The 55,945-nt window shown below is 68.5% G+C and carries 51 protein-coding genes, 4 tRNA genes and 5 pseudogenes (1 of these 60 running past the window's edge); 28 read left to right on the forward strand and 32 right to left on the reverse strand.

The window, feature by feature from the left end:
- Window positions 1-294 carry the 3' end of a hypothetical protein gene (locus ACH4S9_RS37185; RefSeq protein WP_398376066.1) on the forward strand. It extends 324 nt beyond the left edge of the window, so the window shows 294 of its 618 coding nt (coding positions 325-618); its start codon lies off the left edge, out of view; its stop codon occupies window positions 292-294.
- A 45-nt stretch (window positions 295-339) separates the two neighbouring features.
- Here the strand turns inward: ACH4S9_RS37185 and ACH4S9_RS37190 are convergent.
- Window positions 340-413, reverse strand: a tRNA-Met gene (locus ACH4S9_RS37190).
- 257 nt (window positions 414-670) lie between these two features.
- On the opposite strand from ACH4S9_RS37190, the gene ACH4S9_RS37195 reads away from it, so the two are divergent.
- A complete protein-coding gene (locus ACH4S9_RS37195) occupies window positions 671-1,291 on the forward strand; it encodes a hypothetical protein (protein WP_398376068.1) in 621 nt (206 codons plus the stop codon).
- Between the two features lie 102 nt (window positions 1,292-1,393).
- Here ACH4S9_RS37195 and ACH4S9_RS37200 read toward each other — a convergent pair whose 3' ends face one another.
- On the reverse strand, window positions 1,394-2,362 hold the full coding sequence (locus ACH4S9_RS37200; protein ID WP_398376070.1) for a zinc-binding alcohol dehydrogenase family protein: 969 nt from the start codon (window positions 2,360-2,362) through the stop codon (window positions 1,394-1,396).
- 139 nt (window positions 2,363-2,501) lie between these two features.
- Between ACH4S9_RS37200 and ACH4S9_RS37205 the strand changes: the two genes are divergently transcribed.
- Together ACH4S9_RS37205 and ACH4S9_RS37210 are read left to right on the forward strand one after the other, a co-directional pair.
- Window positions 2,502-3,122: a TetR/AcrR family transcriptional regulator gene (locus ACH4S9_RS37205; RefSeq protein WP_398376229.1), complete on the forward strand. Its 621-nt coding sequence runs from the start codon at window positions 2,502-2,504 to the stop codon at window positions 3,120-3,122.
- 40 nt (window positions 3,123-3,162) lie between these two features.
- Entirely contained in the window at window positions 3,163-3,744 is a 582-nt protein-coding gene (locus ACH4S9_RS37210; RefSeq protein WP_398376071.1) for a cysteine hydrolase family protein, read from the forward strand.
- Here the strand turns inward: ACH4S9_RS37210 and ACH4S9_RS37215 are convergent.
- Together ACH4S9_RS37215 and ACH4S9_RS37220 are read right to left on the reverse strand one after the other, a co-directional pair.
- Window positions 3,738-4,094: a hypothetical protein gene (locus tag ACH4S9_RS37215; RefSeq protein WP_385342380.1), complete on the reverse strand. Its 357-nt coding sequence runs from the start codon at window positions 4,092-4,094 to the stop codon at window positions 3,738-3,740. The genes ACH4S9_RS37210 and ACH4S9_RS37215 overlap by 7 nt on opposite strands.
- 9 nt (window positions 4,095-4,103) lie before the next feature.
- The gene (locus ACH4S9_RS37220) at window positions 4,104-4,712 is read right to left on the reverse strand and encodes a class I SAM-dependent methyltransferase (protein ID WP_311726128.1); all 609 of its coding nucleotides are present in this window, start codon (window positions 4,710-4,712) and stop codon (window positions 4,104-4,106) included.
- 76 nt (window positions 4,713-4,788) lie between these two features.
- On the opposite strand from ACH4S9_RS37220, the gene ACH4S9_RS37225 reads away from it, so the two are divergent.
- On the forward strand, window positions 4,789-5,553 hold the full coding sequence (locus ACH4S9_RS37225) for an N-acetyltransferase (RefSeq protein ID WP_398376072.1): 765 nt from the start codon (window positions 4,789-4,791) through the stop codon (window positions 5,551-5,553).
- A 321-nt stretch (window positions 5,554-5,874) separates the two neighbouring features.
- Here ACH4S9_RS37225 and ACH4S9_RS37230 read toward each other — a convergent pair.
- A pseudogene (locus tag ACH4S9_RS37230) lies at window positions 5,875-6,279 on the reverse strand (DUF6461 domain-containing protein); the annotation flags it as partial.
- A 157-nt stretch (window positions 6,280-6,436) separates the two neighbouring features.
- Here ACH4S9_RS37230 and ACH4S9_RS37235 point away from each other — a divergent pair.
- The 3 genes from ACH4S9_RS37235 (at window position 6,437) to ACH4S9_RS37245 (ending at window position 8,053) form a co-directional block, all read left to right on the forward strand.
- A complete protein-coding gene (locus ACH4S9_RS37235) occupies window positions 6,437-6,709 on the forward strand; it encodes a hypothetical protein (protein ID WP_385342377.1) in 273 nt (90 codons plus the stop codon).
- A 118-nt stretch (window positions 6,710-6,827) separates the two neighbouring features.
- Window positions 6,828-7,391, forward strand: a complete 564-nt coding sequence (locus ACH4S9_RS37240) for a hypothetical protein (protein WP_398376073.1) — start codon at window positions 6,828-6,830, stop codon at window positions 7,389-7,391.
- A gap of 191 nt (window positions 7,392-7,582) precedes the next feature.
- Complete coding sequence (locus ACH4S9_RS37245) at window positions 7,583-8,053, forward strand: hypothetical protein (protein WP_358846662.1); 471 nt, start codon at window positions 7,583-7,585, stop codon at window positions 8,051-8,053.
- A gap of 299 nt (window positions 8,054-8,352) precedes the next feature.
- Here the strand turns inward: ACH4S9_RS37245 and ACH4S9_RS37250 are convergent.
- From ACH4S9_RS37250 to ACH4S9_RS37265, 4 genes and pseudogenes are all read right to left on the reverse strand, one after another.
- Window positions 8,353-8,661, reverse strand: a pseudogene (locus tag ACH4S9_RS37250) (hypothetical protein); the annotation flags it as partial.
- A 230-nt stretch (window positions 8,662-8,891) separates the two neighbouring features.
- Window positions 8,892-9,566 carry a hypothetical protein gene (locus ACH4S9_RS37255; RefSeq protein ID WP_398376074.1) on the reverse strand — a complete coding sequence of 225 codons (675 nt, stop codon included), beginning with the start codon at window positions 9,564-9,566 and terminating at the stop codon, window positions 8,892-8,894.
- Between the two features lie 124 nt (window positions 9,567-9,690).
- The gene (locus ACH4S9_RS37260; protein WP_398376076.1) at window positions 9,691-9,936 is read right to left on the reverse strand and encodes a hypothetical protein; all 246 of its coding nucleotides are present in this window, start codon (window positions 9,934-9,936) and stop codon (window positions 9,691-9,693) included.
- Entirely contained in the window at window positions 9,933-10,358 is a 426-nt protein-coding gene (locus ACH4S9_RS37265; RefSeq protein WP_398376077.1) for a DUF1622 domain-containing protein, read from the reverse strand. Before ACH4S9_RS37265 ends, ACH4S9_RS37260 begins: the two co-directional genes overlap by 4 nt.
- A gap of 1,042 nt (window positions 10,359-11,400) precedes the next feature.
- Here ACH4S9_RS37265 and ACH4S9_RS37270 point away from each other — a divergent pair.
- The 3 genes from ACH4S9_RS37270 (at window position 11,401) to ACH4S9_RS37280 (ending at window position 14,986) form a co-directional block, all read left to right on the forward strand.
- On the forward strand, window positions 11,401-12,837 hold the full coding sequence (locus ACH4S9_RS37270) for a hypothetical protein (protein WP_398376078.1): 1,437 nt from the start codon (window positions 11,401-11,403) through the stop codon (window positions 12,835-12,837).
- A gap of 87 nt (window positions 12,838-12,924) precedes the next feature.
- Window positions 12,925-13,062 (forward strand): hypothetical protein, encoded by a 138-nt coding sequence (locus tag ACH4S9_RS37275; RefSeq protein ID WP_398376080.1) that lies wholly within the window; start codon window positions 12,925-12,927, stop codon window positions 13,060-13,062.
- Window positions 13,063-13,855: 793 nt separating this feature from the next.
- Window positions 13,856-14,986 (forward strand): hypothetical protein, encoded by a 1,131-nt coding sequence (locus tag ACH4S9_RS37280; protein WP_398376082.1) that lies wholly within the window; start codon window positions 13,856-13,858, stop codon window positions 14,984-14,986.
- Between the two features lie 192 nt (window positions 14,987-15,178).
- On the opposite strand, the gene ribD is transcribed toward ACH4S9_RS37280, so the two are convergent.
- Together ribD and ACH4S9_RS37290 are read right to left on the reverse strand one after the other, a co-directional pair.
- Entirely contained in the window at window positions 15,179-16,063 is an 885-nt protein-coding gene (ribD, locus tag ACH4S9_RS37285; protein ID WP_398376084.1) for a bifunctional diaminohydroxyphosphoribosylaminopyrimidine deaminase/5-amino-6-(5-phosphoribosylamino)uracil reductase RibD, read from the reverse strand.
- Entirely contained in the window at window positions 16,063-17,610 is a 1,548-nt protein-coding gene (locus ACH4S9_RS37290) for a hypothetical protein (protein ID WP_398376086.1), read from the reverse strand. The genes ribD and ACH4S9_RS37290 overlap by 1 nt, the downstream gene beginning before the upstream one ends.
- Before the next feature lie 137 nt (window positions 17,611-17,747).
- Here ACH4S9_RS37290 and ACH4S9_RS37295 point away from each other — a divergent pair, with 137 nt between their 5' ends.
- Window positions 17,748-18,233, forward strand: a complete 486-nt coding sequence (locus tag ACH4S9_RS37295) for an ATP-binding protein (RefSeq protein WP_398376088.1) — start codon at window positions 17,748-17,750, stop codon at window positions 18,231-18,233.
- A gap of 520 nt (window positions 18,234-18,753) precedes the next feature.
- Here ACH4S9_RS37295 and ACH4S9_RS37300 read toward each other — a convergent pair.
- The 4 genes from ACH4S9_RS37300 to ACH4S9_RS37315 form a co-directional block, all read right to left on the reverse strand.
- The gene (locus tag ACH4S9_RS37300) at window positions 18,754-19,062 is read right to left on the reverse strand and encodes a hypothetical protein (protein WP_398376090.1); all 309 of its coding nucleotides are present in this window, start codon (window positions 19,060-19,062) and stop codon (window positions 18,754-18,756) included.
- 151 nt (window positions 19,063-19,213) lie between these two features.
- A tRNA-Arg gene (locus ACH4S9_RS37305) sits at window positions 19,214-19,286 on the reverse strand.
- A gap of 270 nt (window positions 19,287-19,556) precedes the next feature.
- Window positions 19,557-19,646: transfer RNA gene (locus tag ACH4S9_RS37310), tRNA-Ser, on the reverse strand.
- Between the two features lie 187 nt (window positions 19,647-19,833).
- Complete coding sequence (locus tag ACH4S9_RS37315) at window positions 19,834-19,974, reverse strand: hypothetical protein (RefSeq protein ID WP_358846678.1); 141 nt, start codon at window positions 19,972-19,974, stop codon at window positions 19,834-19,836.
- On the opposite strand from ACH4S9_RS37315, the gene ACH4S9_RS37320 reads away from it, so the two are divergent.
- Together ACH4S9_RS37320 and ACH4S9_RS37325 are read left to right on the forward strand one after the other, a co-directional pair.
- Window positions 19,913-20,302, forward strand: coding sequence for an SSI family serine proteinase inhibitor (locus tag ACH4S9_RS37320; protein ID WP_358846676.1), 390 nt, complete (start codon window positions 19,913-19,915; stop codon window positions 20,300-20,302). The genes ACH4S9_RS37315 and ACH4S9_RS37320 overlap by 62 nt on opposite strands.
- 225 nt (window positions 20,303-20,527) lie before the next feature.
- Window positions 20,528-25,057, forward strand: a complete 4,530-nt coding sequence (locus tag ACH4S9_RS37325) for a PAS domain-containing protein (protein ID WP_398376091.1) — start codon at window positions 20,528-20,530, stop codon at window positions 25,055-25,057.
- A 34-nt stretch (window positions 25,058-25,091) separates the two neighbouring features.
- On the opposite strand, the gene ACH4S9_RS37330 is transcribed toward ACH4S9_RS37325, so the two are convergent.
- A complete protein-coding gene (locus ACH4S9_RS37330; protein ID WP_358846656.1) occupies window positions 25,092-25,751 on the reverse strand; it encodes a TetR family transcriptional regulator in 660 nt (219 codons plus the stop codon).
- Between the two features lie 285 nt (window positions 25,752-26,036).
- Here ACH4S9_RS37330 and ACH4S9_RS37335 point away from each other — a divergent pair, with 285 nt between their 5' ends.
- Together ACH4S9_RS37335 and ACH4S9_RS37340 are read left to right on the forward strand one after the other, a co-directional pair.
- Window positions 26,037-27,665 carry an IS200/IS605 family accessory protein TnpB-related protein gene (locus tag ACH4S9_RS37335; protein ID WP_398376093.1) on the forward strand — a complete coding sequence of 543 codons (1,629 nt, stop codon included), beginning with the start codon at window positions 26,037-26,039 and terminating at the stop codon, window positions 27,663-27,665.
- A 12-nt stretch (window positions 27,666-27,677) separates the two neighbouring features.
- Window positions 27,678-28,975, forward strand: a pseudogene (locus ACH4S9_RS37340) (MFS transporter).
- On the opposite strand, the gene ACH4S9_RS37345 reads toward ACH4S9_RS37340, so the two are convergent.
- The 8 genes from ACH4S9_RS37345 to ACH4S9_RS37380 all read right to left on the reverse strand — a co-directional run bounded on the left by ACH4S9_RS37345 (window position 28,947) and on the right by ACH4S9_RS37380 (window position 37,282).
- Window positions 28,947-30,611, reverse strand: a complete 1,665-nt coding sequence (locus ACH4S9_RS37345) for a long-chain fatty acid--CoA ligase (RefSeq protein ID WP_398376094.1) — start codon at window positions 30,609-30,611, stop codon at window positions 28,947-28,949. The pseudogene ACH4S9_RS37340 and the gene ACH4S9_RS37345 sit on opposite strands and share 29 nt — an antisense overlap.
- 176 nt (window positions 30,612-30,787) lie before the next feature.
- Entirely contained in the window at window positions 30,788-31,318 is a 531-nt protein-coding gene (locus ACH4S9_RS37350; RefSeq protein ID WP_311726116.1) for a SigE family RNA polymerase sigma factor, read from the reverse strand.
- Window positions 31,319-31,494: 176 nt separating this feature from the next.
- Window positions 31,495-32,376 (reverse strand): DUF1906 domain-containing protein, encoded by an 882-nt coding sequence (locus ACH4S9_RS37355; protein WP_311726115.1) that lies wholly within the window; start codon window positions 32,374-32,376, stop codon window positions 31,495-31,497.
- Window positions 32,377-32,429: 53 nt separating this feature from the next.
- The gene (locus ACH4S9_RS37360; protein ID WP_311726114.1) at window positions 32,430-33,596 is read right to left on the reverse strand and encodes a lipid-transfer protein; all 1,167 of its coding nucleotides are present in this window, start codon (window positions 33,594-33,596) and stop codon (window positions 32,430-32,432) included.
- Entirely contained in the window at window positions 33,593-34,048 is a 456-nt protein-coding gene (locus ACH4S9_RS37365; protein ID WP_385342359.1) for a MaoC family dehydratase, read from the reverse strand. The genes ACH4S9_RS37360 and ACH4S9_RS37365 overlap by 4 nt, the downstream gene beginning before the upstream one ends.
- On the reverse strand, window positions 34,045-35,163 hold the full coding sequence (locus ACH4S9_RS37370) for an acyl-CoA dehydrogenase family protein (protein ID WP_398376098.1): 1,119 nt from the start codon (window positions 35,161-35,163) through the stop codon (window positions 34,045-34,047). The genes ACH4S9_RS37365 and ACH4S9_RS37370 overlap by 4 nt, the downstream gene beginning before the upstream one ends.
- The gene (locus ACH4S9_RS37375; RefSeq protein ID WP_385342355.1) at window positions 35,163-36,116 is read right to left on the reverse strand and encodes a bifunctional MaoC family dehydratase N-terminal/OB-fold nucleic acid binding domain-containing protein; all 954 of its coding nucleotides are present in this window, start codon (window positions 36,114-36,116) and stop codon (window positions 35,163-35,165) included. Before ACH4S9_RS37375 ends, ACH4S9_RS37370 begins: the two co-directional genes overlap by 1 nt.
- Window positions 36,113-37,282, reverse strand: a complete 1,170-nt coding sequence (locus ACH4S9_RS37380; RefSeq protein WP_311726110.1) for an acyl-CoA dehydrogenase family protein — start codon at window positions 37,280-37,282, stop codon at window positions 36,113-36,115. Before ACH4S9_RS37380 ends, ACH4S9_RS37375 begins: the two co-directional genes overlap by 4 nt.
- 668 nt (window positions 37,283-37,950) lie before the next feature.
- Here ACH4S9_RS37380 and ACH4S9_RS37385 point away from each other — a divergent pair.
- A complete protein-coding gene (locus ACH4S9_RS37385; RefSeq protein ID WP_398376100.1) occupies window positions 37,951-38,700 on the forward strand; it encodes a hypothetical protein in 750 nt (249 codons plus the stop codon).
- Between the two features lie 21 nt (window positions 38,701-38,721).
- On the opposite strand, the gene ACH4S9_RS37390 is transcribed toward ACH4S9_RS37385, so the two are convergent.
- On the reverse strand, window positions 38,722-39,048 hold the full coding sequence (locus tag ACH4S9_RS37390; RefSeq protein ID WP_311726108.1) for a helix-turn-helix transcriptional regulator: 327 nt from the start codon (window positions 39,046-39,048) through the stop codon (window positions 38,722-38,724).
- Between the two features lie 324 nt (window positions 39,049-39,372).
- Here ACH4S9_RS37390 and ACH4S9_RS37395 point away from each other — a divergent pair, with 324 nt between their 5' ends.
- From ACH4S9_RS37395 to ACH4S9_RS37405, 3 genes are all read left to right on the forward strand, one after another.
- The gene (locus tag ACH4S9_RS37395; protein WP_398376102.1) at window positions 39,373-39,591 is read left to right on the forward strand and encodes a hypothetical protein; all 219 of its coding nucleotides are present in this window, start codon (window positions 39,373-39,375) and stop codon (window positions 39,589-39,591) included.
- 225 nt (window positions 39,592-39,816) lie between these two features.
- Complete coding sequence (locus ACH4S9_RS37400; protein WP_311726106.1) at window positions 39,817-40,428, forward strand: RNA polymerase sigma factor; 612 nt, start codon at window positions 39,817-39,819, stop codon at window positions 40,426-40,428.
- Complete coding sequence (locus tag ACH4S9_RS37405; protein WP_398376105.1) at window positions 40,425-41,027, forward strand: hypothetical protein; 603 nt, start codon at window positions 40,425-40,427, stop codon at window positions 41,025-41,027. Before ACH4S9_RS37400 ends, ACH4S9_RS37405 begins: the two co-directional genes overlap by 4 nt.
- Window positions 41,028-41,071: 44 nt before the next feature.
- On the opposite strand, the gene ACH4S9_RS37410 is transcribed toward ACH4S9_RS37405, so the two are convergent.
- Window positions 41,072-41,656 (reverse strand): TetR/AcrR family transcriptional regulator, encoded by a 585-nt coding sequence (locus ACH4S9_RS37410; RefSeq protein WP_311726104.1) that lies wholly within the window; start codon window positions 41,654-41,656, stop codon window positions 41,072-41,074.
- 67 nt (window positions 41,657-41,723) lie between these two features.
- Between ACH4S9_RS37410 and ACH4S9_RS37415 the strand changes: the two genes are divergently transcribed.
- Both ACH4S9_RS37415 and ACH4S9_RS37420 read left to right on the forward strand, forming a co-directional pair.
- On the forward strand, window positions 41,724-42,215 hold the full coding sequence (locus ACH4S9_RS37415) for a GNAT family N-acetyltransferase (protein WP_385342439.1): 492 nt from the start codon (window positions 41,724-41,726) through the stop codon (window positions 42,213-42,215).
- Between the two features lie 433 nt (window positions 42,216-42,648).
- Entirely contained in the window at window positions 42,649-43,131 is a 483-nt protein-coding gene (locus tag ACH4S9_RS37420; protein WP_385342345.1) for an SLATT domain-containing protein, read from the forward strand.
- A 24-nt stretch (window positions 43,132-43,155) separates the two neighbouring features.
- Here ACH4S9_RS37420 and ACH4S9_RS37425 read toward each other — a convergent pair.
- Window positions 43,156-43,248: pseudogene (locus ACH4S9_RS37425) on the reverse strand (IS5/IS1182 family transposase); the annotation flags it as partial.
- A 35-nt stretch (window positions 43,249-43,283) separates the two neighbouring features.
- On the opposite strand from ACH4S9_RS37425, the gene ACH4S9_RS37430 reads away from it, so the two are divergent.
- Both ACH4S9_RS37430 and ACH4S9_RS37435 read left to right on the forward strand, forming a co-directional pair.
- Window positions 43,284-43,577 (forward strand): hypothetical protein, encoded by a 294-nt coding sequence (locus ACH4S9_RS37430; protein WP_385342343.1) that lies wholly within the window; start codon window positions 43,284-43,286, stop codon window positions 43,575-43,577.
- A gap of 215 nt (window positions 43,578-43,792) precedes the next feature.
- Entirely contained in the window at window positions 43,793-44,251 is a 459-nt protein-coding gene (locus tag ACH4S9_RS37435; RefSeq protein WP_385342341.1) for a hypothetical protein, read from the forward strand.
- Window positions 44,252-45,278: 1,027 nt separating this feature from the next.
- On the opposite strand, the pseudogene ACH4S9_RS37440 reads toward ACH4S9_RS37435, so the two are convergent.
- Window positions 45,279-45,587 (reverse strand): annotated as a pseudogene (locus ACH4S9_RS37440) (tyrosine-type recombinase/integrase); the annotation flags it as partial.
- 179 nt (window positions 45,588-45,766) lie between these two features.
- Between ACH4S9_RS37440 and ACH4S9_RS37445 the strand changes: the two are divergent.
- Complete coding sequence (locus tag ACH4S9_RS37445; RefSeq protein ID WP_398376110.1) at window positions 45,767-46,501, forward strand: GntR family transcriptional regulator; 735 nt, start codon at window positions 45,767-45,769, stop codon at window positions 46,499-46,501.
- 384 nt (window positions 46,502-46,885) lie between these two features.
- Here ACH4S9_RS37445 and ACH4S9_RS37450 read toward each other — a convergent pair whose 3' ends face one another.
- Window positions 46,886-48,256 carry a hypothetical protein gene (locus ACH4S9_RS37450; RefSeq protein WP_398376112.1) on the reverse strand — a complete coding sequence of 457 codons (1,371 nt, stop codon included), beginning with the start codon at window positions 48,254-48,256 and terminating at the stop codon, window positions 46,886-46,888.
- Entirely contained in the window at window positions 48,256-50,088 is a 1,833-nt protein-coding gene (locus tag ACH4S9_RS37455; protein WP_385342335.1) for a hypothetical protein, read from the reverse strand. Before ACH4S9_RS37455 ends, ACH4S9_RS37450 begins: the two co-directional genes overlap by 1 nt.
- Window positions 50,089-51,192: 1,104 nt before the next feature.
- Here ACH4S9_RS37455 and ACH4S9_RS37460 point away from each other — a divergent pair.
- Window positions 51,193-52,068, forward strand: coding sequence for an ETEC_3214 domain-containing protein (locus ACH4S9_RS37460; protein WP_398376114.1), 876 nt, complete (start codon window positions 51,193-51,195; stop codon window positions 52,066-52,068).
- 446 nt (window positions 52,069-52,514) lie between these two features.
- Here the strand turns inward: ACH4S9_RS37460 and ACH4S9_RS37465 are convergent.
- Window positions 52,515-52,601 (reverse strand) — tRNA-Ser (locus tag ACH4S9_RS37465).
- Between the two features lie 44 nt (window positions 52,602-52,645).
- Entirely contained in the window at window positions 52,646-54,157 is a 1,512-nt protein-coding gene (locus tag ACH4S9_RS37470; RefSeq protein WP_398376116.1) for a S1C family serine protease, read from the reverse strand.
- Window positions 54,158-54,373: 216 nt separating this feature from the next.
- Between ACH4S9_RS37470 and ACH4S9_RS37475 the strand changes: the two genes are divergently transcribed.
- Complete coding sequence (locus tag ACH4S9_RS37475; protein WP_311726074.1) at window positions 54,374-55,207, forward strand: glycerophosphodiester phosphodiesterase; 834 nt, start codon at window positions 54,374-54,376, stop codon at window positions 55,205-55,207.
- A 140-nt stretch (window positions 55,208-55,347) separates the two neighbouring features.
- Complete coding sequence (locus ACH4S9_RS37480; RefSeq protein ID WP_398376118.1) at window positions 55,348-55,911, forward strand: ATP-binding protein; 564 nt, start codon at window positions 55,348-55,350, stop codon at window positions 55,909-55,911.
- The last annotated feature ends 34 nt before the right edge of the window (window positions 55,912-55,945 follow it).

Consider the following 55,945-nt stretch of genomic DNA (forward strand, 5'->3'; position numbering starts at 1 on the left):
CCGTACTACGTCACCATGACCTTCAGGAACATCGGCGAGGACTCCATCCACTACCCCTTCCTGAACACCCCCACCAGCCTGGAGGACGGCGGCGGCGCGTCCCAGGAGGTCCTGATCACCGCGGATGACGGCGTGAAGCGGTGCCCCGGCAAGGACCCGGACGACTTCGCGGCGGGCGACACCGCCACCCTGTGCAAGGTCTTTCTGCTGCCCAAGGGCGTCACCCCGGCCACTGTGACCTATGCCACGGGCGGTGACACCGAGGAGCCGGTGTCCTGGAAGGTCCCGGGCTGAACGGCCGAGGGGCCCGGCGCTGATGCGCCGGGCCCCTCGTATGAGTAGCGGGGACAGGATTTGAACCTGCGACCTCTGGGTTATGAGCCCAGCGAGCTACCGAGCTGCTCCACCCCGCGTCGGTGTCTGTAACTGTACGTCATTCCGGGCCGCCAGGGAAATCCGTTTCGGCTCCCGGTTACTTTGCAACGACCCGGTCTCAGCCTCGCTTCGAGTGGATCTTCGCCTCTGGCCTGGCGCTTTGTCGCGGCCATGATGTGTGCACCGCACACCGACGGGCCCGCCGAATCCGGCCCGACCACCGTGAACACAACTCACGCGAGCCCAGCTCGCACCAACACGACTCGCACCATCTCAACTCAACGGGGACCGATTCATGCGCATCCGATCCACGCGTAACCGCACAGCCGCCGCAGTCCTGTGTGCCGCCGGCTTCGCCCTGCTGGCCACCGGCTGCAACGACAACCTCGCCCAGGACGGCGGCGACGACACGCCCACCAAGACTCCCAAGCCCTCCGCCACCGCCAGCAAGGCGCTCGACTCCGACGCGGGCAAGACCCTCGCCCTCGGCGAGACCACCCCGATCACCTACAAGCGCTCGGACAAGACGGGCGTCCTGAACATCGCGGCGAAGAGCGTGGTGAAGGGCTCGCAGTCGGACCTGGACAAGGTGGCGCTCAACGCCGAGGAGCGGAAGCTCCAGCCGTACTACGTGACGGTCAGCTTCAAGAACATCGGCAAGGACGCGATCGAGTACCCCTTCCTGAACACCCCCACCCACCTGCGCGACAGCCGCGGCGAAGAGGGGAAGTCCCTCCTCACCCTGGGCGGCGACGTCACCAAGTGCCCCGGCGAGGACCCGGACGACTTCAAGGCGGGCGACACCGCCACGCTCTGCAAGGTCTTCCTGCTCCCCTCGGGCGAGACGCCGTCGGTCGTCTCGTACACGGGTGACTTCGACAAGGAGCCGGTGTTCTGGAAGGCCAAGGAGGACTGACAAAGGCGAAGGAGGGCCGACGAGCACAGGGAGACCACCGCTCTCCCCTCCACCGCCCCGCGGGAGGCCGGCTCCGTACCCCGGATCCGGCCTCCCGGCGCGTCACGGCACCAGCAGCACCCGGCCGAGCTGAGCCCGCGCGTCGAACAGCCGGTGGACCTCGGCCGCCTCGGTGAGCGGGAAGCGCCCGTGTACGACGGTGCGCAGCCGCCCCGACGCGAAGTGACCGGCGACCTCCGCCATGTCCTCGCGGGCCTGCTCGGGGCGGGCCGCCCGCCAGGCCAGCAGGGAGAACCCGGCCACCTGTTTCATCGCGATCAGCTCCATGACCCCGACCTCCCCCAACTCCCCGCTCGCCGCCCCGTACTCGACGGCCCGGCCCAACGGGGCCAGCAGCTCGACGGTCTGCCGCAGCACCCGCCCGCCGACCGACCCGACGGCCGCGTCCACGCCGCCCGGCACGGCCTTCCGCACCTGCTCCGGCCAGTCGTCGTCGGTGTAGTCGACGACGACATCGGCGCCCAGCTCCCGGACGAAGCCGAACTTGTCGGGCGAGCCCACGGTGGCAACGACCGTGCCGGCCCCCAGCACCCGTGCGAGCTGTACGGCGAGATGGCCGATGCCGCCCGCGGCCGAGTGCACCAGCACGCTCTCGCCCTCCGCGAGCCGCCCCAGGCGCAGCACCCGCAAGGCCACCGGCGCGCCCATCGGCAGCATGGTGGCCGCCCCCACGTCGAGCCCCTCGGGCACGGGAGCCAGCCAGGCCGCGTCGGCGACGACCTGATCCGCGAACGCGTCGTTGACGAGCGTCGCCACCCGCTCCCCCACCCGTCCCTCGTCGACCCCGGGCCCCACGGCCTCGATCCTGCCCACCACATCCCCGGTGACCGTGCCGGGCAGCGGCCACTGGAAGATCCCCTGCGCCCCACTCCGGAACTTGGTGTCGACGAAGTTGGCGCCGATCGCCTCGACGCGGATGAGCACCTGCCCCTCGCCCGGAACGGGGGTGTCCACCTCCTCGATCCGCAGGACCTCGGGACCGCCGTACTCGTAGTAACGCACCTGCCGCATGCCGCTACCCCTCCCCAATAACTGGACCATCGGTCAACTTATCCGGATAGCCCGAGACCGTACTGGACCGTCGGTCCAGTTGTCCATGCGTGACACCATGCGAACAGGCCAGAAGGAGCATGCGAGGGGAGTGGAATTCATGACCGGGGGCCGCCGCGAACGCGCCGACGCCGTACGGAACCGGCGCGCGATCCTGTGCGCGACCGAAGAACTGCTGGCCAGGTACCGGCCCGAGCAGATCTCCATGGAACAGGTCGCCGCCACGGCGGGCGTCGGCAAGGGCACCGTCTTCCACCGGTTCGGCAACCGCATGGGCCTCATGCGCGCGCTCATGGAGGAACGGGCCCTCACCCTGGGCGAGTCCGTCGCCGGCGGCCCACCACCGCTGGGCCCGGGCGCACCCCCGCGCGAGCGCCTCCTGGCCTTCCTCACCGCCATGGTCGACGTCGTCACCCGCAACAAGGGCCTCATCGCCGCGCTCGACCACGCCATGGCCACCGCCCCCAAGCCCGCCGCCGAGGACTCCCCGGCCACCGCCCAGGACGCGCACCCGGTCTACACCGCCTGGCACCGCCACATCAGCACCCTCATCACCGAGGAACGCCCCGACCTGGACGCCGAGTTGCTGACCCACATCCTCCTGAGCGCCCTGCACAGCGACCCGATCCTGGCCCTGCTGCGCCAGGGCGACGGCCAACGCCTCACCGCCTGCCTCCACACCCTGGCCACCGCCGCGCTCGACGCCCCGCCACGGCCATAACCCGCGTGCCGCGCGCGCCGAGCTGATGAACAATCGCCCCATGACCACTCAAGTACCGCCCGCCCAGGCCCTGATCGTGGTGGATGTCCAGGCAGCCTTCGTCTCAGGCCCGGACGCGGTGCCCGACGCGCCGCGGATGCTGGAGGGCATCGAGGGCCTGCTGGCCAGGGCGCGTACGGAAGGCGCGCTCGTCGTCCACCTCCAGAACGACGGCCCCACGGGCGCGTCCGACGAACCGAAGACGCCGGGCTGGGAGCTGCATCTGCCCGTCCACGAGGGCCGGCGGGAAGTCGTGATCCGCAAGACGGAGGACGACGGCTTCCACGAGACGCCCCTGGGCGCGCTGCTGACCGAGGCCGGGATATCGGACCTGGCCGTGTGCGGGGTGATGTCCGAGATGTGCGTCAGCGCGACCGCGCGTACGGCGCTGGCCCTCGGATACCGCGTGGTCCTGCCGCACGACGCCCATGGGACCTACGACATCCCGGCGGCGCCGGACATCAGCGACGCCGTTCCGGCCGCGATGGTGTCACGGGTCGCCGAATGGGCCTTGGGATCCGACATCGAAATCGTCCCGCGCGCCGCCGACGTCACGTTCCGAACCGAGCGCCGGGGTCAGTGACGGCGCCTCAGACGACCGGCCCAGCGCGCAAGGCCCCGTCGCGGCCGGCGGGCCGACCGAGACGGCCGCTCCGGCCCTTCCCCCGCCCCCGGCCGGCCGACCCCGGCACGGCTCCGCCGCCAGTCGTCATCCGGCGACAGGATCGGCGCCTTGCGCTCCGCTTGCGCCCTGATCTCGTAGTGGGCCTCGTGAGACGTCACCCGGAACGCCTCCTCATAGGAGGCCAGGGCTCCACTCATGGCGCCGCCGGCGAGCCCCCGGCGACGGATGCGCGATGCCAGCCACACAAAGCCGCCCAGAACCGCGGCCAGGACACCGAAAACGATCGCGAGCGGCAGCAGCGCATCCATGAACCGACCCTAAGCCGAATCGAACCCGCGGCCCCGCTCCTCCCGGTAAATCAGGAGATACCGCCAGAACAGCAGGCGGCGCAGCGTCGCGCCGGGCAGCAGCCGGGCGGCCTCGGCGCGGGTCTCGGCGTACGTCAGCGGGGGCGGCCAGACGATCGGGACCCGCACGGACGGGGCGGCGTGGCGCCCGCGCAGCAGCCGCTCCGCCTTGAGCAGCGAGGAGGCCGGCGCGGCCCATACGAAGTCGGCCGCCGTCTTGATCGGATAGAGCCCCAGCACCGCCAGAACGCCGCCCGGGGCGAGGGCCCTTCGCAGCGTCAGCACCGTGTCGAACGACATGTGGTGGAGGCTGGCGATGCACGAGATGAAGTCGTAGTGGGCGTCCGGTAATTGCCACTCACGCACATCGACCCGCCGGTACCGAGGCCCGCCCCCGGCCGCCCGCGCCACCTCGATGACGCCCGCGTCGGCGTCCACCCCCTCGACGTCCAGCCCACGCCCCGCGAGCAGCCGCGCGAACCGCCCCGCACCGCACCCGACGTCCAGCGCCGTCAGCGCCCCGTCCGGCACCTGCTTCAGCAGCAGCGGATGGTAATGATCGTTGTAGTTCAAGCCCATGCAGGCGGACCTACCCGGGCCCGGTGGCCCGCAAAGAGGTCGCTTCGCCCGTATCCCGTATGACAGTGTGCCGATCGTGACAGACAGCGCCACCCCGACGATCACCTCGCTCGCCGACCGCCCTTCGTTGATCTCCCGCGTCTATGAGATCAACGAGACCTGGCCTCCCTTCACCTCTCATGACCTGGTCGCAAGCACCCTGCTGAGCCAAGTCGTCGAGGAGTTCCCGCAGTACTGCGCGGTGGCCACCGACGGCGACCGCGTGATCGCGCGGGCCCTGGCCGTACCGTTCAACGCCGAGGCGGACGGCCGTACGGAAACGCCCGACCAGGGCTGGGACCGCGTCCTGTCCTGGGCGTTCCGCGACCGGCGGCACGGGCTTCCGCCGACCGTGGCCGGCGCGCTGGAGATCACGGTGGACACCGAATACCTCGGCCGCGGCCTGTCCTACCGCATGCTGCGGGCGCTCCGTGACGCAGCGGAGGGCCAGGGCCACCGCGTGCTGCTGGCCCCGGTCCGTCCGACGGCCAAACATCTGCAACCCCGCGTCCCCATGTCCGACTACATCCGACAGCGACGCGAGGACGGACTGCCCGACGACCCCTGGCTACGGGTCCACGTCAAGGCAGGCGGCACCATCGCGAACGTCGCGCCCGCGTCGATGACGGTCAGCGGCTCCCTCCGGCAGTGGCGGCAGTGGACCGGCCTCCCCTTCGACTGCGACGGCGACATCGAGGTGCCCGGCGCCCTCGCGCCGGTGCGCTGCGACATCGCCCTCGACCGGGCGGTCTATGTCGAGCCCAATGTCTGGGTCCGGCATGCCCTCCGGACGGCGGGCTGAGCGCGGCGCGTCTCCGGAGCCCTCCACGACGACGCCGCTCGTGTGGAACGGCCCGACCGGAACTCCGAGATCATCTGCGGGGACCCGATCCGCTCGGGTGGCCGACAAGTCTTTGGGGACAACGGTCCCCAGCAGACGCCCCAGCCCCGCCCGGCTCGCCGACCGCGGACGGCTGGGTGGCGGTGGGTCCGGCGTTCGGCGGCGGTCCTCGAGCAGCAAGCCGAGAAGCGGGCCATTGACCGTGTCATCGTCGAGAACAAGCCCCGTGTAGTCGGCGACCACCCGCGTCACGACCTCAAGCCGGGTGTATTCCGACCCTGCTGCCTCAATCCCCGCCTGCACCGCGTCCCACCAAGGGTGCGGCGCAGGGGGCCGCGTATAGGAACAGCCGGGCTCAAACCACTCGGTGCGCTGCCCATCGCGCCAATGCTCGAAGATGTTCATGCCGTCTCCGCCCTTCAGAATGGAAAAGGTTTCCCTTCCTTCGGACAGCGCGGACAACGGACCGGGCATCCTTCCCATGAGGCCGTATTCCTCCGTTGAGAACGACCAGTCGCCCAGCGCCCCGACGCGTATCACCGACCCTCTCGGCTCCTCGTCGTAGGTGCCGAACATGAGCGCTGCGGCCTGCCGCCCATCGAGGAGCCGCGCGTCCCGGACATCGGCCCCGAACCGGGTGAGAACCTCCTCCGGCGTAATCCCCCGCGTGAATGTCACGCACCACATCAAGTCACCGCGGACCCACCCCCAAGGATCGGTCACCGAGTCGTTCACCTGAGCCTCCTCCGGGGAATGTTTTCTCCATACTGCGCACGGATTTCGGCGAAACGGGGGCTGTTAGATGAGCGGTACGTCACGGACGCATCCGAACGCCACGGAAGCAGTGCGCACGGCACCGGAGCCGCCGCGCCCCAAGGTGAAGCAGATCGCCCTCAAGCCTCCCTCCCCACTTCCACTGCCCGAGCGCGACCGCGAGCGTTTCGACGACGAGCAACCCGACCCGCTCGCCTCGCTGCTGACCAAGGTCAACAACGGGGAGACGGTTCCGACTCCGGGCGGCGCGGCGGACGGCGAAGACCGCGACATCCATGAGGAGGAGTGGCGGGCACACGATCGCCACGGCCCCTTTGGCCAAGGGCGTCGCCGCAAGAATTGACTTCCGGCCGGGTGACACCGCGCGCGAACGGGTGATTCTGGTGGTTTTCCCATTGCCAAGTGGAAGGAAATAGGTGGCATTCATGCGCGAACAAGACGTATGAGCACCAGGAGGAAACATGCGGATACGCGCGAACGCGCTCGTGCGCGGCGGCGCGGTGTTGGTCGCCGCCGCCGCGACCGTCGCCATGCTGGCCACCCCGGCCGAAACCGTCGGCGCCGAAGCCCACGGCGGGGGAACAGGCGGCGGGAAGGAGGCCGAGACCAAACAGATCGCGTCCTCGGTCCTGGACGCGGACGAGAACGTCAAGTTCACCCTGACCGCGATCCGATCCACCGCCGACCCACTGAGGGCCACCGTCCGCCTGAAGGCCTTCACCAAGCAGCACGGCCGGCTCGTGCTGTCGGACGACGTACGGGTCGGCGCGGTCGACAGCTGGTTCTGGTTCCCGGTCACCGGGCCGGCCGCGATCTGCCAGTTCTCGACGGCGAGCACCAATCCCGCGCCCATCGTCACAAGCCTGCTCATCACCCCGGCGATCGGCTGCTCGTTGCCCGAACACTTCGAGCTACAGGACGGGAAGTTCGAGGCCAAGGGCCACAACGCACGGGCCCCGCACGGCGGAGTGAACACCGGCGGTGGCGGCACGGCCCGACGGACCGCCACCGCGTCCGCCCGGTGAGCAAGCACCCGTCTTGGGCGGGTCAGTGATCTGAGCCGCGCCCCGCTGCCGTCGACGCATACGTCAGAGGCCCCCGACACCCGGAAGGGGCCTCTGAGCCGGCATGCGCTCGGCAGGACGGTCCGAGGGCCCGACGGTCCACCTCGGACGCGTTAGCGGCACGTTAGCCGTACAGCGGTAGAGCGTCAGCGGTGGCCGACAACCTTGTTCTCACGCACCTGAAGCGCCACGTCGAGAAAACGGGGAAGATCATGTCGCACCGCACCACACTCCGCCACGCCCGCAACGCCGCCGCCGCCGTGGTGATCGCCATCGCCGCGTTCGGGCTCACCGCCTGTCAGGGCAGCGACACCGAAGCCTCGCCCTCGTCATCCACGTCCGCGAGCGCGAAGCCCTCGGGCACCCCCAAGAAGCCCGGGATCAAGTGCACGGACCTGGTCAACTACGGTGAGGACTCCAGGTCCAACGCCGAAATCAACTCCATCGGCGAGGACACCGGCTACTGCCCGGAACCGAACAAGGACATGGCACCGTCGGGCACCCCCAAGAAGCCCGGAATCAAGTGCACCGATCTGGTCAACTACGGTGAGGACTCCAGGTCCAACGCCGAAATCAACTCCATCGGCGAGGACACCGGCTACTGCCCGCCGGTCCAGCAATAGCGACTCCTTGCGGTGACGCCGAACCTTCCCCGGCAGGATTCGAACCTGCCCCCTCTTGCTCCGCAGGCTCGGGCAGGGGCCGATGTTCTTGCGGCGAGGTGGCTGAGTACGTCGGCGGAGCGGCTGAGTACGCGGACGGATCCGAACCGGGCGGCGGCCGGCCCAGCATCGTGGCCATGCACGACCAAGCAGGGAACGCCGGGACGGGCTGGCAGGTCGAGGCGGAGCACGACGCGGCGATGGCCGCAGCCCGCAAGGGGCGGCCGGATAGGGCCGGTATGGCGCTGAATGATCGTCCAGCAGCGCTCCTCGATGGTTGCGGTACTCGGGTACTCGTCCTTGTCGATCATGTTCTTGTCGAAGGTCTCGGCGTACAGACGCCTGGCCTCGTCGTCCATCCAGGTGCCGACGAAGGTCGCAAGGTTCAATCGCGCGTTGCCGTCGAGCATCGCCTCGTCGTGAACAAGCTGGTACGCGGTCTCCGGCAGCATCGGCTGCTCACCGATCTGGAGCCGCGACCGGCGGCGAGCCTCGCCAGGGCCTCGACGGAACCGTCCACGGAGTGCCGATCCGACATGCTCTCCACCTCGATTTGCCTGACGCGACAACCGGCCCAGCCGGGCGTCTTTTACCCCTTTGCGTCTTCGGGTCCTGCGGCGAGCGTTCTCACAGCAGATTAAGGACATACGACACGCTTTCGCCTCTCGGGAGTGAGACCGGCGAAGGCCCCGTGACCGGGGCGCACCGAGCGCTGCGCTTGCCGACTACCTCGTCCGTGCAGGTGGGAGAGAGTTTCCGGGGTGCTGGCCCGAGATCGCCCGCGTCGGTTTCCTGCGGGTCATTTCGTCGGCCCTTCCAGGTGCGGCGGACGGAAATTGATCACAAGGATGTGGCCGCTGACGACCAGGATCCACAGCGGGAACGCAAGCACGATCCATGTGGTGATGCCGACGACGAAGATCAGCCCCAGGAACACGAGGTAACCGAGCAAGACGAGCCAGCGCGGGAAGATGCCGAGGTGCTGCCCGATCATCGTGGTGGACATGGTGAAGACGGCGGCCAGGCGCGTGGCGTAGCTGGAGATCAGACCGAGGATGGTCTGACGGTCGTGCTCCCACAGGGGGAACAGTGCGGTGGCATGAGGGTTGTCGGCCACCGTGATGACGCCGAACGCCGTCCCGGCGAGGAGGAAGAGCACAGCGGCGAACAGGAACCCGCCGCCCAGGAAGATCGTGCTGAAGAACTTGTCCTCACTGGGTCCGATGTAGGCACGCACCGCACCTATGAACCAGAGGAAGAAGATCCCACCGAACGGCAGCAGACGCACGGCTGCCCGCAACTCGTCCCGTCTGGACGAGTCGGCGAACCAAACAGCCGGATCAGTGGACTCGGTCGGAACCGCGTCGCGGAACAGCAGGATGACGGTGGCCAGCAGCAGGGCTGAGATCACGCCTACCACCCCGGCGGCGCGCGGAGTGCTCAGCGCGGCACCTGGCGGCCTGTCAGCTTGCATGAGCTCTATGCTCGGGCGCGGCTGGGCACCCGAGCCCTCCGCCACGCGGTGACGGTCAACGATCACCCCGATGACCTCCGGTCCGGCCCGGGAATCAGGACGCCAAGCCGAGCGCCACGCTCGGTTACCGCTTCGGCTGGATGCGGAGGCTGGAGCTGACCAGCAGTCGTACGCCGATGACGGCTGCGGCTGCTGCCAGGGACGTCCAGGAGGGGTGGCCGGCGAGGTGGATGAGGCCGGCTGCCACGAGGAAGTCCGTGAGCACCGCCACGGCGGGCTGCACCCGGCGCATCCGGACGGCGACGCACACGGCGCTGATCAGTCCGAGAGCCGTGACCACAACGGCAGTCTGCGCCAGCAGCATGGTCACGGTGCGGTTCCTGGAGCCGTGGCATCGTCCCTGGGGGTGAGCCGCTCGATCTCCCGACGCTCTTGTTCGATCTCGCGGGCGAGGATGTAGTTCAGCGCGGTCCGGATCGCGGCGATCGCGGCCAGCTGGCCGATCTCGGTGAAGGAGGGCGCGATGGCTGTCCGCAGGATGTCTCCGGCGAGCTGGAACTCAAGCCCCAGGGCCAGGAAACGGCCGAGGGTCAGCCGGATCCGGTTGAAGCCGGAGGCGGCGGCCTCGGGCTCTCCCCGGCCGCGCAGCCGGCCGGCTCCGTACCGGACGAACTGCACGAACGCCCAGGCAGCGCCTGCGAAGATAACCAGCGCGCCAGCGAACTCGACAAGGCGTACGGCCAGGTCGACGACATCGCGCAGGGTGGATTCCGGCAGCAGATCCGCGTACATGGCAGCATTGTCCGTTCGCGCGGGCACCGCTACCTGCGCGCCACCCCCATGTGTTGGCGAGTACAAGGCGGACGCGGCGCAGCGGCCACGGCGGCCTGAGCCACCGCGCGGCAGCATCTGCCCCCCGGCCGGGCGCCCCGGAAGCCCTCGGACACAGCTCGATCCGCGTGACCATGGACGTGGCCATGCGGGGCCTGTCGTGGAAGGAACAGGCGCAAGCCATTCGTAATCACTCGATTACCGATCGCAATCAACCCGCGCGACGGTGCGCCATGCCGGAGGGCGGCTGCGGCCGGTGTTCGAAGCGCACGGCGGTTGCCGTCGACGACCGCCGCCAGGAAGGGGCCTCTGGGCTGGGGCGCGCTCGGCAGGATTCGAACCTGCAACCTCTTGATCCGTAGGTTCGGGCACAGCACTGGGCTAGGGCTCCGCTCTCCGCCGCGACGGTCGCCCGGGGTGGCTTTCGGCGGCTTGTATGTGCCGTCTGACCGGTCTCGTTTCCTCGCCCCTCGCACCCGCCACCACAGTGAGGGCAGCGGTGGGTTCTCGAATGCCCGTCATGTAGGCAGCGCCATACGGCTGAACCGCACCCGACACGACACCCGTCAGCCCAGCAGTGAGCGGACGACCTGGATAACTAGGTCTTCCAAACAATCACATGAGTCACCCGCCCTCATATTGTGGCCTCGAAGCGTGCCCCTGGCGCGCGGGGTCGCGGCAGCCCCCGTAAACGCGTGGGGTTCGTCTCGAATGCCGCCATCGCCACGCGGCCGAACGGGTCCGGCTCACCGACCCGTTCGGAGGTTTGATGCACGTATCCCGTGCCTTGCGTTCGATCGTTGCCGTCGCCTCAGTGGGGGCAGCGTTGCTGGCCTCCCCCGCGTGGTCCGCCGTGCCCGCCACCAGAACGGTACTCAAGACGGTCGACCACTCACAGGCCACTCGGTCCCCTGACTCCGGCCCCGCGGTGCACCATGACACCTCGCCACCGTTGCGTGAGCTGTCGCGAAGATCCGGACAGCCCCGGCGCGCTTCCGACCCCGTGCCCCCCAGAAAGGGGCCGCACCCGCGCTCCGCCAAGGCCACCGGTCCCGAGCAGGTGGTGCAGAACCGCAATGGCAGACGGGGTCGGATCCGGTTGGGCGTCAATTTCGAGGGCATCCGGGAGGGCGGGGGCACCCCTCCTGACCCCAACGCCTCGGTAGGCTCCCGCCAGGTCGTAGAGATCACCAACTTCAAACTCGCGGTGTACTCCAAGTCCGGTACCACGCTGCTGGGGCCGCTGACGACCCAAACCCTGTTCAGCGGGTTCGGCGGACCGTGCGAGACCGCTCAGAACGACTTCCTCGGGGACCCCGAAGTCCGCTGGGACTCCCTGGCCCACCGCTGGATCCTCAACCAGTTCGCCAGCGACCCCGTAACCAACACGAACCGACTGTGCGTGGGCGTCTCCCGCACCGCGGACGCCACCGGCGAGTACTACCGCTACGCCTTCGGGTATCAGACCCTCCCCGACCACCCGAAGTTCGCCGTGTGGCCGGACGCCTACTACGTGACCGCCACCGCCGCCGGGTCGCTCTTCGAGGCGTGCGCCTGGGACCGGCACAGGATGCTGCGCGGAGCCGACGCCGACCAGCAGTGCTACACCCTTCCGGCGTCGACCATCCCGCTCGGCTCGGACCTCGACGGCAAGACCCCACCACCGCGAGGCGAGCCCAACCTGCTGATCAACCTCGGCCCCACCGACGACAGGCTGCAGTACTGGCGGTTCCACGCCGACTGGACAGACCAGACCCGCACCACCCTCACGGGCCCGCAGGAGCTGAAGGTGGCCCCCTACACCCGGGCCTGCGAGAGTACCGATCCCACCCGCTGCGTCCCCCAGGTCGGCACCGCCCAGAAACTGGATTCGCTCTCCTACTCTCCTATGTACCGGTTCGCCTACCGCAACTTCGGCGACCACCAGTCCCTGGTCGTCAACCACGCGGTCGATGCCCGCGGCGGCGTGGGCGTGCGCTGGTACGAACTGCGGCTGCGTCACGGCCGACCGGTCGTCCGTCAGCAGAGCACCTACGCTCCGGACCCCACGTACCGGTGGATGGGCTCCGCAGCCATGGACAAGAACGGCGACATCGCCCTGGGATACTCGCAGTCGTCTTCCCGGACCCATCCCTCGATCCGAGTCACCGGACGCCTGGCGCACGACCCGCCGAACCTGATGACGTTCCACGAAACCACCGTGTGGACCGGCGCAGGCTCCCAGACCGGGAGCAACCGCTGGGGTGACTACACCTCCATGGCGATCGACCCGGTGGACGACTGTACGTTCTGGTACACCAACCAGTACCAACCGGCCAATGGCACCGGAAACTGGAACACCCGTATCGCCTCCTTCCAGCTCTCCGACTGCCACGCCCACCATCGCCGCCATCACCACCATGGCCACAGCCGCCGGCACGGCCACCACCGTCACGGGTGACACCCCCGGCGGACGGCGCACCACCGTCCACCCCGGACCCGCCCTGCAAGCCGGGGGCTGCGGCAGAACCGCCGCAGCCCGCGGGCCATGGCGTCTTCGCTCAGCTCAAGCTTCGTCCGGCTGGACCCGCAGCGCTCCGTATTCGATCGCGTCGGCGATGCCCTGCGTGACGGCGACGGCCCAGACGATGACGACAGTGCGGGCGGCGCGCTGGTCGCCGTCTGATCGGAGCGCTCGGCGGTTGCCGTCAACGACCGCCGTCGATGGTCAATGCAAGAGGCCCCTTCCATCTCTGGAAGGGGCCTCTTGGCTGCTGCGCGCTCGGCAGGATTCGAACCTGCAACCTCTTGATCCGTAGGTTCGGGCAGTGGCCTGGTATGGGTCTCAACAGCGGTCTGACCTGGTGCCCAGGGAGGGCAGCTGGCGGGCGTCATGTGCCGTCGTTGCCGTCACGGTTGCCGTCGAGAGCGCCATCAAAAACAGCGTGAGTCTCTGGGCTGGTTAGGGCCGACGCCACCTACTGATCTCTAGGACCATCCGAGGGACGCAGTCTTCACCCGCACCTTCCCGGTCCAGCCCCCGACTGCCAGGCAGTCCACCGCCCAAACCCGCTTCGCTGGCCTTGCGGCAACGCAAGGACTCAGTTCCTGCGTCCAGCTGCGTAACACACAGCCGCGACCGAGAGCACGGCAAACGCCAGCACTCTTATGTCTGAGGCGCTACGGCCATCCGAGATAGCGGCCAGGAGGACAACCATAATCACATACGCCCAATTTTGCGGCTTCTGTGGAGTTTTTCGAGAAGACACTAGCTTTACACCATTTCTACTATTTGACCGCCTTTACCCTCAAGTAAAGCTGTCCGGGTTAAGAACGTCTAGAAACTTGGACGAAGCCAGCGAAACCCCGGACAACCGGCAGACCTTCGGCCTAGTCTTCTGCCCAACTACCCGGACATCCCCGGACCGTCTCGGACAAGCGCGGACCTAGCCGGACGGCAACCGATGCTTGGAGTTGGCGTGACCGACGCACTTGCGACTCACCTTCGAGCCCTCCGCGTTCGCGCGGGCGATCCACCTATTCGAGAAATTGAACGACTGATAAATACACAGGGCAGACGAGAGACAATGGCCCGTTCAACCATTCAGGACAAATTCAGCGGCAAGAGTCGGGCGACCTTGATACAGGCGCTTTCAATCGTCGAGGCATTGTCTGACTACGCTCGATCCATGGGAGCACCGCTAGAGTCAACAGAAACGGATGTCCGAGTCTGGCGCGAGCGAGTCTCCATACGGGATAAATCAAACGAGACCGGAGCGCCAACCAACTCTCCCGCAACACCGGCCACCGAAATCGAATGGGACATTACACCATTAAAAAGAGCAGGAATGCTTGATGTGGTAGAGATGATCGAATCCTCCCGCCACTTAGAAGTAGCCGACTGGCTGCCTCAAGTCGTATCCATAATCAGGCAAGCAGGAATGAACTACAATAAATTCCTAAAAAGCGCCGCACGGGACACGCCCCAAGGGATTGCGATGACGACCTCAGCAATTCATAACTTGTTTCCTGCGGATGCCCACCCATGGGATGTTTCACCTAACGACACCTGCACCGTAGCAAATAGCCTGATCAGACTCTCGTCAACTCTTCATTCCCCCAAAAAAGCTCCGGTCATCTTGGTCGCTTTACGGAGAGCCGAAGTGGGGCAATATGCGGGAGAATTTCTATACGCTGTTGCAGCCTATAGAAATCCTCAAAATATCGAACGATCGGTGGATGCACTGCGGTCCGCAGAGTTAGCAAGAGATGCAAAGTCCCTACTCACCTGGGTCGGCAGTAATCGTGCAGCAGATAGGTCACTGGAGGTTTTAAATCAATTCCAGGAGGGAGCAAGGGAAGCAGATGTAAACGATATCTTGATCGGCGTCGCCAAGGAAAGCTCGAATCGGTTCACTGCCATCATCAAGGAACTCCAGAAAGTTGAACACGCCCACACTAGTGAGTACCTAGACGTCATGATGAGGCATATCCCCCTTAGCCAAAGAGAGGAATACGCAGACTGTCTAGCGAGCCTCGGATATGAGGAACGCAGCGCCAGCATTCGGCCTGTCGCCTTCAATGAATACAGCGACGAACCGCCCTTTTAGCGGTTACCCGACAATCTACCGAACGCATCAGGGCACCCTGTGACAGGGAGCCTCCTATGGAGCGCAGTGCTCAACACCTCCACCGCAATCGCACCATCTTCGAGTAGGAGAAGGTGAGGAATGGCGGTGAACGCGGCCGAGCACCGCAGCTTCTCCAGCTCAGGTCCATCGTCTGGAGAGTTGTGTGCAGCGTTAATGGCTTCGGCTTACTGCTCGCTTTGCGGTTAGACGCACATACAGGCCCAAGGCCGTTGCATCCACCAGCCGGAACCCGCTCGGGACCGCCCCAGTTGCTGGCGTCGGCACTGAGGAAGGCGGCAAGCCGGGCACGTCGATGATTACGCGGTCTACAAGGTCGGCAAGCAAGCACGCTGCCTCGTTCCCGCTGCCCTCGATCAGCACAGATCGTGCCCCTGCCTCAGCCAAGGTGTCCAGGACCTTATCGGACTCATCACCAAGCGGCCCACCGGGCACGTGAAAGACGTCCGTCCCGTGCCCTCCTGGCACGCCTTCCTCGATCGCGCCCGTACGCCGGATCACAAGATCGTGGGTGCGACGTAGTTCAGCAATGCTCGCGCAGTCCTCGTCTGAGCCGTCAGCACCCGTTGTGTATGCCCAAGTGATATATGGCCTTCCTGTGCGCAACGAGTGCAACCACGGGCCGAGAACGAGCAACGCTTCCTGCTCAAGAACGCCCTGCTCCACCTCAATGCCGGCGTGTTCCAGCACCACCGCGCCACCCTCCCCACGTGAAGTGGGGTCCATGACGGCCATCAGTACGCGGGACGCCCTCGCATCGATCAGGGCCTGTCGGCACGGCGGGGTCCGGCCGTGGTGGTTGCACGGCTCCAGCGTCACGACGGCCGTGCCGCCCTCGGCCCGCTCCCCCGCTGCGGTGAGCGCGTTCACCTCGGCGTGATGGTCTCCCTTGCGGAGGTGGTATCCCTCGCCGACCGGCACGCCGTCGCGGTCGAGGATCACGCACCCAACGGGCGGGTTCGGGCTCGTCGTCCCAAGTCCTTGGGCAGAGATGGCGATTGCTCGCCGCATGGCCGCTAGTTCGTTCGGCGTGGCCATCAGAACCCCGCATTCTCCTTGACTGCGTCGAGTAGGTCTCGCACGGCTGGAACATTACTCTCAGCCGCAAGAGCATTGATCGCCGTGACTGCCTCTTGCAGAGTGCGACCGGAGCCGGAACTGTGGGCCATGTCGAGAACCGCTGCCGCCTCGGCTGCGGCCTGCTCGTATTCCCGGATTCCGACGTAAGCCATGGCAAGGCGCGCCTGGGCGAACCCTCGGTCCCGCTGGTAGACGTCTGGAAGATCAGCCAATGCGGTTCGAAAGGTAGCTACCGCACGATCCGGACGCGACAGGTTGAGCCAGCAATTCGCGCGCTGGATCTCGATATAGCTGGGCGTACAAAAGTCGCCGTGCCCGGATCGTGCATCGCCGGATGATTCAACGGAAGCGGCGAATGCATGCGCCTCGTCCATCTTTCGATGACAAGCGACTTCATCACCGTCGAGCGCAAGACCTTGCGCTTCCTGCTGGATGGCTGCCGCTTTCATCGGCCTGGTGAGAGCCCGTTCATGGCGCTGTACCGCCTGCGCGAGGCCGATCGCCTGACCCGCGTTCCGCTTCCCCGCTGCGAGCTGGCTCCGACGAAACAGAGTCCACGACAACATGGCCTCGTCTCCGGCCTCCATCGCCCATTCCATGGCCCGGCTCGTCCACGTCTCGGCGCTGGTCACGTCCATGGAGTCCTCGTGAAGCCATGCGGCCGACTCGGCGTACTGGGCAGACAGCTTCAGCACCTCGTGCCGGTACTCGCCCCTGCTGTCTTCCAGCAGACCTTGCAAGACGTCGAGCTGTTGATGAACGGCCATAAGAGCATGGCGCGGACCGAAGAGGTTGTCTGCCCTGACAAGGACGTGCCACATATCGCGAAGATGCTCGATCGCCGCTTCATTCCGCGCTGCCGGAAGTCGCGGCTGCCTCACTGGCTTGGAGCGCACAACCCCAGCCGATACGTTGCCAGGCTTGAAGACCCCATCCCCCTGCAAGGCGATACCAATAGCATGCCCGAGAAGGGCTCGGCGATTTATCGGCACGATCTGCTCTTTCCCGTCGACGCACACCGAAACAAGAAGGATTTCGGGTAGCGCATCCGCATCCGCCGGATCCGTTGGATCTACGTGAACGGTCGGCAGACCGGAAGGAGTGTCTATCTGGAAGGCGGACGATGCTCCGTCCGGGCCGTCTTGGCCACTTCGAGCGTAGTCACGGGTTTGGGTGATGGCGTCCGTTGCCGGGGTACCCTCCCACGGACGTTCGGGGAGGTCGAGCATGTGGCCGGGAATGCCCAGTCCGTCAGCGATGCGTTCCATGACAGCCTGGCCACGAATACCCCGTACACCTCGGATCACGTCGCCGACGCGGGCGCTGGTCATCTTGCCGACAGCTGCGGCGATTTCGGCATAGCTCGCTGGTCCTCGTCTGTTGACGAGCCGGAAGATATCCCCGAAGTCCCGTCGCTTGCAGGCCCTTTGCATGTCTTCGCTCTGCAAGAGGCGGTCCGGGATCGTGAGGAGGTACCCCCTGCGTCTGGCTTCACGTTCACTCATGGGCGGCTCGCGAGGGTCTAGGGACGTACGCGTCAGTCCAGCGTAGATCGCGCCAGCTGATGGGGTACCCCAATTCGCACCCACGGGTACCCCATTGAGTGGCCCGAACGGGGCTTCTGACCTGCAAGCTTGTGGCCATGAAGCCAGAGCTGACGAACCCGAGTGAGCGTGAGGTGGTCCGGCGTTGGGCCCGCCATCCACGTTCCGTCGGCCTGGCACGCGCCGACTTGCGTAAGGCCCTGAGTGGTTGGGGTCTGACCACCGTCGAGGAGGTGGCGCTCCTGGTGCTGTCCGAGCTGGTGACGAATGCTGTTCGGCACGCGCGGGTGTCGCCTGGCCGGGAGATCGAAACCCGGTACCTGCTCCAGGGCGAGAGCGTACGGATTGAGGTTCACGATGCTTCGGACGAGTGGCCCAAGCTGAAGATCCCGAGCATTGAAGTTCCCCATGGCAGAGGGCTGGTCCTGGTGGAAGCGCTCGCGGACCGGTGGGGTGTGACCCCGCGCCCGGTGGTCGGCAAGTCGGTGTGGGCCGTGCTGACGGCTCCTGGTTCGGATGTTGGTCAAGGGATGAAGGGTGGGATGCAGCATGGCGAAGCGGACGCCGAGATGGGCGGCACGTGAGGCAGAGATCATCACCGCGTACCGGGACAACATGCGAGTCACAGAGATTCAACGACGGTTCGGCATAGCGAGCACCATGCTCTACGACCTGCTTCACCGCCGAGACGTGCCGCTGCGCTCAGGCGGACGACACGCCCCATGGTGGCAAGGCGGCGCGCTGCTGCCCTAGAGACGGGACGAGGGCTCCCGCGCCTTGGGAAGGACCCGGTAGCCCTCGCCCCTCAACTCCCCTTGGCTCAGTGTCCGTGAGGCAAGCACACATCCTGTGAGCTCCCCCGCCTCACTGACGTCACACACTGCGCCTCGGGGATGGCGGTGGACTCTGCCCCGTCCGCCGTCTGCGGTCCGGCTCTCCGCATCTTCATACCCGACCGGCGGGTGGAGGGCCGGACCGCGCATGAGTGGCCCCCGGCCCTGCCGAAATCACCGCTGATCCCGGGTGCGGCGGGCCTGTCGAGCCATACGGCAGCAGCCCAGCTGATCGGCTTCCGCGCCCACGGCACACCTGGGCGTCGTTGCCTCAAGAAAGCAGGGCCGACGTGGCCATTCGGTGCAGGCGCTGACAGTATCCGAGCTCTTCCGCATCGATGATCATCGGCAGGGCTCGATCAAGGTCCGCGATGCAGTCGCGCAGTATCCGGTGGCGCCCTGCGTCGAGGGAGCCGCCATTGTTCTGCCAGGTGGAAACGCACCCGGCGATGGTCGCGTCGAGCAGCACCACGTCGATACCCGCCGGCTCCGCGCCGCGCAGTCCGGTCGGGAATGGCGCGCTCAGGTGTTCCCGCCACAGACGGGCCAGGGTCGCCTCACACTCACCCGCTCTGCTCATATGGCTCACCTTCCCGTAGATGTTTCGGGCTCAGGCGACGGTGAGCGCTCGCGGTCTTTGATCCACGTGCGCGACGGTTGCTGTCGGGACTGCTGTCAACACATACGCCAGAGGCCCCTTCCGATGTTCGGAAGGGGCCTCTGAGCTGGGGCGCGCTCGGCAGGATTCGAACCTGCAACCTCTTGATCCGTAGTCAAGTGCTCTATCCGTTAAGCTACGAGCGCTTGGCTTCCCGGCGATTTTTCTTGCCGGTCGGCGTTGCGGGGACAACATTACATGACCTGTGGCGTCAGGTGAAATCCGTTTCCCGCACCCCCCCTGACCTGGGAAAACTCTCTTTTGGCGGTCATCCGGAAGATCGGCAGGGGGTGCCGGATGATCACTGTGGTGGGGCAGGTGGGCCACGGATGGGGCAGCGGGCCGGGTGGGGGTGGACGTGCCCGAGGGGAAACGCAGCGGAGCCCCGGCCGCAGGGGCCAGGGCTCCGGTGAGAGCGGAGGCTCCGGGATTTGAACCCGGGATGGGGGGTTACCCCAAACCGCATTAGCAGTGCGGCGCCATAGACCAGACTAGGCGAAGCCTCCATACACACCGACGCTTATTCGCGCGAGCGCGACGCGGTGTGTGCAGATGATGTCACAGCCCAGTGGGATGTCACCAATCGCCGCCTACGGTACTCGGCTGGCAGGGCGCATCGCAAAGCCCTTATGGCGGCGCAACGCGCACGACGGCGGCGCGTTAGAGGGGCAGGGGCAGTGCGCCCCGTCGTGATCACACCTGGAGCGCCCCGATGCCCCTGCTGCACCGCCTGGCCGTCGCCGTCGTCGCGGCGGCCGCCTCCGCCGCCACGATGAACGCCGCCGCCTGGGCCGCGCCCGTGCCGCTGCCTCTGCCGTACGGGGACGGGAGCACCGATCACCTACTGGTCACCGTGTCGCGGATCGGCAGTGCCGCGGACTCCGTCACGTACTCGCTGTCATGCCATCCCACCGGGGGGACGCACCCGGCCGCGCAGGGGGCCTGCGATCAGCTGGACTCGGCGGTGGTGTGGGGGAGGGATCCGTTCGCGCCCGTGCCGCCCGGGGCGATGTGCACGGGGCAGTACGGGGGGCCGGCCACCGCGCAGGTGCGCGGTCATTGGGCGGGGCGGCCGGTGGACGCGCGGTTCTCCCGGGCCAATGGGTGCGAGATCGCTCGATGGGACAGATTTTCCACTGTTTTGCGCCTTCCTGGGAGCTGACCTGAGGATTGGCCGGGACTGGCACGTAACGGGCCCGTAAGGCTCGCCAGGAGGTTTGTCCAGGCGTGCGCCGAGACGCGTACGTCGTGCTGCGACCTCCCTCTCATCTACCGCCGCGTCCGCCCCCGCTGCCCGTAGACTCCCCTGAGGACACTCCACGGATGCGGCGGCACAACGACCGCGAGTGTCGGGCAAGGTGCGGTACATCAGGGAGGAAGCGTCGTCGTGAGCAGCAGGCCATCCCGAGGCGCTGCTCGCCTCGCAGCCATACTCGACGCACTCCCCGACGCGCTGCTGCTGGTGAACTGCAACGGCACGGTCGTCAACGCCAACCACATCGCCCTCGAGACCTTCGAGGTGCCGGGAACGGCGCTCGTCGGCCGCGGTCTGCTGGATCTTCTCCCCTCCTTCGACTCCAATCGCATTCCGGGCTCGATGCGCCGCCCCGACGACCAGGACGAGGCAGGCCGCACCAAGCCGACGCGGATGATGGCGCGGCGCACGGACGGCATGCAGTTCCCCGTCGAGGTCACCAGCGCGAATCTGGAGGACGGCCGGACTCCTTACGCCGACCAGTACAGCTACACCGGCGACGAACTGCTGATGCTCGTCGTGCGCGACCTGACCGGGACGCTCGACACCGAGGCCGAGCTCGCCCGCCAACAGCGCCAGACCGAGATGATCCTGCGCGCGGCGGCGGAGGGCGTGGTCGGCGTGGACACCGAGGGCAAGGTGGTCCTCGTCAACCCGTCCGCGGCGCAGATCCTCGGCTACCGGGCCAGCGACCTGGGCGGTCAGGAGCTTCATCCTCTTGTACACCACTCGCGCCCGGACGGTTCCCCTCTTCCGTACGAGGAGTCCCCGCTCACCGAGACCCTGCGCTCCGGCCGTAAGTACCGGGTGCGCGGCCAGACGCTGTGGGCGAAGGACGGCAGTGCCGTACCGGTCGACCTGACGACCGCGCCCGTGCGGGACGGGGAGCAGCTCGTCGGCGCGGTGATGACCTTCACCGACCGGCGGCCCGAGGAAACCCTCGTGGCGAAGCACGCGGAGGAACTCGAGAGCCTCACGGCCGAGCACGCCGAGGAGCTGAAGAAGCTCACCGCGCGCCACACGGAGGAGCGGGAGAAGCTCACGAAGCAGCTCGCCGAGCAGCGGAAGGAGCTCACCGCCCAGCTCGCCCGGGAGCGGGAGGGACACGCCGAGCGGTACGACGCGCTCGCCGCCCGCAACACCCAGCTGCTGGCCGTGCTCGACCAGTCGCTGCGCGGCCCGCTGCTGGAGCTGCGCGGCGAACTCGCCGTGCTCGCCGACGACCCGGCCGGGCAGCTGTGGCCCGAGGCCAACCAGATCCTGCACCACCTCGCCGCCGGGTACACCCGGATGACCACGCTGGTGGACAACGTCCTGAGCTATCAGCGACTCGACTCGGGCGGCGAGGACTTCACCCGGCACGCGGTCTCCATGGACGAGGTCGTCTCGGCCGGCGTCGAGGGCGCGGTCGAGCTGATCGGCCCCGGGCGGGCGCAGTTCGCCGTGCACGCGCCGCCGATCGAGGCCGAGGTGGACGCGGAGCGGCTGGCGCAGGCGCTGGCCCACCTGATCGCGGACGTGGCCGGGGTCGACTCCACCGGCAAGGCGACCGGGGGCCCGGGCGGTGCTACGGGCGACTCGACCATCGTGGTCGCGGCGGCGCAGCGCGGCGATGTCGTACGGATCGAGGTGCGCGGACCGTACGCGGGCGGCGACCCGGTGCACGAGCCGATCGTCCGCGGGATCGTACGGCGGCACGGGGGCGTGCTACAGACCCACGAGATGCCGGGCATGGGCGGGCACGCGTACGTCCTCGAGGTGCCGATCTCCGCGGCCGCCGCCGAACAGGCGAGGCAGGGCGACAGCGCCGCGGCGGCGGGGCGTACGTCCGGGACCGGGGAGGTACGGAACACCTCCGGCCGGGGCACCTCCGGCGGCGGCGCGGGCACCGGCCGGACGCCGACGGCCGCCGCGGCCGCGGCGGCACAGGCAGGACGGCGCGCGCGGCGCGGCCCGGCGGGCGGACCCGGAAACGGAACGAACGGCGCGGGTACGAACGGCGCGGGTACGAACGGCGCCGGTACAAACGGGGCCGGTACGAGCGGTGCCGCTACTAACGGCGCAGGTACGAACGGAGGCGGCGCCAACGGGGGTGCCGCGCCGCGCACGCCCGGCGCCCAAGGCGCCGATCCCCGCGCCCCGCACGCCGGTTCCGCGCCCCCCGTGTCCGCGCCCGGGAACGACGACACCGCCGATGAGCCGCGCCCGACCGGGCGTCGTCGCGCCCGTCGCCACCCGGACGAAGAACAGCCGGCACCCGCAGCCGCGAACGCCGATACCGACAGCCAGGGTTCGGGGGCCCATCGCCATGCCCGTGGCGGTGCGCCACAGGCCGGTCCGCCGCCCGCCGCGATGGGTCCGGTGCCGCCCCAGGGCATGGCCGGGCAGCCGTCCGCCCCGGGCGGGCGGCGGGCCCGGCGCGGCGCCCCGGCCGAGGCCGGACAGGGGCGTTCCGCTCTCGCGCTGCCGCCCGCGGCGGCCGACGCCGCCCCGCAGGGCGGCGGCTGGCCGGCCGCTCCCGGCCCCGCCACACCCCCGGCCCCCCAAAGCGGCCGGGCCATGCCCGCACTCCCCGCCGCACGCACCCCCGAACAACAACAGAACAACTGGAACCAACCCCAGAACAGCCCCAACGGCGGCCCGGGTCCCATGCCCCCCGCTCAGCCCACCGCCCAGCCCGCCGGGCGGCGGCGGGCCCGGCGCGCGCTCGGCGAGGCGCCCGGACGGGCCGGGGCCGACGAGGCGCAGCCCCAAGGTCAGCCCCAGGCCCAGCCGCAGCCCGCGGGTGACCCGGCCGGCGGCCGGTCCCCGTTCGCGCTGCCGCCCGCGGCGGCCGACCGGACGCCGGAGTCCGCGCTGCCGCCGGAGCTCGGGCCCGTGGGCCTCGTCCCCGCCCAGCACGGAGCGCGGAACCCCCGCGGAGGCGCGGCCCAGGGCGGACCGGCCGGGCCCGGCGCCCAGGCCGCCCAGGGCGGCGTGCCCGTGCCGAGCAGGAGCGGCGGCGGTGGCCTCGCCGTACGAGGCGGCCCCGTACCGCCCAACGCAGCCCCGCAGGGCGGCGGCTGGCCGGCCGCTCCCGGCCCCGCCACACCCCCGGCCCCCCAAGGCGGACGGGCCATGCCCGCACTCCCCGCCGCACGCACCCCCGAACAACAACAGAACAACTGGAACCAACCCCAGAACGACCCGAACGCCGGCCCGGGCGGTCCCTACGGCGCGGACGAGGGTCCGTACGCCCCGGACGACGAGCAGTACGACACGGGCGGCGCCCCGCAGCCCACCGGACGGCGGCGGGCCCGGCGGCCGCTGGCCGACGAACAGCCGGAGCCCGGGGCGCAGGCCGTGCCCGCCATGCCCGCCATGGAGGAGGGCGCAGGGCAGCCCGGTTCCTGGCCGGGCGGCCCCGCGGAGCACCGCCCTCAGCCTCAGCCCCAGCGTCGGCCACAGCAGTTGCCCGCCGCCGAGCCCGCGCCGGGCCCCGACACCACGCAGGGGCGCGCGATCAGCGTGCGCACCCTGGGTCAGGGCGTGCCGTTCGCGCAGCAGGTCTCGGAGCATCACCCGCACAACTCGCAGGCGCAGCTCCAGACGCCGTCCGGCGGCACGGCCGCGGCGGGAGGCCTGGGCAGGCGGCGCAAGCTGGCGGCGAAGCCCGACCCGGCGGGCCAGGCCGCCTCGGCCGAGCTGGAGCCGGTCGGCCACCCCGGCGCTCCCGGCGCCCAGCCGCGCCCCCAGCCAGGGTCCGGGCCAGGGGCAGGGCCGGGGTCAGGGCCTGGGTCCGGGGCGCATCCGCAGCGCCCCGGCTCGCCCCAGAGCTCGGGTCGCGCCTTCGCGATCGGCGCGCCCGACGAGGGCGCCGAGGGCCCGGAGCCGCTGGACGGGCCGAACGGCGCCATCGAGGTCGTCGACGACCGCACTCCGCCGCCCGACGACGAGCTGCCCCCCGAGCCTCTGGACAACCCGCGTCGGCTGCTCGTCTGGCCCGCGCCGGACATGTCCACGCAACAGGCGCTCAGCGACCGCGGCTACCGCCCGGTGATCGTGCACTCGCGCGAGGAGGTGAACGCGCAGATCGCGGCGTACCCGGCCGCGCTGTTCGTCGACCCGCTGACCGGGCCGATCACCCGGACGGCGCTCCAGTCGCTGCGTACCGCCGCGGTCGCCGCCGAGGTGCCGGTGCTGGTGACGGCGGGGCTCGGCCAGGCGTCGCGCGAGGCCGCGTACGGCGCCGACCCGGCCGTGCTGTTCAAGGCGCTCGCCCCGCGCGACAGCGAGCAGCACCCGCCGCGGGTCCTGCTGATCGAGGAACACCAGCCGATCTCGGACGCGCTGACGGCGACGCTGGAGCGGCGCGGCATGCAGGTCGCCCGGGCGGCGACGGACGCGGACGCGGTGGCGCTCGCCGCGCAGATGCGGCCGAATCTGGTGGTGATGGACCTGATGCAGGTGCGCCGCCGACGGGCCGGGATCGTGGACTGGCTGCGCGGGAACGGGCTGCTCAACCGCACCCCGCTGGTCGTCTACACCTCGGCGGACATGGATCCGGCCAATCTGTCGCGACTGAGCTCGGGCGAGACCGTGCTGTTCCTCGCGGAGCGCTCGACGAGCGCGGAGGTGCAGGGCCGGATCGTGGATCTGCTGGCCAAGATCGGCAACAACTGAGGTCCGCCGGGCCCTGTGCCGGCGGACCGCCGCGTCATGAACTGCCGGTGCCGGTGCCGTCCGTTCCGGTGCGGTCCGAGCCGCTGCCGCTCGTGCCGGTGCCGTCCGTGCCGGTGAGGAGACCGACGGCGGTACGGAGCGAATCGCGCAGCCGTGCCGCGGCCTCCTCCGTGTCGCCGAGGAGCAGCTTGCGGATCTGCGAGACGGCCAGGGGCCAGCCCGCCAGCGCGCTGATGATGAACACCAGGTGCTCCGGCGGGAGGTGCCGCTCGATGGCGCCCCGCTCCTGCGCGGCGCCGAAGGCGGCGGCCTTCGAGGCGTAGAAGGCGCGGCGCTGCTCCTGCCGCTCGATCCCGACACCGCCACCGCCGCCGTACTCCAGTCCCTCCCAGAGCATCAGCCGCAGCAGCTCGGGGTGGTCGGCGTGGTAGGCCATCAGCCGGTCCAGATAGTCGCCCGGGTTCTCGGCGTCGGGCGGGACCGCGGCCGCGATGGCCAGCATGGCGTGCTGGACCACCTGCGTGAACAGTTCGGCCTTGTCGCCGAAGTAGGCGTAGATGAGCTGCTTGTTGGCCTTCGCCTCGCGGGCGATGCGGTCGATGCGGGCCCCCGCGATGCCATGGGCGGCGAACTCCGCGGTGGCCGCCGCGAAGATCCGGGCCTTGGTCGCCTCCGCGTCCCTTGCTGGTGCCATGAGCCCAGAGTAACCAACTACCTGGTTGACAACGTTCCCCTGGAGCCACAGACTCGACAACCAACCAGTTGGTTACTTAGCGGCGGACGAGCCCGCACGGAGGGGTTTGGAGCTGCTGCCGGTTGACAGTGCTTGGGCGCGTTTGGGTGTGCATGAGTGAGCATCGACGACCGTGCGACGGGCCTGTGGAGGGAACGGAAGTTCTTGAGTCGAATGCGTGACCTTCACGGGAGGTGCTCGTTGGGTGCAGTGGCGGGGGACTTCGACTCGTGTAGGGGGTGGGGGATGGGTCGGCTGCGCGAGGTGGCGGCGCCGTTCGTGGCCCCCGGCCCGACCGGGGTGGCCATCCGCGGCAGCCTCAAGGGCCTGACCGGGCAGGACGAGGAGGTCCTACGCCTGGTCGGTAGTCTGCTGGGCTCGCTGGCCTCCCGTGACCTGAAGGCCCGCTGCGCGGCTGGGCTGGAGCATGACAGTGATCAGTGGGCGCAGCGCAAGCGGGCTTTGACCAGGGAGGCCTCCTCGCGGTGGGCGGGCAGCATCACGAAAACCACGAATGATCAGTGGGCACTGGCCCGGCGCGGTCAGCTCGCGCATATCCAGAGCCTCCAGGCAGGCATCGATACGATCGCTCGTCGGCTGTCGCTCCCGGTTGGGGCGAAGGGTTCCCAGGGCTCGCCGGGTGGTTACCGCTCCCGGCAGGAGTGGTTCGCCAAGTCGAGGCGCCTGCACCTGCTCGAGGACCGGCTGGAGCGGGAGCGGGCCGACCGTGCGGCCGGGCGGGTGCGGGTGGTGCGCGGTGGCAGGAAGCCGCTGCGCAACCGCCACAACCTCCAAGCCGGCCAGCTTTCCGAGGCGCAGTGGCGGGAGCGGTGGGAGGCCGAGCGCTGGTTCCTCCAGGCCGATGGCGAGTCGGGGAAGGGCTGCGGAAACGAGACGATCCGCGTCACCCCGAACGGTGAGGTGAGCATCAAGCTTCCGGCGCCACTGGCCACATTGGCGAACGCGCCCCACGGCCGGTACGTACTCGCCTGCCGGGTCCACTTCCGGCATCGGGGCGCGCAGTGGGCCGACCGTATCGCGGCGAACCGGGCCGTGGCGTACCGCATCCACTTCGACGTGGGGCGTGGCCGCTGGTACTTGACTGCTTCCTGGCAGATCCTGCCCGTGAGGACAGAGCCGCTGGAGGCGGCCCGCTCCGGCGGGCTGATCGGCGTGGACATGAACGCCGACCATCTGGCCGCCTGGCGCCTGGACGCCCACGGCAACCCCGTCGGCGAACCCCACAGGTTCGACTACGACCTGTCTGGCAGCGCACCGCACCGGGACGCGCAGGTGCGGCACGCCCTCATCCGCCTCCTGCACTGGGCCCAACGCCACAGTGTCGCCATCGCGATCGAGGACCTGGACTTCCAGGCGGAGAAGACCCGCGAGAAGCACGGGCGACGCAAGCGATTCCGCAAGCTGATCTCCGGCATACCCGTGAGCAAGCTGCGCAGCAGACTGGTGTCCATGGCAGCCGAACTCGGCATCACCGTCATGGCCGTCGACCCCGCCTACACCTCCCGCTGGGGCGCCCAGCACTGGCAAAAACCCCTCACCACCAAAACCCGCAAGACCACCCGCCACGACGCCGCCGCCGTGGCCATCGGACGGCGCGCCCTGGGATGCCCGATCCGGCGACGGACACAACCGCCCCCACAGCACCGGAGCGATGCTGCGGGGCATCGGAGCGTCCAGGCCGCATCGGGCGTCCTGGGGCGTGAGGAAACCCGCCCCCGCATTCCCGGACCACGGACACGATCCGCCGGCGCCGGACGCGGAGCGAAAGCGGGGAACCAGTGTGCCCACAACCGTTCGGGGCACACGGCTGAGCATGGGTTCTGGCACCAGGACTCACTCCCGCTCAGTCTCTAGGAACGGTTGGCGATGACGGCTACAGACGCAAACAGGGACAGGGGCCGGGGCAGGGCTACGGATACGGATACGGATACGGATACGGTCACGCCGACCGCCATCAGCACCCCCGCCCGCCGCGGCACCCCGCCCACCGGCGTGTTCCTCGCGGTCATCGCCCTGTGCACCGCCGTGACCGCCGCCAACATCTACCTCGCCGCGCCGCTCCTCGACCTGATCGCCCGCGACCTCGGCGTCGCCCCGTCGGCCGCCGGGTGGATCGCCTCCGTCGCCCAGCTCGGCTACGCGGCCGGGCTGCTGCTCTTCGCGCCCTCGGGGACACCGCCGACCGCCGCCGCCTCGTCGGCGCGCTGTCCGCCGCGGCGGGCGTGGCCCTGGTCGTCGCGGGGCTGGCGCCGGGGCTGCCCGCGCTCGGTGCCGCCGTGTTCGCGGCCGGCGCCGCCACGGTCGTACCGCAGCTGCTGGTGCCGCTCGTCGCCGAGCGCGCACCCGCCGAGCGGCGCGGCCGCCACCTCGGCGTGGTCGTCGCGGGGCTGTTCGCCGGAGTGGTCGCGGCCCGGGTGCTGGGCGGGCTCGCCGGGCAGGCGTACGGCTGGCGCGCGGTCTTCCTCGGCGCGGCGGGCCTCACCGCGCTCATCGGCCTGGCGACGGCCGCGCTGCTGCCGGCCGAGACCCGCCCGCGGACGAAGAGCGACCCGCCGGCGGTCCTCAAGGGCGTCGCCCGGGTGCCCCGGGTGCTCGCCGCCTCGGCCGAGGTGCGGAGCGCGTGCCTGCGGCAGGGCGGGATGTACGGGGCGTGGAGCGCCCTGTGGACGGCCCTGGCCCTGCTGCTCACGGGGCCCGGCTACGGGATGTCGACGGGCGCGGCCGGGCTGTTCGGCCTCTTCGGGCTGACCGCGAGCGCCATGGGGCCGCTGTCCGGCGGGCTGGTGGACCGGTTCGGCGTGACCCGGGTGGTCGGCGCCGCGTACGTGCTCGCCGCCTCGTCCGTACCGCTCTTCTGGCTCGGCGGCTCGCGGATCTGGGCGCTGTGCGTGGCGGCGGTACTGCTGCACGCCGAGCTGATGACGGGACAGGTCGCCAACCAGACCCGGGCCCTGACCGCGACCTCCTCCCCGGCCGCGGCCAACACCGCCTACATCGTCGCCGCGTTCGTCGGCGGAGCGGCCGCCTCCGCGCTCGCGGCGCCGGCGTACGGGCACTGGGGCTGGGGCGGGGTGTGCGCCGTCGCCGCCTGCTGGCTGGTCCTGGGCTGGCTGGGCGCCGCCCGGCGCCCCGGCCTCACGCCCCGGACGGGTCGAGCTGCGTGACGTCCAGCTCGCCGTCCGCGTACCGCCTGCGGATCACCTTCTTGTCGAACTTCCCGACGCTGGTCTTCGGCACCTCCTCGATCAGCGCCCAGCGCTCCGGCAGCTGCCAGTGCGCGATCCGCTCGGCGAGGAACGCCCGGAGCGTCTCGTAGCCGACCCCGGTGCCGTCCTTCAGCACCACCGTCGCCAGCGGGCGCTCCCCCCACTTCTCGTCCGGCACCGCCACCACCGCCGCCTCGGCGACATCGGGATGGGCCATCAGGTGGTTCTCCAGCTCCACCGACGAAATCCATTCACCGCCCGACTTGATGACGTCCTTCGCCCGGTCCGTCAGCGTCAGGAAGCCGTCCTCCGAGATGGCGCCGACATCGCCGGTCTTCAGCCAGCCGTCCGGCGTGAACTTGTCCTCCGGGCGGAAGGGCTCGCCGTCTGCCCCGCCGAAGTACGCACCCGCGATCCACGGGCCGCGCACCTCCAGCTCGCCCACCGAACTGCCGTCCCACGGCACGAGCCCGCCGGCGGCCGCGGTCAGCCGGTACTCCACGGATGCCGGGAACCGGCCCTGGGACACCCGGTACGGCCACTCCTCCTCCGCCGTGAGACCGCCGGGCGGATGGGCCACGGAGCCGAGCGGCGAGAGCTCCGTCATGCCCCAGGCGTGCACGACCCGGATGCCGTGCCGCTCCTCGAACGCCCTCATCAGGGACGGCGGGCAGGTCGACCCGCCGATGTAGACCTCGCGCAGGCTGGACACGTCCCGCGGCCTCGCGTCCAGCTCGGACAGCAGGCCCTGCCAGATGGTGGGGACGGCGGCGCTGAGGGTGGGCCGGACCGACTCGATCATGTCGGCGAGCGGCGCGGGCTGGAGAAAGCGGTCGGGCATCAGGATGGAGGCGCCCCCCATGAAGGCGGCGTGCGGAGTGCCCCACGCGTTTGCGTGGAACATCGGCACCACCGGCAGCAGGGTGTCCCGCGCGGACAGGCAGAAGCCCTCCATGCTGTTGATCTGCATCGAGTGCAGATAGATCGAACGGTGGCTGTAGGCCACGCCCTTGGGGTCGCCGGTGGTGCCGGAGGTGTAGCACAGCGCCGCGGCCCGGCGCTCGTCGGTGACGGGCCAGGGGTAGCGCGTGGATCGGCCCTCGATCAGCTCCTCGTAGTCGTGGACGGCGGCGCGACAGCCGTCCAGTACGGAGCGGTCTCCCGGCCCGGTGACGACCACGTGCTCGACGGACGTGAGCAGCGGCAGCAGCGGGGCGAGCAGCGGCAGCAGCGAGCCGTTGACAATGATCACGCGGTCGGCGGCGTGGTTGACGATCCAGGTCAGCTGGTCGGCGGGCAGCCGGAGATTGAGGGTGTGCAGCACGGCGCCCATCGAGGGCACCGCCAGATACGCCTCCAGATGCTCACAGTTGTTCCACATGAGCGAGCCCACGACCTGGCCCTCTTCGACCCCGAGCTCTTCGTGCAGGGCGTTCGCGAGCTGGGTGGACCGCAGGGCCACGTCGCGGAAGGTACGGCGCTGCGGCTCGCCGTCACCGGTCCAGGTGATCACCTGGGCCTTGCCGTGCACCTGTGCCCCGTGGACGAGGATGCGGGTCACGGTCAGCGGTACGTCCTGCATCGTGCTGAGCACCGGGGCCTCCAGGGGTGGTTCCGGTTACGCGCGGGTCGAGGTGTCCGCCGATTGTGCAGCCGACCGGGCGGTATGTCACTACCTGGTGGTCACGACACCCAACTCCCTCCCCTGACCACGCCGCCCGAGCTCAGGCCGCCCGCGCTCAGGCAGCCCGCGCTCAGGCAGCCCTGGGCTCAGGCAGCCCGAGTGAGCGCCGGGTCCTCGCGCAGCTTGCCGAGCGCGCGCGAGACGGCGCTCTTGACCGTGCCCACGGAGACGCCCAGTACCTCCGCCGTCTGAGCCTCGCTCAGGTCCTCGTAATACCTGAGGACGAGCATGGCCCGCTGCCGGTCCGGCAGCCGCAGCACCGCGCGCCACATCGCGTCCCGCAACACCTGCTGTTCGGCGGGGTCCGGAACGGGAACCGGGTCCGGCTCGGGCAGTTCCTCGCACACGAACTCGTCGACCTTGCGCTTGCGCCACTGCGAGGTCCGCGTGTTCACCAGCGCCCGGCGGACATACCCGTCCAGCGCGTTGTGGTCCTCTATCCGCTCCCACGCCAGATATGTCTTCGTCAGCGCGGTCTGTAGCAGGTCCTCCGCGTCCCAGGCGTTGGCGCTCAGCGAACGGGCGGTGCGCAGCAACACCGGTCCCCGCGCCCGCACATATGACGCGAAACACGGAAAGGCGGCGGTGGACGCGCCGGTGCACACACTCGTGGTCATACCTCCCACGCTAGGAGCGGGCCGCGGGCCAGGGATCCGCCGTAAGTGCCGAAGACGCCTCAGCCTCAGGTTGTAGGGGTAGGGCTGGCACCACCTCCTGCGGGCGGAGGGGTGGCGGGGAGTACCTCAGGGTTGCACCCCAGGGGGTGTGCCGCAGAAGTAGTGGGGCCGGGGAGTCAGTCGATGATCGCCACGGGTGCGTCCACCTTGTTGCGGTCGATGTGCAGGGTCCGGCCGCCGTGCTTCTCGGTGACATTGCCTACGTACTGATGGATACGGCGGTGCGGATGCCAGGCGCTCTTGGCCAGGACCGGTTCACCGGACAGCGACGCCTTCCCGCTCCAGCGCGCGAACCACATCACGGAGGGGAGGTCGTGCTTGCCCGCCTTCCGGGCCTTCTCCAGATGCAGCACCCCCGACTCGGCGCTGCTGTAGAAGCCCGGGAAATATCCGCGTGAACGCACTTCGCGGCACCAGCCTCGGATGAAGGAGAGGGTGGTCTTGGCGCAGCCGGTGCGCGTCTGGTCGTATGCCTCCATGTCGAGATAGAGCGCGCTGCGCTTCTTGATGGCCAGCGCCTTGGCACGCTTGACCGCGTCCTTGCCCTCCTCGCGCCCCTGCGACGAGGGCTTGGAGCCGATGGGGACGTGCTTCTTGTTCGTGTTGCGGACGCAGGGGGACTGGGAACCGACGTAGATGGGCAGCACCCGCCAGCCGATGGTGCGGGTCCCCCGCATCCAGGACACGGTCAGGTGCGGCTGGCTCGGGCAGGCGCGGCCACGGCCGCCGTAGTAGACACCGACCGCGCGGTACCGGGAGCCGCTCCAGGCACGCAGCGTCTCGAGCGAGGGGGCATGACACGTGTCGAAGCCCCAGCCCTGGAAGACCTTGGCGCCCAGCGGCCGGGGGTCGGGGAGGGCCGCCGCCGAGGAGAAGCCGGGGGCCGCCGCCGGAGAGGAGGCGGCGGAAGGGGCGCCGACGATCAGCGTGGCCAGCGTCGCGGACAGGCCGATCGCACATCCGACGACCTTCCATCTGATCTTCTTTCTTCGGTCCATATGAAGAGTGAAAGTGCCCGTAGGGGGACCGGGCCCGCAGACACGCGCACGGTTCAGCCGTCTGCGCCGATGAGCAGCCCGGATGTCGGTACCCCGGTGCCCGCCGTGACCAGGACGCGGGCCGCGTCCTGGACCTGGTTGACCGAGGTGCCGCGTATCTGGCGCACCGCTTCGGCTATCCCGTTCATACCGTGCAGATACGCCTCGCCGAGCTGGCCGCCGTGGGTGTTGAGCGGCAGCGCGCCGTCGGCGACGAAGCCGGGGGCCTCGCCCGGCCCGCAGAAGCCGAACTCCTCCAGCTGCATCAGCACAAACGGGGTGAAGTGGTCGTAGAGGATGCCCACATCAATGTCGGCGGGGGACAGCCCACCGCTGCGCCAGAGCTGGCGGGCGACCACTCCCATCTCGGGCAGCCCGGTCAGATCGTCCCGGTAGAAGCTCGTCATCTGCTCCTGCCCGCGGCCGGCGCCCTGCGCCGCGGCGGTGATCACGGCGGGCGGATGCGGCAGATCGCGCGCCAGCTCCACACTCGTGACCACGAGGGCCTGGCCGCCGTCCGTCTCCTGACAGCAGTCCAGCAGCCGCAGCGGCTCGACGATCCAGCGGGAGGCGGCGTGGTCGGCGAGGGTGATCGGCTTGCCGTAGAAGTACGCGGCCGGGTTGGTGGCGGCGTGGCGGCGGTCCACGACGGCCACCTGACCGAAGACCTCCGGAGCCAGGCCGTACGCGTGGAGATAGCGCTGCGCGGCCATGGCGACCCAGGAGGCGGGGGTCAGCAGGCCGAAGGGCAGCGACCAGCCGAGCGCGGTGCCCTCGGCCGAGGGCTCGCGGTGCAGCACGCCGGACCCGAAGCGGCGGCCGGAACGCTCATTGAACGCGCGGTAGCAGACCACGACGTCGGCGACGCCCGTGGCCACGGCGAGCGCGGCCTGCTGAACGGTGGCGCAGGCGGCTCCCCCGCCGTAGTGGACGCGGGAGAAGAACGAGAGCTCGCCGATGCCGCACGCCTGCGCCACGGTGATCTCGGGGCTGGTGTCCATGGTGAAGGTGACCAGCCCGTCGACGTCGGCGGGGGTGAGCCCGGCATCGTCCAGGGCGGCCTGGACGGCCTCGACCGCCAGCTTCAGCTCGCTGCGGCCGGAGTCCTTGGAGAACTCGGTGGCCCCGATCCCCACGACCGCGGCCCGGCCGCCGAGCGTGTCGACTCCACGGACGCTCATCGGGCCTCCCCGTGCGGGGCGTCCGGGCAGTCCGGGAAGTCCGGGAAGTCCGGGGGGAGCCGCAGGGTGACCTTGCCGGTCACATGGCTCCCGATCGCGTTGCGCCCGGTCACTGAGACCTCCGCGGTGCCGTCGGCGACGGCCGTGACCCGCCCGGTCAGCACCATCTCGTCGCCGGGGTAGTTGGGTGCGCCGAGCCGGATCGCGACCTTCTGGAGCCGGGCGTGCGGCCCGAAGTGATCCGTGATGTACCGGCCCACCAGGCCATTGGTGGTCAGGATGTTCATGAAGATGTCCGGCGAGCCCTTCTCCTTGGCGGCCTCGGCGTCGTGGTGCACGTCCTGGTAGTCGCGGGAGGCGATCGCGCCGGAGACGATGAGGGTCCGGGTGATCGGGATGCGCAGCGGCGGCAGCTCGTCGCCGACCCGGATCGCGGTGGCACGGACCGTCATCCGGCCACCTCCGCCAGCCCATCGCCCAGCTCGGCCAGGAGCCCGGGCGCGGGTCCGAGATACGCGTCCAGCTGCCGACCCCACAGGAAGTGCCGGTGGACGGGGTACTCCACATCGGCGCCGATGCCACCGTGCAGATGCTGGCCCGAGTGCACCACCCGCTTACCCGCCTCGCAGGCCCACCAGGCGGTGGTGAGCGCATGGGTGGCGGCGGGCAGGCCCTGGTCGTAGCGCCATGCCGCCTCGTACGCCGTGACCCGGATGGCCTCGGTGTCCATATGAGCGTCCGCCGCGCGCATCAGCACGCCCTGATGCGTGGACAGCGGGCGGCCGAACTGCTGGCGGACCGCGGTGTGGTGGACCACCCGGTCGAGCGAACCACGGCAGACCCCCGCCTGAAGCCCGGCGAACGCGGTGCGGGCCCGACCGAGCACATCCGCATGGGTCTCCACGCCGCCGAGCGGCTCGGCGGGCGCCCCATCGAGGCTCAGCCGGCCCGCCGCCCATGGCGCAGTGGTCTCAACAGCCTCGATCCCGACGGCCTCGGTCCCGACGGCCTCGGTCTCGACGGCCTCGGTCTCGACGGCTTTGCGCTCGACGGATCCGGCCCCGGCGGCCTGGACCTCGACCAGGAAGCAGCGCGGCCCCGCCCCGGCGACGCGGGCCGAAACCAGGACGTGGGTCGCCGCCCGCAGCCAGGGCACGGCCGGGAAGGTGCCGCTCAGCCGCCAGCCGTCCGCCGTCCGGCGCGCGGTGGCCACCCGCGGGCCGAAGGCGCCCGTCGCGACCGCCGTGCCGTCCCCCAGGGCGGGCAGCAGCCGCTCGCGCTGCTCCGCCGTGCCGTGGACGGCCACCGGCAGCACGCCGTACGCACAAGTCGCCGCGAGCGGCACCTGGGCGGTGGCCCTGCCCTGCTCCTCCACCAGCAGCACCAGCCCGACCAGGCCGATCTCCTCCACGGCGGCCGGCAGCCCGGCCGCGCACAGCGCCTTCCACAGCTCGGTATCCGTGCCGGTACCGAGGGCGGACAGCCGCTCGTGAGTGGACAGATCACCGAAGATCTCCGCCGCCAGTTCGCGCGCGGCTTGTTGCTCCACGGTGGGCGCGAAGTCCATCAGGCCACCGCCCCTCGGAAGACGGGAAGCTCCAGATCGGCGTCCACGCGCAGAAACTCCAGCTCGACGGGCATGCCGATGCGGACCTTGTCGTACGGCACGCCCGTGATGTTGCTGATCATCCGCACCCCTTCCACGAGCTCGATCAGGCCTACGGCGTATGGCGGGTCGAAGGCCGGGAACGGCGGGTGATGCATGACGACATAGCTGAACACCGTCCCGGCGCCGGACGCCTCGACCGTCTCCCACTCCTGGCAGCCGCACGCACCGCACCCCGGGAGCCAGGGGAAACGGAGCGTCCCGCAGCCTGTGCAGCGCTGGATGAGCAGTCTGTGCTCGGCGACCCCCGCCCAGAAGCCTTCGTTGTCACGGTTGATCACCGGGCGCGGGCGCCTCGCCTCCTTGGCCTCCGTCGGGCGGTCCTTCCCCTCCGACGCCCGTCGCGCCGGGGCGTACTTGAGGATGCGGAAGCGGTGTCTGCCGACCAGCTCCCCACCCGCCCGGATGTCCATCCGCGTCGTGACGAAGTGGCCGGAGCCCAGCTTGGTGGTCTTGCGCGGCGAGACCGACTCGATCACCGCGTCGAAGGTGATGCGATCGCCCGGCCGCAGGGGGCGCAGATACTCCTGCTCGCAGTCCGTGGCGACGACCGAGGTACAGCCCGCCCCGTCCAGGAGGTCCAGCAGTTCGTCGTACGCCTCGGAGCGCGCCGAGCCGCCCGCATGGCCGGACAGCCCGCCCATCGTCCACACCTGGAGCATCGTCGGCGGCGCGATGGCCGGATAGGCCGCGTTGGCGTCGCCCATCGCCTCGCACCAGTGCCTGATCATCGGCTCGTTGACCGGGTCCTTGCCCACGCCCCCGATCGCGGCCGCCCGGCCCTCGTACGCCCTCAGGCGCCCGTATAAATCGTCGCCGGCCACCCCGCAACCGACCTTCCGCTCACCGGTCATCGCTGCCCCCGCCGCATGCCGAGCCGCATCGTGGCCACGATTTCCCGCTGCACCTCACTCGCACCGCCCCCGAAGGTGTTGATCTGCGCGGCCCGGTTCATCCGCTCGAGCTCGCCGTCGCCGAACGCGCCCGGCGATCCCGCCCGGATCAGCCCCGCTTCCCCCACAATCTCCTGACACATCCTGTACACCTCGACGGCGCTTTCGGTTCCCGCGAACTTGACCCCACTCGCATCGCCCGGGCTCAGCGTCCCCGCCCCCACGTCCCCCACCAGCCGCCAGTTGAGCAGCCGGGTGGCCGCCAGCCGGGCGTGTGCCTCCGCGAGCCGGGACCGCACCCAGGGCCGGTCGGCGGGGCGCTCACCGGTGTGCGGGTCCGGCGTGCGGGCGTGGGCGAGCGCCGCCTCGTAGCAGTCCTCGGCCTGCATGCCGATGGCGGCGAGCGCGACCCGCTCGTGGTTCAGCTGATTGGTGATCAGCCCCCAGCCGCCGTTCTCCTGGCCGACGAGATGGTCGGCCGGGACGCGGACCGAGTCGTAGTACGTCGCCGTGGTGGTCAGTCCGGCCACCGTCTCGATCGGCGTCCACGAGAAGCCGGGGGCGTCGGTCGGCACCAGGATGATGGAGATGCCCTCGTGTTTGCGAGCCGCCGGGTCGGTGCGGCAGGCCAGCCAGATCCAGTCGGCGTTGTGGGCGTTGCTGGTGAAGGTCTTGGCGCCGTCGATCAGCCAGTCGCCGCCGTCGCGCACGGCTCTGGTGCGCAGGGAGGCGAGATCCGTGCCGGCCTCCGGCTCCGAGTAGCCGATGGCGAACACGAACTCGCCGCTGAGGATGCGCGGCAGGAAGAACCGCTTCTGCTCCTCGGTGCCGTACTTCATCAACGTCGGGCCGACGGTGTTGAGCGTGACCATGGAGACCGGCGCGCCCGCCCGGTACGCCTCGTCGAAGAACACGAACTGCTCGTCGGGGCCGCGTCCTTTGCCTCCGTACTCGATCGGCCAACCGAGCCCCAGCAGGCCGTCGGCGCCGATGCGGCGCAGCAGCAGCCGCTGCCGGGCCGGGTCGTCCGGCAACGCGGCGCGCGTCTCGGGGGTGATCAGCTCGCGGAAGTAGCCGCGGAGTTCCTCGCGCAGCCGCCGCTGGCGGGGGGTGGGGGCGAGGTGCATGGGCAGCGGTCTCCCCTTCGCTCGACGGCGTCGCCCGTACGGCCGGGCGGGTCGAAAGCTTTCTGACTATCCGTCAGATAAATCGGCGGTGTCAAGGTCGTGTGGCCACAAGCGAAACCGTGCGGCGGCGCACAAAGCCGTGCGACGGCACCCCAGTACCGCCGCACGGCCGTATGACCTCACCCGTCCCCTGGGATCAATGAATCACTTCCTCCGCGGTCGGCGAGAGATGGAAAGACGCGCAAGCAGAGCTGCCCAGCCGGTCACCGACAAACCACACGAGCCCGCCGATTCCCACGCACGCATGATGGGGAAGCGCGGGCGCGGTGTGCGGGGTGAAGGCGCACGGAGCGTTTGAAACGGGTTTCCCGGCCCGCGCACACCCGTCTGCACGGGAACTCCCTACGCGTGACGCAAACCACGATCCAAAGTTGTACGGAAAGTGACCTGTGCGCTACGCGTTCGGGTGGGACTATCGTGATGGCGCGACGAGGCGCTCCGCGAGGGGATGGCACGGCCACTGGCCGACACTTCCGCACTGAGGCGGACAGGGAATCCGGTTTCCCGCTCTCCCCACGGCCGGACGCCCGGTATCCGGGACGGTTTAACCAGGGGGAGCGGTGTACGAGCTCTATGAACAGGGGTGGTTCCAACACTTCGTGTTACCCATGGGGCTCTGCGCGCTGGTCACCTGGATCTCGCTGGTGCACCGGTTCGCCGAGAAGGGCCGCCTGCTGGGGACCGCCCGGTCGGCCGCGCTGTGCGGCACGATCACGGCCTGCACCTGCGCCGCCGCGCTGATCACCATCACGCTCCTGCTCCCGCACGCCGCGGACGTACCCCCCGCCGTGGCCGCGGCCGCCGCCGGGGGCGCGCTGGCACCGCGGGTCCGCCAACAGCAGAACCAGCAGTCCACCCCGCCGTTCGTCGCCCTGATCACGCTGGGCATCGCCGTGCTGCTCGGCCACCTCGAACGGCGGCTCGTCCACGACATGTACGGCCGCTGCCACCGGCTGGTCAGGGACTTCGAGGACATCGCGCAGCTGCGCATGTTCGCCTTCGACGCCCGTGCGCATCTGCGCGGCTGCGCCATGCAGACCAAGGACAAGACGGCCATCGACGGGCTGCACGAAGACGTGCAGGCGCTCCTGGACGAGGCCGTGAAGGTCGAGGCCGACGCCGAGGCGAGCCGACGGCGGCGAGAGCTACAGGACTTCCCGAAAGAGCTGCACCGCCGGACGCGGGAGGAGGCGGAGGACTGTCGGCAGGCGCTGGCCAAGGCCAGGGAGGCCTGCGTGCAGATGCTCGAGTTCGGCTACAAGCACGGGAAGCGCAGCAGCGACAGGGACCTCATGCGAATCCGGCGGACGGCCATGGCCGTCGAACCGCTCGCCGAAGCCCCTGCGCCACATCCGTGACGCGCCCGCCCGTGCCCCTTTTCAATGGGTATAGACGAACGCGTCGGAACTGCCCTGCCCCATGGCGGCCGAGTCCTGATGGACCACCTTGGGCTCAACGAAGCTGATCTGCACGTCGAGTTCAAGCGCCTCCGCCACGGCGGCGATGCTGCGCAACGTCAGATTCTCGTCACCGGACAGGATCTGACTCACCCGGCCCGGGCTCACGTCCATCAGCCTGGCCAGATCGGCCCGGCTCATGTCCCGCTTGCCCAGCACCCCGGCCACCTCGACGGTGGCCTGCCTGGCCAGCCGCGCGCCAGTCGCGTCCGCGGCCTCCGCCCTCACACCCTTGCTCTTCCACGGCAAGATGCATCACTCCAAACCGCGCTGTGTCGGCGTCATGGCATCCTTCTTCCTTCTCTTCACAGTGTCAGGATCCCACCTTTAGCTTCAGCTAAAAGTCCACTTTCGGCTCAATCCCGCGAGGAGGGCACGGATCGCACTTCATCCCGCGGCCGTGACCTGCGGCGACGGCACGCACCACACGTTTTCGGCCAGATCGCGGCAGAAGGGGCGCGCGGGACCCGGGATCACCTCCCCCGGAGGGAACCCCTCGTCTCCGCCAACCGTCTTTCCAACCAAGGCCGGCCATTCATGGCGAGCGTGTCCTGTCCACGGAAGGGAGCTCCCATGCAGGCGGACGACCCGTGCAAGCTCGAGACCACCCTGCCCGACGGTCGGCGCATGACGCTGTCGCTGCCGACGACGGACGCGGAGTGGGCCTCCGACGGTATCAAGGGTCTGCGTGCCGTCCCGGCCACGCACACCGGCCGCGGCGAGGAGCCCCCGGCCCTCCCCGTACGGCCCGCGATCCCCCTTGAAGTGGCCATTCTCAGCCTGGGGACCTAAGAGTCCAGGGGGCTGGCCGCCGCTGCGAGGCGGCACGTGCCACCGGCCGGGACCTCTGCTTTCCCATCCTCCTGACGATCACCATCACAGAAGGGCGGATCGCCGAGGTCCGCCCTTTCCATGGGGGCACCGCCGCGATCGCCGACGCGCGTGACGGATGAAACGAATGGCTGCCGCCCGTCCAAGTAGTGGGTGAAGGGACCACCGACCACCTTGGAGGAACGGGTGCCCTTGATACCCGAACGGGCCTCAGCGCCCCAACGACGGGCGAGCCGGGCCGCGCCGCCGCGGCCGGACGCCGCGGGATTCGCGGCGTTCTACGAGGAGAACTTCGACGCCGTCCTCGGCTTCGTGACCCGGCGCACCACCTGCCCGCAGTTGGCCGCGGACCTCACAGCCGACATCTTCGTCGCCGCGCTGGAGGCCACCGGCCAGTACGACCCCGGGCGCGGGACGCCCGCCGCCTGGTTGCACGGCATCGCCCGCAACGTCCTGTCCTCCCACTACCGGGGCAGCGCCCGCGAACAGCACGCGGTGGCCCGGCTGAACGGGCGCCGGATGTTGGACGAGGAGGACATCGCCGCGCTGGAGGAGCGGATCGACGCGGAACGCGCGGCGCGCGAGCTGGTGGAGCGGCACAGCGCGCTGAGCCGGCCGCTGCGCGAGGTGCTCGATCTGGTGGCCGTCGACGGCCTCACCCCGCGCGAGGCCGCCCAGGTCCTCGGGCTCAACCAGGCGACGGTGCGGGTCCGCCTGCACCGCGCGAAGCGCGCGGTGCGCGCCGAACGCCCACCCGTCATCACGCACGCAGAAACCACCCTGGAGGCCGTCTCATGAACACGCCCACCCAGTTCAAGCAGCGCCTGGCATCGGAGCTGTCGGCCATGGCCACGCACCCGGCCCCGGCCCCGGCCCCCGCCACCCGGGCCCCGGCCCGTCGCCTTCGCCTCCCGTTCGCGATCGCGGCGGTGGCGACGGCGGCCGCCGCGGCCGTGGTCGTGCCGACGCTGACCGGCTCGGGCAGCTCGCCCGCGTACGCCGTGACCCGGGAGGACGACGGCTCCCTGACCCTTCTCCTGAACCGCCCCGAGGGCCTGCCCGGCCTCCAGAAGCAGCTGAAGAAGATGGGCGTGCGGGCGGCTGTCCTGGAGGGAGACAAGAACTGCCCCACGGGCGCGCCGCCCCATGCCCCCTGGGCCACCGCGGGCTACGCGCTGACGTTCCCGTCCGACCCCGCGAAGGCCATCGTCCACCCGGACATGATCCCGGACGACACCGTCTTGTCGAACGGCCGACGGGTCGCCGGGGCGACGCTGCTCATCGTGGCGGAGTTCGGCAAGGACAACGCGACCAAGGCGGTGTCGTTCCGGCTGGTGTCGAAGGTCCCGAAGTGCAGCGTGCCGGGGATAGGCGGCGGTCCGAGCGCGCACGCCTGATCCGGGGGCGGAGCCGTGCCGACGCCGTTCGGCGGCGGCCCGCGTCACCCCATCCGGGCCGGCTCGAGGTGGAGGTGTACCGCCGCGGTGGTGCGCGCGGCATCGCCGGTGGCGAGCAGGTCCAGCAGCGCGCCGCGCAGGACGGCGAGCACGAGGGTGCGCTGCGCGAGCGCCTCCTCGGTATCGCGCAGTGCGGCGGGCTGGCCGGCGGCGAGCAGTTCCAGCCAGTCGTCGACCGTGTCCCGGGCGAAACCGGCCCACGGCCCGTCCGGGTCGGTGAGGGAGCGCGCGTAGCTCTCCACCCACAGCGTCAGCAGGCCACGGTGAGCCTCGTCGGACAGCCACCGCCACAGCTCACGCGCGACCGACCGCAGCTCACCGCTGTCATTCCGCGAGTCCGCGATCCGCTGGATGTGTGCCAGCTCATCGGCCCTGGCCCGGGCGAGCAGGGCGCGGATCAGGCCGTCCTTGCTGCCGAACAGATAGAGCAGCACGCGTGGGCTGGACCGGATCTCCTCGGCGAGGGGGCGCAGGGACAGCTCGCCGAGACCGCTGCGCAGCGCGTAGGCGTAGGCCGCCTCCAGCAGTTCCTGCCGACGCGGGGACGGGCTTGGTTCGGATCGGGTCACCGGGCTAGCCTACTGAAACAGTCGTTTCAGTGCGAAGGGCGGAGTGACGGGCGTGGGTGAGGACATCATGGCGGAGCGTGAGGTGGCCATTCGGCCGCTGGACCACCCCGGTGACCTGGGCTGGGTGGTGATGGCACACGGCGATTTCTACGACCGGGAGTTCGGCTGGGACACCAGCTTCGAGGCGCTCGTCGCCCGGATCGTCGCCGACTACGCCGACGCGAGGGAACCCGGGCCGCAGGCGGCATGGATCGCCGAGGTCGACGGGGTGCGGGCCGGCTGTGTCTTCTGCGTACGTGCGGACGACCGGACCGCGAAGCTGCGGCTGCTGCTCGTCGATCCGGCGGCGCGCGGCCTCGGCCTGGGAGCCCGCCTGGTCGAAGAGTGCCTGCGCTTCGCGCGGGCGGCCGGATACGAGGCGATCACCCTGTGGACCAACGATGTGCTCGGCGCCGCCCGGCGCATCTATCAGAAGCACGGCTTCGAACTCGTCGCCGAAGAACCTCACGACAGCTTCGGTCACCACCTCGTCGGCCAGACCTGGCAGCGCCACCTGTAGCGACCGCCCCACTGTCGCTGACGCTCAGGCCCGGGGCGGTGAACAACCCGGCCCCCGGCACGGGAAGTCTCCCTCTCCGGAAGTCCGTGAATCCACGCTCGCGTCGCCGAGATCGTCAGCCGGTACCCCCGCTCGTTCCCAGTCGAGTTCCGGTCAGGTGACGCCTCCCAGCCATGGAACAGGGGAGGTTGGCGTCCCCTTCGAATCGCATGTGCACAGGAGACAGCGGCCGACGCTCCTGTGCGTCCATCACCCACACCACTGTCGGTGTCCTGTGCCATCGCGTCTTGACCAGGTGCCAACGCAACTTGACCGCCTTGATCACCTTCTGTAGCAGGGGGTTATCGTGGGCGACGCCAGGGAACCGCGTGATGCCAGGGCAGCGTCTGCCGGGGAGCGAGCTGCAAGGTCGCGACAGAGCTTTGGGGGCGGAGTGCTGCCGGACAGTGGACCAGGTGTCGGTCCCAGCCCGAGGGAGGCAGCCGCCTTCCTGCTGGACAAGATTCGTCAGGGCAACGGCTACGCCCGCGGCAAGAAAAAGCGGTTCGGTCGAAGCGCCTCCATCACCAAGGTGACGACGCTCGCACTGTCCGCTGCGTCCACCGTCATCCTGGGCCTTCAGAATCTCAACGCGTGGGCTGGTCTGGCCTTGGCGTGTGTGGCACTGGTGACGTTGCTAGGAGCCGTCGAACCGTTCTTCGATTGGCGCTCCCGGTGGATTCTGATGGAGGAAGCGCAGTATCGGTTCCAGCGGCTTGCCGATGACCTCGAATACCTCATGGCGTCGACGGCCGCCGACGAGCTCACATTCGATCAGCTTAATGAGATCTTCGGCCGGTATCAGACAATCTGGGATGACCTAAGCCGCACCTGGCTGGAGCATCGGCGGGAACCCGCGCCGTCGACCAATGCCTAGAGATGCGCGCACTTAGACCGTGTCCTATGTGGTGAGGCGGACGAGGCGTTTGTAGCAGCAGATGACTGCGGCAAGTCCCAGAAAGGCCAGGTAGTTGCGGGAATGACGCTCGGGCCGGCGGCACCAGCAGTCGAGGCGAGTAGGTTGACGCAGTGGACAATGAAGAGTTCACCATCAAGCTCACACGCGATCAAGCGTTCGTGTTGTCGGACTGGCTTTACCAAGTCATCTTCCAGTCCGACGACCTTGAGGGGATCGTTCGCGACCGGGCCGTCTGGTCACCGATCTACACGATCTCGGGAACGCTGGACACGACGCTGAGCGAGATCTTCATGCCCGACTACGCCGAGCGGCTCGACGCAGCCAAGGAGCGACTCCAAGCCAACCTCTACGGCGATGCCGACGGACCAACGGCGTCAGGCAAGGACACGGACGCCGCACCATAAGCGCACCAGATAGAGCGGGGAACAGCGGGGAATCACGGTGAAAGCAGCGAAGGCCGATGAGGCCGCGCAGCGGATATTCACCCAGGTCAGCGAGCACAGCAGGCCCTGAATGATCGCAGATTCCCAAGCTGATGCTGCCAACGGAGCAACGGAGTCAGTAGGAGTAAGCGGCCTCAGCCCTGCCGTCGCAGTGTTCGCGTGCCTACGATCGCGCAGTGAGCTACGACATCTACTTCTTGCACCGACGCGACGGGCAGTCCTGGGATGAGGTCCTGGAGGCGATGGAGGACGCAGCCGAGGACAGCGAGCCGATCCCCACCCACCTCCTTGAAGCTTGGGACCGAATAGTGCCGCAGGCTCGGACCCTGCTGGGCAAAGTAGAGATCACAGAGTACGAGCAGGAGTCGCGGGACCTGAGCCACTCGCGCACCGGCATCGACCTGTCCGTCTTCGGTGACGAGGTGAGCATCACTGTGCCCTACTGGCATGCGGGGGACGACGCTGAAGTCGTGCTCGGCCAGGTCTCCGCCCTTGCGGCCATCGTTGAGAAGGAGACCGGGCTGACTGCCTACGATCCCCAGACAGAACGTCCACTGACGGAGACGCCACCGGAAGGCCCGATTGGGCTGATGTCGCGAATCACCGAGGATTTGCGCAGCCGCTACGGCGGTTGAGCGTCAGGCACCGGCGGAGCCGGCCAGGTTCCGAGCCGTCTGCTCGCCGTGTGCCACAGTCGTGCCAGATGCAAGGGTCAGCCACGGTCAACGGGGGTGTCTCGCGGTCGAGTTCTCGGTGGCCCGACCAGGTATCGAAGCTCCAGGTCAGCGCCCCCACTCCCCCGCCTCTCTCCTCAAGCGGTAGTCAGCGAGTACCCGCAGCCGACCGCTACAGGCCCCAAACGCCAAGTGGTCGCCTGACGCCAGCCGTGACGCCAACGGCCCCGCACTCCGACGCCACCAGCGGACGTCGGCGGACCGCCGAGCCATCCGGCCCAGCCGCCGAGCTGCGCGCCAGCAGCAGGCACCTTGGCCGAGGAGAACACCGTCGTGGCTGGGGGTCGGCTCCACGGCTTTACCCACCTCCCCGGTTCGGGGCCCGCGTCGAGCAAGACCAGGGGGCCACTCGTGCTCATTGCGGGCAGGTCCAAAGCCTGCCCGAGTTGCCAACCAGCGTACGGCCCCCTGATCATGCTCGACCCAAACCGGGCAGGACACCGGCCAAAGCCGTTCCACCGGCTGGGGCACGTGCCCCCGCGTGCCCGGTCGAGCGGGAAACCACAGGGACCAGCGGCCATTGGCGGACAGCGGACAAGGCGAAGGCCCCCGACCTCGATCGCAGGTCAGGGGCCATATAGCGGCGGAGGCTGAGGGTTTTGAACCCTCGGTGACATCGCTGCCACGACGGTTTTCAAGATCTCTCGGCGGTACGGCGGCCAGGTCACTCCGCCGCAGGTCAGATGGGCACGAGCGCCCTGGCGGAGCCGTCGTCAGCGTTCTCGTGCCCGCAACGTGCCCTCGGGAAGTGCGCCCCTTCTGGCCGCATGCGCGCATGTGGGAACCGGCGATCCCCCGCTCTGCGGCGGCCCCGCCAGCGGCAGGGGCGGACAGCAAGATCACCGGCCCGTGTCCCCAAACTTGTCAGCACCCGGGGCAGCAGCAGCCTAGCCAGATGCCACCAGTCCGACAGCGCATTTTCACAGCCTCACGTCTCGTCCAACCACTCGTCCGCAGCAGCGGCGACCTGGTCGTCGCGACCGGCGACCGGCCGGGCGTAGTGCCGGGTGGTCACGCTCGCGTTCGAGTGGCCGAGCCGGTGGGCAGCGGTGATCACGCCGTACCGGTCGGCGATCCAAGTTCCGTGCGAGGCCCGGAGGTCATGCGGAGTCACGTCGGTCAGCCCGGCCGCCGACACAACAGGGTCGAAGTACGCCTTGCGCCACTGGTTGTAGCGAAGCGGCTTCCCGCTGGGCGTAGTGAACAGGAGCGCGTCATCCCCACCGGGCAGAGCCTCGCCCTTCTTCAGGGAGTCTTTACCTCCCTAGGGAGACTTAATCCAGACCTCCCTAGGGATGTCAACGGGACCTGCGGATAGACGTGAGCGGGGTGAGTGATCGGGTATGCGTTCGTGCGACCGGCAGGGGGTGGCGGGTAGGCTGACCACCCTAGGGAGCATCGAGGAGTGGAGAGACAATGCCCGAGACTGCGCGGCAGATCGCCGACGATCTCCGGGCGCGGATCGAATCCGGTGACCTACAGCCGGGCGATCGGCTGCCCGGGGAACCCTCGCTCGTGCGGACGTACGGCGTCGCCAAGATGACCGCCAACCAGGCCCTCAAGATCCTCGTGACCGAGGGACTCGCATACGCCCGCCCCGGCTCCGGCACCTACGTCAGGGAGTTCCGGCCGATCCGGCGAGTAGCGAATGACCGCCTGTCCAAGTCCCGCTGGTCCTCGGGACAGTCCATCTGGGCCGCCGACGTCGACCGGCGGCCGCTGGCGACCGACGTCCAGGTCTACGAGGCCGAGACCCCACACCAGATCGGGCGTCTGCTCAACCTCGAACCCGGCGCTCCTGTCATCGTGCGCAGCCAGAAGTACGCCGTCGAGGACCGCCCAGTACATATCGCGACTTCCTACCTCCCGGCCGACCTGGTGCGAGGAACGGCGATCACCGAGCCCAACCCGGGCCCCGGAGGCATCTACGCCCGCTTGGCCGAGCTGGGAGCGGAACCGGTCAACTTCGCCGAGGAGTTGCGGGCGCGGATGCCGAGCGGGGAGGAGCGCGCCGCCCTGAACCTCGCGGCCGGCACTCCGGTCCTTGAGATCTGCCGCACCGCCTTCACCGAGGACGAGCGCCCCGTGGAGGTCAACCAGATGCTTCTGGACGCCGGTTCGTACGTCCTGGAATACCGCCTCAGCAGCTGAGCTGTTACGGATTTCCCTACCTCATCAAGGCGGCTCGCTCACGCTCGCCGCGCGCGGCCCGGCCCCCGGCCGGGCCTGCGCTCCTGTCTCCGCCCCGCTCCAACCCGGCCGCCGCCCGTGCCGCGCACACAGCAATCAGCCACCTGGTGCCAGAGAAGGGGTACGTCGTGGCTGGGGCGGTCGGCTCCACGGCTTTACGGAGCCACTTTGGCGCGAGCCTCGAAGATCATGGCCCCAACGTCGTGCTTTACCGGGCAGGTCCACAGACTGCCCGACGCGCCGGAAGCTTACGGTGCCATGATCACTCGCGCCAAAGCAGCGCCACCCCAAAGCCGCTCCACCGACCTCCGAGGTGGAAGGAGACCACAACTTCAATGAGCTATTTCAACCGCGCCTCGGAATCTTATGCACGGTATGCACCAGGATTCGTGACACGATGGCAACACCTTGGTCCACCTCATGCCTTTCAGGCTCACGAGGCGAACGGCCGTGGACTACGTCATTCCTGACCTTACGCAGCTTCGACAGGAGATCTACGTCTGACTGACTCACCGGAGCACCGTCCAGGGCGATTCGCCGACGAAACCGCACGAAGAGTGGAGGATTATTAATATCCCCTAGCAGGTTTTCTATCCGGGCCGCCTTGAGAGGGTCATCGAACTTAACAATAGACCTACGGATGGCGCGCTTATCCGCTTTCGAGAAAAGATCCGGAACCGGCGTCTTGCCTACATAGAATTCAATTGACTCCCAAAGCGCCGTAATGCGACTAATATTGTCGTTCCCTCGCGCGGCCCTCGCACATGCAAGAATTGCCTGCACGACGTTGCGAGGAAGGTCACGTGGCATGGGAGGTCGAGCGACGCCGATGTGTCGGTTAGACGGCTCCAAAGTAGTGGGATGGGGCTCCTGCTCCGGAACACGCAGCCAGCGTCTATGACTGCGGAGCCCTCTCACATATACAAGACGTCCTCGATGCGGAGATATAAACAGGCTCTGCCTATCCCAGTCGCCAGTCGACCCATCTGGCAATGGCGCAATTGAGTACCTTGATCGAACCGTCAGCCAGGATAGGGCGAGATCAAAATCTTGAATCGCTTTTTCTTCCGCAACGAGCGCGAGATTGCTTTCTACGTAGGTAGCAGCATAAGCCTTCGCCTGGACGAACTCCTTCTCCAGCCCGTTTAGTTCCGGGAGTGAGGAGAGATCCAGAACGCCGTTCGGATAAAGCGAAACTGATCCAAGGCGTATTGACTGTTCAACCTCAAGCCCATCGACGGGACTGACGACCTCGAACACCTCGCTAGGAAGTTTCTGGAATCCATGAATTCTTATCTGCTCATCGCGCAGGCCTCCTCCTCGCGCGAGAGTGTAAAGCATTTCGATCGGCGGCATATCTGCTGTAGCCATGGGAGCGACACGGCGCTCAGCGAACTCGGGACGAGCGCTGCATGTGATTCTTATTAGATCCGCTTCTGCAGTTGCCTCAACAACGAAGCCCGCGAACATCAGTTCCGAGTAGTCTCCCTGTACTCGCTCTACGGTGACCTCGCTACTCAGATCCATTCTACTTACGATTGACGACCTACTATTGATTGCCAACTTGGCCTGTGTGATGTCATTGAGCTTACCTCTCACAGTAATAGAGGAAACGGCGTGGCTGACATCTACTGAGCCGAAGCGTACGATCTCCCGCCTCACCCCACCTCCCAGCGAAAATAGATTTTGATAAATTTCCCCCTCATCGGCAGCCATTAGTCTGCCGATTCTTCCTGCGCGGCAGCTTTGTACATGAGGGCATCCTCTACCAATCGTCCGATTGCTTCGTACCAAAAGTTGGCGAGATTGAAAATCTGCTCAATAGGCTTGTCTTTACCCAGTGCCAGATCTTGCACTAGTGCCATGAGCTGCAGAGTTGGCGCTCGAAGTTCGCTGCGCGACCCGGAGCTGACAATCCTCGCTACCTGGTCAGCTGAATCATCCTGTCCGCCCAGTCTAATAGCGATTCTGCGAAGCGTCATGCTGCAGTAGAGAAGCGAGGCTTCCGGCAACCCCTGGTCCATCGCCAACCTGCTCAGATTTAGAAACAGCAGGATGTCGGCGGCAGTAGAGTCCCCCTCAGGCCCTGAAGGATCAACATCCTGAGATTCCTGCAGATCGATAAGCCGATCTCGCCGATTAACGACTCGGAGAGCAACTTCGGCCGCCCTGCGCACCAAATTGAATGCACCGGATTCCCACCAGTGAGTTTCAGCCCCCGTAATCAAATCAATTTGTGTTGCGGTTGGCTGCTGGAGGGTTCGCATCACGTTTACGAGGTTCCGCAGCGAATGCACTTCGGCTATTGCTGCCTGATTCAGTGCGCTCCGGATTGGAGTAACGTCGGGGTCAGGCGTGACGTCGGCCGCAGTCATCGGAAAACGAACTGTCACATGACTGTCTGGGCCAGCGTTTCGATCCTGCTTATCAATGTGCGATTTGAGGGACGAGAGAAATGAGTACCATTTATTAAGCGCTTCCTTCTGAGGCTCACGGCCCTCATCTAGGACCAGAGCAGACCAGCGCTTCTCCAGATCTGTGCTCAAGCTACTGACGTAAGTCAGAAGCATTTTCAGATCTGAAGCTTCGAGCACATCCGTTACTTCTCTATCTTTCGTCGCTTCAGACGTTACGGGAGCAACTTCGGGAGCGCCCTGCGCTTCAGTTTCGACTTCTCCGTCTGTCCCTCTACCAAGAAGATCCTCAGCCGCATCTACGGCCCGGAGGATGCCTTCTAGATTTGGGCGCTCGACAGGGCTGAAGGAAAGATCTCCCCCTTTGCCGAGATTAGCCAATGTGCTATTTTGTACCAGAGCCGGATGCCCGTAAAGTGTCTCTCCGTATAGAGAAAGGACAACCTGGCCAGATGTTTCGATTTTTCGCCTGTAAGTTTTGAGAATCGTCGCAGCTAGATACTGCAGCCGCGAAAGCCCCACTGCCAACAATTGCTGAACAATCCAATTATCCGCACCTGGGACGCCGGCAGCTCGTAGGGCTTCCCTCCGGAAATGGGCTACCAGGTGTTTTTGCCCTTCATGTTGCCATGTCCCTACGGAGACCAGGGAATCATCGCGAAGGTTTGCTATGTGCTCTAATGTTAGAATCGGCGACCCTTCGGATAGCAGCCTTTTTGCCGCATCCGATATCATCTCTTGAGCTTCGGACGTGTCTCCCAGATTCTCATATTCTCCATTCAGGACCTTCCTGGGCCACGATGCTATAGCTTCCGCAGCCTCCACAGCTGCCCTAGAAAGCATCGACCTGTCATTTTCGCTTAGGTGCCCGCTTGCCTTTTGCATGCCCAGGATGGACTCTTCGAAGGCCTCGTTAAAGCGTTGAAAAGAGAGGTCCGACACATTGCCTTGCCAGTTGACAGAAAAGGATCTCAACAGCTTTTGCGCATCGTCAATTTCTTCTTTTTCACCACCGCGAAGATCCCGAATATAAGCCAGGGAATGATGGTCCTTGCTACCAGGTTCCTTCGAAACCATGCGTACGAGACACCAGTGCGTCAAGGTTCTCTCCCCGTGATCTGCAGCTTCTTTCACCTATCCAAGTCTGCTCTAAGGGTGCCTGATAAATGAAGACAACGCATGCCCTTTACGTGGAAGAGGCACAGTTAAGGAGCATGCGCACAGGTGAACGACCATGCACACACCCATGGCATCACCAGCAGAGCACCCTGGCCCCCGCTCTGGAGCGCAACGCACCGGTAGGCGGGCCAGCGCGCTGGCTGTGCTGCAGCGGAGTGGTGCGGCTCGCGTCCACGGCACACCGTGAAAACTCAAGGACTCGCGATTCGGAACGAAAGCAGCGTGCCAAACCCGTGCCAGATCGTGCAGGGAACCACGGGGAACACCGGGTACCAACTCAGCAAGCGGTCGGACACCGTCAGAGCTCCCGTGCAGGTCAGCCGAGCCACCGCCCCTAGATCACCTCAGCTTCCCAAGCTGAGGGCTTCCGGCCGTCGTAACGGGCTGGCCGTCGCCGCTTGCTCTGGTCGACGAACGCCCCCATAGCGTGGCTGAGGTCGGTGGGGGTGCAGCGAGGCATACGCGTGCGTGGTCGGCCGGCACACCCGCCGCCGTGGCTGACTGTCGTCGGCTGAGGTTCGTGCCACAATCGTGCCAGATGCAGGGGTCAGCCACGGTCAAAGGCATTGGCGCGCGGTCGAGTTGCCAGCCACCACACGACGTATCGAAGCCGCAGGTCACCAGCAAGGCACCCCCGCCGCTCTCCTAAAGCGGTGATGGATCGCCCGGCCACCGTACGTCCGTGCAGGCCACCAGCGCGCCGCCGTCCTGGGTAAGGAAGAGCATGAAGACTCATGCTCCATCGACAGCTGTAACCTGCCCAAGGCGCACTGGCTGGTTTTGCTGGCGAGGAGGTGCACCGCTCGTTCCAGTCCCACAGTCTCAACGCCCTTCCGCCGCGTGTGCCGAAGTCGGCGCCCATAGGGCCGGGCAAACCACTCAGCAGGCACAGTCCCATCCCACTCCACGAAGGAAGCACCGCTGAGGACGGTAGCCAGGGCAGCCACGGACGCATCGTCATCACCGGCCAGCAGCCGCACCAACCGATCCCAGTTCATTGGCACCACGTGTTCTAGCGACTGGTACCGCCGAGAGCTGACAGTGCGGCAGGATGCGGCCGTGCACTGGATACCGACCGTTGACACCAAGCTCAACATCTGGATGATCGCCGCGGTGTTCGGCGCCTACGTCACCCTCTACAACACGCTGCGCGGATGGTGGCGCAGCACACTCGGCAAGCGGGCGTTGTTCACCAGGAACTACCGGAAGCTGGCTCCGCACGTCCGACATGAGTACGTCAAGGAGCTGTTCGGCGAGCCTGCCTGGCAGTACAAGCAGAGCGTCGAGCAGTTCGTCGGCGACCCGGAGCCCGAGGGCACAGGCATCAGCATCGCCGAGCAGGAGATGACCGTCCGCACCTGGCCGCTGAGCAGGATGGCCTACCTAACCACATGGTGCACAGAGGACGACGAGGTCGCGATGTACAGTCTCACGACCCGGAGCAGGATCTTCCGGCCGGCCATCCGAATCGGCACCGAGCATGTCATCCGTCTTGGGAAGTCGCACCTCTCCTCCCTCCCTCACCCCGAGGTCGCCGGTCCTCCCCTCTGGGCTGTCGGTGCCCAGCGGTACTCCTACTCCGAGTCTCACTACTTCGGGAGTCCTGGCGGCTACCGAACCTGGGTAGTGGGAGTCTCCGATGCCGGATACCCCGCCACTGCCCCCGTCGGTCTAGGCGCCAGCTCGGAGGAGTGCGAGGACCCTTCGCAGATCGAAGGTTACCGAGCACTGGCCCGGATCAACTCCGTCCTCATCACGGGCGGCAGCGCCCTCCGCCTCGAATCTATCTTGCCATCAGCAGTCGGCCCGGAGATCGGCCGCGTCATCCTCGTCGAGCCCGAATACGGCCTGCGGGCGCGCCTCGCTCAGCTGCGCTGGAAGGTCCGGTTCGCCGCAGCACGCCTGCGCGAGCTAAAGAGCAACGCGGTCCCTTAGCGGCACCTGGCCCAGCTTTCGCCCCCTCGATCGAACTCCTAAAGCGATGGTCAGCGACTGCCCGCAGCCGAACGCAACAGGCCCCAATCACCAAGTGGTCGCCTGACGCCAGCCGTGATGCCAACGGCCCCCTACGCCGACGCCACCAGCGGACGGCAGCGGACCGCCGAGCCAGGCAAACGGCCCCCAGGAAGCACCCCACCCGGTCTGAAAAGCGAACGGTCGCCGGTTCGACCCAGGCCCCGTCCCAGCTTCGGCGCAGGTTGTCCGGCTCGTACGGCATCCCGATCCGGGCAGGACACCGGCCAAAGCCGCTCCACCGACTCGGGCGCGTGCCCCCCGCGTGCCCGGTCGAGCGGGAAACCACGGGGAACAGCGGCCAGCGGCGGGCAGCGGACAAGGCGAAGGCCCCCAACCTTGATTGCAGGTCAGGGGCCATTTAGCGGCGGAGGCTGAGGGATTTGAACCCTCGGTGACATCGCTGCCACGACGGTTTTCAAGACCGTTCCCTTAGGCCGCTCGGGCAAGCCTCCTCGCGCCGGCCCGCCTGGGGTGGCGCGGGGATCAGCCTAGCGCGTCAGCTGTCACCCTTGCGCTGTCCCAGGGTGACATGGGTGGTGGACTGTTTGCCGTCGCGCTTGTAGGTGATGGTGACCTTGTCGCCCGGCTTGTGGGTCCAGATCTCGCTGATCAGGGTGGGGCCGCTGTCGATCACGGTGTCGTTCAGCTTGACGATGACGTCGCCGGCCTTCAGGCCCGCCTTGGCGGCCGGGCCGCCGGGGACGACCGCCTGGCTGCCGCCGGCGCCGTTGCCGGCGATGGTGGCGCCGTTGCCGGTGTCCTTCATGTTGACCGTGGCCTCGATGACGGGGTAGACGGGCTCGCCGGTCCTTATCAGCTGCTGGGCGACGTTCCTGGCCTGGTTGATGGGGATGGCGAAGCCGAGGCCGATGCTGCCGGACTGCTGGGTCTCGCCGCCGAGGCCGCTGCCGTTGCCCGCGGACTGGATGGCGGAGTTGATGCCGATGACGCCGCCGTCCGCGTTCAGCAGCGGGCCGCCGGAGTTGCCGGGGTTGATGGAGGCGTCGGTCTGTAGGGCGCTCATGTAGGAGGCGTTGCCCCCGCCGCCGTCGCTGGAGGCGACCGGGCGGTTCTTGGCGCTGACGATGCCGGTGGTGACGGTGCCGGAGAGGCCGAAGGGCGCGCCGATGGCGACGGTGGCGTCGCCGACGACGACCTTGTCGGAGTCGCCGAGCGGGAGGGGGGTGAGCTTGGCGCCGGAGGCGTTCTTCAGCTTGATGACGGCGACGTCGTAGCCCTGGGCCCGGCCGACGACCTCGGCGGTGTACCGCTTGCCGTTGGAGAAGGTGGCGGTGAGCTTGCCGTTGTCGGCGGCGGAGGCGACGACGTGGTTGTTGGTGAGGATGTGGCCCTGCTTGTCGTAGACGAAGCCGGTGCCGGTGCCGCCCTCGCCGTTGCTGCTCTCGGCTTCGATGGTGACCACGCTCGGCAGGGCCTTGCCCGCGATGTCGGACACCGAGCCGGGGGCGCGGCTGTCCGCCTTCGGGTTGCCGAGGGCCGAGATGGTGGTGGAGTCGCCGCTGTCCTGCCGGTCGGCGGCCCAGTAGCCGATGCCGCCGCCGATGCCTCCGGCGACCAGCACGGCGGCCAGGAGGGCGGCGACGAGCCCGCCGGAGCGCTTGCGGGACGGGGGGTCGGACGGCAGGGCGGGAGTGTCCCCCCAGGGGGCGCCGGGGGCGCCCGGTCCGCCGGGCGCGCCGTCCTGTGTCTTGCCGGCGTCTTCGGGCCACCAGGCCGGGTCGGGGAGGGGCCGGTCGGCCCCGGAGGCGTCGGCGACGGCCGGAGGCGTGGCAGGCGGTGGCGCGACGGTCGGCGTCGCGGGCAGGTTGGCCCCAGCCGCCGGCTCCCCCGGCGGGCCTATGGGCGCGTCCGGGGCGGCCGGGGCGGCGCCCACCGCCGGCTTGAAGTCGGGCGCCGGGGGCACGGCGGGGTCGGGGTGCGGCGCCGGAGGGGCCGGACGCGGCCCGGCCTCAGGCGGAATGGCAGCGCCCTCGTTCTCGGTGCTCACAGCTCTCTCCTCATGTGCACGACAGTTTTCTTCGACGGCCCACGCTTGCGGATGTGCGACGTAAGCTTTTCCCACCGCGCGTCAGACCGCTGTAAGGAGCGGAGACCCCGTGGGCTACCACCCTTTATCCCGGACAAAACGAACCGCCGCCAATCCGCACGGCGGCGGACGGGACCTCCCGCGACGCCCGATGCCGGGCGGTGGCACCATAACGCGGTGACCTATGAGCGCCCGGACCGGGACATCCGCCCCGGTCCGCACACCCCCGCCGTCGTGGCCCACCGCGGCGCCTCCCAGGACGCCCCCGAGCACACCCTGGCGGCATACCGCCGGGCCATCGAGGACGGCGCCGACGCGCTCGAATGCGATGTCCGGATGACCGCGGACGGACACCTGGTCTGCGTCCACGACCGCCGCGTCAACCGCACCTCCAACGGCCGGGGCGCCGTCTCCGCGCTCGAGCTGACCGATCTCGCCGCCCTGGACTTCGGCTCCTGGAAGGGGCAGGCCGGCGACAAGGAGGCGCCGGACCGCGACAGCCGCGACAGCACCGCGGTCCTCACCCTCGAACGGCTCCTGGAGCTCGTCGCCGACGCCGGGCGCCGCGTCGAGCTGGCCATCGAGACCAAGCACCCGACCCGGTGGGCCGGGCAGATCGAGGAGCGGCTGCTCACCCTGCTCCGCCGCTACGGCCTGGACGCCCCGCCGCCCGGCGAGCCCCCGTCCGTGCGCGTCATGAGCTTCTCGGCGCGCTCGCTGTACCGGGTGCGCGCCGCGGCGCCCGCGGTCCCCACCGTCTATCTGATGCAGTTCCTGCTGCCGCGCCACCGGGACGGCGCGCTGCCGCGCGGAGTGCGCATCGCGGGGCCGAGCATCCGGATCGTACGCAATCACCCCGACTATGTGGCACGGCTGCACCGTGCGGGGCACCGAGTGCACGTATGGACCGTGGACGATCCGGCGGACGTCGAACTGTGCGCCCGCCTGGGGGTCGACGCCGTGATTACGAACCGCCCCAAACAGGTACTGTCGCAACTCGGACGCTCATAATGGGCATTACAAGGCGTGCACCGGCGCGTTCGGTACGTATTCGATCGTGACGAGTGCGTCACCAGATGCCACATGGCCTGTTTCTGCTCCAGCCCCGCGGGGCATCCATCCCGTGGCGTGGGGCTAAGGAGGTCTCGGGGGTGGCGTTGGTGGTGGCACGGCAGGTGCCGACGTCTTCGACCATGGCCGTACCCCATGGTCCTGCGGGCGTAGGTGCGGCACGGCACCGGATGCGTGACGAGTTGAGCAGGACTGGGGTACCGGATTCGGTCACAGACGACGCGGTGCTGATTCTTTCGGAATTGCTCAGCAACGCGTGGCGGCATGGCCGGCCGCTGCGCTCCGACCATGGCCATGAGACCGTCCGGGTGGCCTGGCATATCGACGAGTACGCCCGGCTGACCGTCGAAGTGACCGACGGCGGTGGCCCGACAAGGCCAGTTCCGGCCAATCCCTCCATCACCGCGCGCGGCGGTCGCGGGCTCAACATCATCACGTCGCTCGCCGAGGACTGGGGGGTGCGGGACGGCACCGGGGAAGTGACCGTATGGGCGTCGCTGCCCGCCCATGAGGATCTCCGCAGGCGCGTCTCCCTCCTCTCGGGGCTCGACCCCGACCCCGATCTTGATCCCGACCTCGATCCGGACCTCGACCGCGGCCTCGGTTCCGACCTCGGCTTCGCCGATCTGGACGAGCTCGCCTAGGGCGCGCGACCGGCCTCGCCGACGGGGTTCGCCG

Source organism: Streptomyces sp. NPDC021225 (assembly GCF_044332865.1).
In the GTDB taxonomy this organism is placed as follows: Bacteria; Actinomycetota; Actinomycetes; order Streptomycetales; family Streptomycetaceae; genus Streptomyces.

Bases quoted from the DNA above. Each gene is read 5' to 3' on its own strand.
- ACH4S9_RS37195 (WP_398376068.1), top strand. From the start codon at position 671: ATGCGCATCCGATCCACGCGTAACCGCACAGCCGCCGCAGTCCTGTGT.
- ACH4S9_RS37200 (WP_398376070.1), bottom strand. From the start codon at position 2,362: ATGCGGCAGGTGCGTTACTACGAGTACGGCGGTCCCGAGGTCCTGCGG.
- ACH4S9_RS37205 (WP_398376229.1), top strand. From the start codon at position 2,502: ATGACCGGGGGCCGCCGCGAACGCGCCGACGCCGTACGGAACCGGCGC.
- ACH4S9_RS37210 (WP_398376071.1), top strand. From the start codon at position 3,163: ATGACCACTCAAGTACCGCCCGCCCAGGCCCTGATCGTGGTGGATGTC.
- ACH4S9_RS37215 (WP_385342380.1), bottom strand. From the start codon at position 4,094: ATGGATGCGCTGCTGCCGCTCGCGATCGTTTTCGGTGTCCTGGCCGCG.
- ACH4S9_RS37220 (WP_311726128.1), bottom strand. From the start codon at position 4,712: ATGGGCTTGAACTACAACGATCATTACCATCCGCTGCTGCTGAAGCAG.
- ACH4S9_RS37240 (WP_398376073.1), top strand. From the start codon at position 6,828: ATGCGGATACGCGCGAACGCGCTCGTGCGCGGCGGCGCGGTGTTGGTC.
- ACH4S9_RS37255 (WP_398376074.1), bottom strand. From the start codon at position 9,566: ATGCAAGCTGACAGGCCGCCAGGTGCCGCGCTGAGCACTCCGCGCGCC.
- ACH4S9_RS37265 (WP_398376077.1), bottom strand. From the start codon at position 10,358: ATGTACGCGGATCTGCTGCCGGAATCCACCCTGCGCGATGTCGTCGAC.
- ACH4S9_RS37275 (WP_398376080.1), top strand. From the start codon at position 12,925: ATGGCGTCTTCGCTCAGCTCAAGCTTCGTCCGGCTGGACCCGCAGCGC.
- ribD (WP_398376084.1), bottom strand. From the start codon at position 16,063: ATGGCCACGCCGAACGAACTAGCGGCCATGCGGCGAGCAATCGCCATC.
- ACH4S9_RS37290 (WP_398376086.1), bottom strand. From the start codon at position 17,610: ATGAGTGAACGTGAAGCCAGACGCAGGGGGTACCTCCTCACGATCCCG.
- ACH4S9_RS37295 (WP_398376088.1), top strand. From the start codon at position 17,748: ATGAAGCCAGAGCTGACGAACCCGAGTGAGCGTGAGGTGGTCCGGCGT.
- ACH4S9_RS37300 (WP_398376090.1), bottom strand. From the start codon at position 19,062: ATGAGCAGAGCGGGTGAGTGTGAGGCGACCCTGGCCCGTCTGTGGCGG.
- ACH4S9_RS37320 (WP_358846676.1), top strand. From the start codon at position 19,913: ATGAACGCCGCCGCCTGGGCCGCGCCCGTGCCGCTGCCTCTGCCGTAC.
- ACH4S9_RS37330 (WP_358846656.1), bottom strand. From the start codon at position 25,751: ATGGCACCAGCAAGGGACGCGGAGGCGACCAAGGCCCGGATCTTCGCG.
- ACH4S9_RS37335 (WP_398376093.1), top strand. From the start codon at position 26,037: ATGGGTCGGCTGCGCGAGGTGGCGGCGCCGTTCGTGGCCCCCGGCCCG.
- ACH4S9_RS37350 (WP_311726116.1), bottom strand. From the start codon at position 31,318: ATGACCACGAGTGTGTGCACCGGCGCGTCCACCGCCGCCTTTCCGTGT.
- ACH4S9_RS37355 (WP_311726115.1), bottom strand. From the start codon at position 32,376: ATGGACCGAAGAAAGAAGATCAGATGGAAGGTCGTCGGATGTGCGATC.
- ACH4S9_RS37360 (WP_311726114.1), bottom strand. From the start codon at position 33,596: ATGAGCGTCCGTGGAGTCGACACGCTCGGCGGCCGGGCCGCGGTCGTG.
- ACH4S9_RS37365 (WP_385342359.1), bottom strand. From the start codon at position 34,048: ATGACGGTCCGTGCCACCGCGATCCGGGTCGGCGACGAGCTGCCGCCG.
- ACH4S9_RS37370 (WP_398376098.1), bottom strand. From the start codon at position 35,163: ATGGACTTCGCGCCCACCGTGGAGCAACAAGCCGCGCGCGAACTGGCG.
- ACH4S9_RS37375 (WP_385342355.1), bottom strand. From the start codon at position 36,116: ATGACCGGTGAGCGGAAGGTCGGTTGCGGGGTGGCCGGCGACGATTTA.
- ACH4S9_RS37380 (WP_311726110.1), bottom strand. From the start codon at position 37,282: ATGCACCTCGCCCCCACCCCCCGCCAGCGGCGGCTGCGCGAGGAACTC.
- ACH4S9_RS37385 (WP_398376100.1), top strand. From the start codon at position 37,951: ATGGGGCTCTGCGCGCTGGTCACCTGGATCTCGCTGGTGCACCGGTTC.
- ACH4S9_RS37395 (WP_398376102.1), top strand. From the start codon at position 39,373: ATGCAGGCGGACGACCCGTGCAAGCTCGAGACCACCCTGCCCGACGGT.
- ACH4S9_RS37405 (WP_398376105.1), top strand. From the start codon at position 40,425: ATGAACACGCCCACCCAGTTCAAGCAGCGCCTGGCATCGGAGCTGTCG.
- ACH4S9_RS37415 (WP_385342439.1), top strand. From the start codon at position 41,724: ATGGCGGAGCGTGAGGTGGCCATTCGGCCGCTGGACCACCCCGGTGAC.
- ACH4S9_RS37445 (WP_398376110.1), top strand. From the start codon at position 45,767: ATGCCCGAGACTGCGCGGCAGATCGCCGACGATCTCCGGGCGCGGATC.
- ACH4S9_RS37450 (WP_398376112.1), bottom strand. From the start codon at position 48,256: ATGGCTGCCGATGAGGGGGAAATTTATCAAAATCTATTTTCGCTGGGA.